Source organism: Haemophilus sp. HMSC061E01 (assembly GCF_001810345.1).
In the GTDB taxonomy this organism is placed as follows: Bacteria; Pseudomonadota; Gammaproteobacteria; order Enterobacterales; family Pasteurellaceae; genus Haemophilus_D.
Genome location: NZ_KV801015.1, coordinates 456,035 through 513,705 on the forward strand (window position 1 = coordinate 456,035; position 57,671 = coordinate 513,705).

Consider the following 57,671-nt stretch of genomic DNA (forward strand, 5'->3'; position numbering starts at 1 on the left):
AAAAAGTGCGGTTAAAATTAACCGCACTTTTTTATTGAAATAAAATTGTCATTACATCACTCGACGAGATTGTGTATAAGTTCTTGACCAATAATCTTCATCCAATGAACTAATTGTTACACCTTGACTTGTACTTGCATGCATAAATTGGTTATTACCAATATAAACGCCAACATGATTGTTGCGACGGAAGAACACTAAATCACCTTTACGTAATTCATGTTTTTGGATTTGGCGACCTAAATAGCGTTGTTCTGAAGTTGAACGTGGAAGCTCCATGCCGTAAGCATCGAGAAAAGCAGTTTGCATAAATGCAGAACAATCAATACCATGTTTTGAAGTACCACCCATTCTATAACGAGTTCCCACCCATTCGTTATAAACTTGAGCAAGTGCTTTGTCACCAATTAAACCTGATTTAGGACGGTTAGTTCTTAATTTAGGGTAAACGCCCCCTTTTTTCCCATCTAAACCGGCAATCAATCCCGTTAACTCAGCATCATCACTTTCACTAATCATGCCATTTTGAGCCTGCCCCGAATTGTTAGAGCAGGCTGTTGTCAAAACAGCTAAACCTACAATAATCAAAATCTTCTTTAACATAGCTTTTAAATAATAAAAAAATATAAAAATAAAACTGGTCGGATTTTATCAAAAAGTCATTATGCTCGCCAGTTTTTATTGAATTTTTATGCAATTTTGTGAGTGAGATCTCAAAAAAAATAAGGACTACTCAATGAATAGCCCTTAAAAGGATTAGAATTGATTATTTTTTCTTCGCTTTTGCATTTGGAAGATCGGTAATTGAACCTTCAAATACTTCAGCTGCAAGACCCACAGACTCATGAAGTGTTGGGTGAGCATGAATCGTTAATGCGATATCTTCCGCATCACAACCCATTTCAATCGCAAGACCGATTTCACCTAACAATTCACCACCGTTAGCCCCCACGATAGCCCCACCAAGTATACGATGAGTATCTTTATCGAAGATTAATTTGGTCATACCTTCTGCACATTCAGATGCAATCGCACGACCAGAAGCAGCCCAAGGGAATTTAGCGACTTCGTAGTTTAAACCTTCTTGTTTACATTCTTTCTCAGTTTTACCTACCCAAGCTACTTCTGGTTCAGTATAAGCAATAGAAGGAATGACTTTTGGATCGAAGTAATGTTTTTGTCCTGCAATCACTTCTGCCGCTACGTGACCTTCGTGGACACCTTTGTGAGCTAACATTGGTTGACCAACGATATCACCGATTGCAAAGATATGAGGCACATTGGTACGCATTTGTTTATCAACATGAATGAAACCACGTTCATCCACTTCAACACCTGCTTTACCTGCATCGATCAATTTACCGTTTGGTGTACGACCGATTGCCACTAATACTGCATCATAACGTTTAGTATCATTACATGCTTTACCTTCCATTGAAACATAGATACCATCATCTTTTGCTTCAACTGCTGTCACTTTAGTTTCAAGCATTAACTTGAATTTTTTCTCAACTTGTTTGGTGTAGATTGCAACAACATCTTTATCTGCCGCTGGAATCACTTGGTCAAACATTTCAACCACTTCAACTTCAGAACCTAATGCATGATATACGGTACCCATCTCTAAACCGATGATACCACCACCCATGATTAACAGTTTTTTCGGTACTTCTTTTAATTTAAGTGCATCTGTTGAATCCCAAACACGTGGATCTTCATGTGGAATGAATGGTAATTGAATTGGGCGAGAACCCGCTGCGATAATCGCATTATCGAATTTGATTGTAGTTGGTTTACCATCACGATCACGTGCTACTAATGTATGTGGATCGGTAAACGCCGCTAACCCCTCAACAACGGTGACTTTACGTTGTTTAGCCATACCTGCAAGACCGCCTGTTAATTTCGCCACAACCGCTTCTTTACCTGCGCGCACTTCATCTAAATCAATGCGAGGCTCAGCGAAATACACACCGTTTTTGCTTGCGTGTTTTGCTTCTTCAATTACTTTAGCAACGTGAAGTAATGCTTTAGAAGGGATACAACCTACGTTTAAACATACCCCACCTAATGTTGAATAACGTTCAACAAGTACTGTTTCTAAACCTAAGTCCGCACAACGGAATGCCGCTGAATAACCTGCAGGACCAGCACCAAGTACCACAACTTGGGTTTTAATTTCTTTACTCATTTTTACCTCGTAAAAACGTTCAAATTTTTGACCGCACTTGCGGTCCTTTCTGTAAGATGTGAGCCTAATCACTCACATCTTACCATGTTAATTACATCACTAAGCGACGTAAGTCAGCTAATACGCCATTGATATAGCTTAAGAAACGAGCACCATCAGCACCATCGATCACACGGTGGTCGAAAGATAATGATAATGGAAGCATTAAGCGTGGCTCAAATTCTTTACCATTCCATACCGGTTGCATTTCTGATTTAGACACACCTAAAATTGCCACTTCTGGTGCATTTACGATTGGTGTAAAGTGAGTTGTACCAATACCTCCTAAGCTTGAAATAGTGAAACAACCACCTTGCATATCAGAACCTGAAAGTTTACCGTCACGTGCTTTTTTGGAGACTTCCATTAATTCACGAGAGAGTTCGATAATACCTTTTTTGTTCACATTTTTAAATACAGGTACAACAAGACCGTTTGGTGTATCTACCGCTACGCCAATGTTGATGTATTTTTTAAGTGTTAATTTTTGACCGTCTTCAGAAATAGAGCTATTGAAACGTGGGAACGCTTCTAATGCTTTCGCTACTGCTTTCATAATGAACACAACTGGTGTAATTTTCACATCCAATTTTTGTTTTTCAACAATCTTGTTCTGTTCTTTACGGAATGCTTCTAAATCTGTGATATCTGTGCGATCGAAGTGAGTAACATGTGGAATCATTACCCAGTTACGATGTAAGTTTGCACCAGAGATTTTGTTGATACGGCTTAATTCAACTTCTTCCACTTCACCAAATTTGCTGAAGTCAACTTTCGGCCATGGTAATAAGCCTAAGCCTGCGCCATTTGCCACACCATTACCTGCGGCTGCAGAAGAAACCGTGCCGGTTTCAAATGCTTTAACAGCGGTTTTCACGTAAGCTTGGATATCTTCTTTTACTACGCGACCTTTACGACCCGTACCTTTTACGCGATCAAGGTTGATACCGTATTCACGTGCTAAACGGCGAATCACTGGAGTTGCGTGTGCATAGCCAGCGCTTGCGACAACTTGTTCTTGGCTTAAGCCAGATACATTACCTGGTTGTGCTACCGGCGCTGCTGCAGGTGCTGCTTGAGGCGCTGGAGCTGCCGCTACTGGAGCCGCTGCAGGAGCAGGTGCTGCACCCGCCACTTCAAATTTCATAATTAATGAACCAGTTGAAACTTTATCACCTGATTTCACTAAAATTTCTTTTACCACACCCGCGAATGGAGCTGGCACTTCCATTGAGGCTTTATCGCCTTCAACGGTGATTAAAGATTGCTCTTCAGAAACGCTGTCACCAACGGCAACCATGATTTCAGTTACGTTAACTTCATCGCCACCGATATCAGGCACATTCACTTCTTTAATCGCTGAAGCTGTCGGTGCTGCTGCAGGTGCCGAAGCTTGTTGAGCAGGCGCTGCGGCTGGTGCTGGTGCTGCACCTGCCACTTCAAATTTCATGATTAATTTGCCAGTAACAACTTTATCGCCCACATTGATTAAAATTTCTTTTACGACACCAGCAACAGGAGCAGGCACTTCCATTGACGCCTTATCACCTTCAACATTGATGATTGATTGGTCAACTTCAACAGTATCACCGACTTTCACCATAATATCTGTCACGTTTACTTCGTCTGAACCGATATCGGGTACATTGACTTCAACTACACTTGCAGCTGCTGGTGCGGCTGCCGGCGCAGGTGCTGCTGGAGCAGGCGCTGCCGCATCCGCTGACTCTAATACAAGCATTGGTGTGCCAGTTGTGACTTTATCACCCACTTTTACTAATACTTCTTTTACCACACCGGCTTCTGGTGCAGGTACTTCCATTGAAGCTTTATCACCTTCAACATTAATAATACTTTGATCAGCGGTAATGGTATCACCTACTTTCACCATCACTTCTGTTACGGTAACTTCATCACTACCGATATCAGGAATTTGAATTTGTTTTGACATGTTATCTTACCTTTAAAAAACGCAGTTAAAATCAACCGCACTTTATTTGTAGATGCTCCTGTGCGTTTTAGCGCACAGGATATTGTTTATTAAGCGTAAAGCGGATTTAAAATTTCAGTTTTTAAACCAAATTTCGCGATTGCATCAGCCACCACTTTCGCATCAAATTTGCCTTGTTTTGCAAGCTCATGTAATGCTGCAACCACAACATAACGCGCATCCACTTCAAAGTGTTCACGTAAGTTTTCACGGCTGTCTGAACGACCGAAACCATCAGTACCTAATACGTGATAGCTTTGTGCTGGAATGAATGCACGAACTTGTTCTGCGAACAATTTCATGTAGTCAGTAGCCGCTACAGCTGGTGCATCGTTCATGACTTGTGCAATGTAAGGTACGCGTGGTGTTTCTGTTGGGTGTAACATATTCCAACGTACTGCATCCGCACCTTCACGAGCTACTTCAGTGAATGAAGGCACACTATATACATCTGAGCTTACGCCATATTCATTTGCAAGAATTTGTGCTGCTTCACGAACGTGACGGAAGATCGCACCAGAACCTAATAATTGAACATGACCTTTGTTGTCTTTCGCTTCAACGGTTTCAAATTTATAAAGACCTTTACGAATACCCTCTTCTGCACCTTTTGGCATTGCTGGTTGTTCGTAAGTTTCATTTAATGTGGTGATGTAGTAGAACACATCTTCTTGTTTTTCACCGTACATACGGTTGATACCGTCTTGTAGGATAACTGCCACTTCATAAACGTAAGCTGGGTCATAAGACACACAGTTAGGAATAACAAGAGATTGAATATGGCTGTGACCATCTTCGTGTTGTAAACCTTCACCATTTAATGTTGTACGGCCAGAAGTACCACCGATCATGAAACCACGTGCTAATTGGTCACCTGCTGCCCACATTAAGTCACCCACACGTTGGAAACCAAACATTGAGTAGTAGATGAAGAATGGAATCATCGGCAGGTTATTTACAGAGTATGAGTTCGCTGCCGCTAACCAAGATGATGCAGCACCTAATTCATTGATACCTTCTTGTAATACTTGACCATCTTTCGCTTCACGGTAGTAAGCCACTAAGTCACGGTCAGAAGGTACATAGTTTTGACCATGTGGGTTGTAAATACCGATTTGACGGAATAAACCTTCCATACCGAAAGTACGTGCTTCGTCAGCGATAATTGGCACAATTTGTTTACCAATATTTTTATCTTTCAATAAGGTATTTAAGAAACGCACGAATGCCATTGTAGTTGAAATTGGACGCGCTTGTTCTTCCAATAATGGGGCAAATTCTTCCAATGATGGCACTTTAAATTCAGTGGTGAATTTTGGTAAACGTTTTGGTAAGTAACCATTTAACGCTTTACGTCTGCCGTGAAGATAATTGTATTCTTCCGAACCTTCTGGGAAGGTGATGTACGGATAGTTAGGGATATCTTCATCTTTAATATCTAATTGGAAATGATCACGGAAAGATTTTAAGCTTTCGAGAGACATTTTTTTCGATTGGTGCGCAGTGTTTTTACTTTCTGCTTCAGGAATTTTATAACCTTTAACCATGTGCGCTAAGATCACAACAGGTTTACCTGCAGTTTGCGCTTTATGGAATGCCGCATAAAGTTTTTCTGAATCGTGACCACCACGTCTTAATGCCCAGATTTCATCATCTGTCATATCAGCCACTAATGCAGCGGTTTCAGGATAACGACCGAAGAAGTGTTCACGAACGTATGCACCATTCTTAGATTTGAAGGTTAAATAGTCACCGTCAAGTACTTCCATCATTAATTGGGTTAATTTGCCGGTAGTATCTTTTGCAAATAATTTATCCCAGCCACTACCCCACATAACTTTAATGACTTCCCAACCAGCACCAGCAAATAAACCTTCTAATTCTTGAACGATTTTGCCGTTACCCGTTACAGGACCATCTAAACGTTGCAAGTTACAGCTTACTACGAAGATTAAGTTATCTAAGCCTTCACGTGCTGCAAATGTTAAATCACCTTTTGCTTCGATTTCGTCCATCTCACCGTCACCAAGGAAAGCATACACTTTTTGATCTTTGGTGTCTTTTAAGCCACGGTTATCTAAGTATTTTAAAAAACGAGCAGTACGGATTGCATTTACTGGACCTAAACCCATCGATACTGTGGAGAATTGCCAGAATTCAGGCATTAATTTCGGGTGTGGGTAAGAAGAAAGACCTTTACCTGGTTCACATTCCTGACGGAAATTATTCATTTGATCCTCAGTAATACGACCTTCAACGAATGCACGAGCATACATACCTGGTGCCGCGTGGCCTTGGAAGAAGACTAAGTCACCGCCGTTTTTATCTGTAGCAGCTTTGAAGAAGTGGTTAAAACAGACTTCATACATGCTTGCTGCAGATTGATAAGTTGAAATATGGCCACCTAATTCAAGATCTTTTTTCTGGCCACGTAATACCGCCATGATCGCATTCCAACGTACAGCACTACGAATACGACGCTCAATAGCTTTATCACCTGGGTATGCTGGCTGTTCAGAAAGTGGGATGGTATTAACATAAGGGGTTGTTACGCCACCTTTTGCAATGTTCACGCCACCATTACGTGCCTGATCGATCACCTGATTGATAATGTAATGCGCACGCTCTGCGCCTTCTGCACGAATTAATGAATCAACAGCTGACAACCAATCCTGTGTTTCAATTGGGTCAATGTCGTTTACTAAGGTATCTGACATAGTCTTTCCTTATTTTACTGAGTGAAAATAAAGTTTGGTCATGACCAAACACGAAAATCAAGCTTGTTAATCAATGTTACAAACATTTAACAAATCCTGTAAATTTTAGAAGATTTTTTGCAAGAAAGATAGTAGATTTTCACTGTTCTCATGCATTTCTTCCTGTTATTGCAATACTCTTCACTAAAAGTGCGGTCATTTTTAAAGGATTTTTGGCTTTAAGTTAAAGCATACTTTACATATTGCATTCCCTACCCGCTTTGATCTAAAGTGTTTGTATGCTTTTGAGCTTTTTAGAGGACAAAATATGAATACTACAACTCGCCCAATCTTTTCTCATAAACGAATAGCGCTCGTTGCACATGATAGCTGTAAACAAAATCTACTCAATTGGGTAAAAAAACACAAAGAGGCACTCGCGCCCCATCAACTTTATGCAACTGGTACAACAGGCCATCTATTAGAAAGAGAAACGGGACTCAAAATAGCCTCGCTATTAAGTGGCCCGATGGGAGGCGATCAACAACTCGGTGGACTAATTGCTGAGAAAAAAATTGATATGATGATTTTCTTTTGGGATCCGATGAACGCGGCACCACATGATCCTGATGTAAAAGCCTTAATGCGTATTGCAACTGTTTGGAATATTCCAGTGGCGATTAATCAAAGCACAGCCGATTTTCTATTAACATCAAGTTTATTTGATCAAGAAATCAATATTGATATCCCCGATTATGAAGGATATTTAAAAGCACGTTTAAATTAACCAAATAAAAAGGAGATAAATCACTTTATCTCCTTTCTGTTTATTTACTCGTTAATTATTTACCCTGCATTGCAGCACTCATGATTAACATAAATAGCACACCTTGAACCTGCTCTTCTGGAATCACTTGACCATTAAGTTTTAATTCACCTTTTTCGAGTACTAAGGCTAGCGTCACATTTTTATCGTTATTCACCACAATATTTTGTGCCGCGGCTTGTTTGGCTTGCTCTTCAATTTTATCTTTAATCAAAGCTTTATCTTCTTCTGGAGCAAATTGTGTCATGATTTTTTCTGCTGTCGCTTTATCTACATGAATATGCACAGCAAAATCCGTAAATTGTTTATATAAACTCCCTTTCATTAAATCAAATTTCGGATCTTTCGCTAATGCTACATTTAAATCTAATGACACTTTACCTTGATTATCTGAAATTGACACTGGGTTAAGTTTAATTTGAGGCTGATTATTAAAAATAGCCATACCATGATTTTCAACCCATGAACTTAAAATTTCAGATACAACTTCATCATTCACATTTTTATCATCTCTGACTGACTTAAAGACAGTGAAAAGTGCTTCAACCAAAGCATTTGCTGCGTTTGCTTCAATATGATTTAACTCGCTATTGTTAGTTAATTTTCCTAACTCTTTTCCATCTAACACGAATGAATCTACTGCACTTTCACTTTTTAAGTTTACAAAATCACCATTAAGTGAAACATCAGATGTTGCTTTTAAGCCTTTTTCAATAAGAGAGGTCGTTTTTCCAGCATAATCAGTGCTCGTCATTTCGAAGCTTTCAGTAGTATAAGAACCTTTCCCCGTATAAATATAAGCCCATTTTGTAGGATTGAATGAAGCGTCTAATTTCATGCCCTTCATCTTTGTTTTTACTGATTTAACCGCAGTAGCATCCTGGCTATCTTCCCCATCTGCACTATTAGGTCTTAAATCAGCAGTCACTTCATCTAAGGTCATGTCATATTTACCTGCACGATCTTTATCTACATCAAAACCGATGTTGACATTTGACCACGCTATTTTATTTTGTGGAGAATTTGGATCTGTCACTTCCCCTGCGGCTAATTCAACTTTACCTTTTGTTGCTAAGCTATAGCTAGTAGATGCTTGATATTGAATAGGCTTATCTGATTTAAGTAAATCAAATAAAGGTTGTGTGGTTTCATTTTTACCAATCACACCTTGTGCTGAAAACATCGTTGGTACAAAGTTAAATTTTTCCAACTGATTAAGTGGAAATGGACCATGATAAAGTTTAGTTGAAAACGGAATAGTAAATACTTGTCCTTCTTTTGGTAAAGAAATAACTACTTCATCTTCCACTTGAGAAGTAAAGAAACTGCGATCAAATTGCTTATTTTTATAAACAAGATTCACTGAATCTGACAAACCTAAACTTTGGAATTTTTGGTTTGCTAATTCAATTTGACGTAAATATTCAGTTTGTGCCTTTTCGCCAGTAAACCATGCGCCACCGACACCTACAACACCAAGAGCAACAATGATACCTAATGCTACGGTTGATTTTTTCATTTTGATTCCTTTGCTAACTAATAGATAATAGATGGTTAAAATTGATGGCAATTTATCACAAATCACAATTTTTTTCTTATTTTTCAAAAATAATTTTATATTTCCCCCTTGAACTTTGTTCAGTTGTACTTATTTTGTGAAACAAGAACGGAAATAACCGCACTTTAAAAGGAAGAAAAAATTTTAAATCTTGCCTCTTGAAATGCGAAAAAGCATCCACATCTTATTCATCGTAACAGTTTACAACGAATTTAAAATTTAATTAGGAGTAACAAAATGGGAAAAATTATTGGTATTGACTTAGGTACAACAAACTCTTGTGTCGCGGTAATGGATGGTGATAAACCACGCGTAATTGAAAACGCAGAAGGCGATCGTACTACCCCGTCAATTATCGCTTATACAAATGATAACGAAATTTTAGTGGGTCAACCGGCAAAACGCCAAGCAGTGACCAACCCGAAAAATACACTATTTGCAATTAAACGTTTAATCGGTCGTCGTTTTGAAGATGCTGAAGTAAAACGTGATATCGACATTATGCCATTTGAAATCACCAAAGCAGACAACGGTGATGCATGGGTAAATGTAAAAGGTGACAAACTTGCGCCTCCACAAATCTCTGCAGAAGTATTGAAGAAAATGAAGAAAACTGCAGAAGATTTCTTGGGTGAGCCAGTAACTGAAGCAGTAATTACCGTTCCAGCATACTTTAACGATGCTCAACGTCAAGCTACAAAAGATGCAGGTCGTATCGCTGGTTTAGAAGTTAAACGTATTATCAACGAACCAACAGCAGCAGCATTAGCTTACGGTTTAGATAAAGGTCAAGGCAACAAAACTATCGCTGTTTATGACTTAGGTGGTGGTACATTCGACTTATCTATCATCGAAATTGATGAAGTAGGTGGCGAAAAAACCTTCGAAGTATTAGCAACCAACGGTGATACTCACTTAGGTGGTGAAGACTTCGATAACCGCGTCATCAACTACTTAGTAGATGAGTTCAAAAAAGAACAAGGCGTTGATTTACGTAACGATCCACTTGCAATGCAACGTTTAAAAGAAGCAGGTGAAAAAGCGAAAATTGAACTTTCTTCTGCACAACAAACTGATGTGAACTTACCTTACATCACTGCAGATGCTACAGGTCCTAAACACTTAAACATTAAATTAACTCGTGCTAAATTAGAATCTTTAGTAGAAGATTTAGTGGCTAAATCACTTGAACCTGTAAAAGTTGCATTAAAGGATGCTGGCTTAAGTGCATCACAAATTGATGATGTTATCCTAGTGGGCGGTCAAACCCGTATGCCATTAGTACAACAAAAAGTAGAAGAATTCTTCGGTAAAGCACCTCGTAAAGATGTGAACCCAGATGAAGCCGTTGCTATCGGTGCAGCAGTTCAAGGTGGTGTATTAGCAGGTGATGTAACTGATGTATTATTGTTAGACGTAACACCGTTATCTTTAGGTATTGAAACTATGGGTGGTGTGATGACTACCTTAATTGAGAAAAACACGACGATTCCAACTAAAAAATCGCAAGTATTCTCAACAGCAGAAGATAACCAAAGTGCAGTAACCATTCACGTGTTACAAGGTGAACGTAAACAAGCATCAGCGAATAAATCTTTAGGTCAATTCAACCTTGAAGGCATCAACCCTGCTCCACGCGGTATGCCACAAATTGAAGTAACCTTCGATATCGACGCTGACGGTATTATCCACGTTTCTGCGAAAGATAAAGGTACGGGTAAAGAACAACAAATCACCATCAAAGCCTCTTCAGGTTTAAGTGATGAAGAAATTCAACAAATGGTTCGTGATGCAGAAGCAAACGCTGAAGCAGACCGTAAATTTGAAGAATTAGTACAAGCTCGCAACCAAGCAGATCACCTTGTACACAGCACACGTAAACAATTAGAAGAAGCAGGTGACAAAGTTCCAGTTGAAGATCGTGCAGCAATTGAAAGTGCACTAAGCGATTTAGAAACAGCTGCGAAAGGTGAAGATAAAGCGGCTATCGAAGCTAAACTTCAAGCACTTGCAGAAGTTGCTCAAAAACTTGTTCAAGTGGCTCAACAGCAAGCTGATGCACAACAAGCTCAAAGCAACAGCAAACCAAATGATGATGTTGTTGATGCTGAGTTTGAAGAAGTGAAAGATAATAAATAAGGAGAATACTCCATGTCTGATCAATTTCTATTAATCAAAAATGATGGTGTAGAACAAAAATTAAGTGTAGACGAATTTGAATTTGATCTTGTTGGTTCTGATGAACGTCAAATGGGAACTCAAAATCAATATGAGCTATACAATGATGAATTCGATATACGCTGTTATTTATATGAATACCCTATAGGAGTATTCAATAATAAAGATAACTGGGTTTACCCATCAAATATTGAATTGATTGCTGACAAAATTGAATATTCAAGCTTTTTCATCGAAAAATAGCGATAACTAAGGGCGTAGAAATACGCCCTTTTCGTGTATTTATCAATAAAAAAAGTAAAAGTTTTGACCGCACTTTACTCCCCAAAACCAACACAACTCAAGGAAAACACAATGGAATTTGCAACAAAATGTCTCCATGCCGGTTATAGCCCCAAAAATGGAGAGCCACGTGTTCAACCAATCGTACAAAGCACCACTTATACTTACGATTCTGCAGAAGAAATTGGCAAGTTATTTGATTTACAAGCTGCCGGTTATTTCTATACTCGCCTAGCAAACCCAACAACAAATGCTGCGGAAGAAAAAATCACAGCACTTGAAGGTGGTGTAGCAACAATGTGTACTGCTTCTGGTCAATCTGCAGTTTTCTATGCGATGTTGAATATTTTAGAAGCAGGCGATCATTTCATTTCCTCTTCTTATGTGTATGGCGGTACTTACAATTTATTTGCCCATACATTCAAAAAAATGGGTATCGAAGTGACTTTTGTGGATCAAGATTTACCACTTGAAGAGCTCAAAAAAGCAATCCGTCCAAATACAAAAGCTGTTTTTGCTGAAACCATTGCGAACCCCGCTTTACGCGTGTTGGATATTGAAAAATTTTCTACCTTAGCGAAAGCTGCAGACGTGCCATTATTAGTTGATAACACCTTTGCAACGCCCTATTTTTGTCGTCCAATCGAATTTGGCGCAACTGTGGTCATTCACAGTACATCTAAATATTTAGATGGTCATGCTATTGCCTTAGGTGGCTCAATTACTGATGGTGGTAACTTTAATTGGAATAATGGCAAATATCCGCAATTAAGCACGCCAGACCAAACTTATCATGGTTTGGTTTACACAGAAACTTTTGGCCCTGCAGCTTATATTGTCAAAGCACGCGTGCAATTAATGCGTGATTTAGGTGCTACACCAGCTCCTCAAAATAGTTTCTTATTGAATGTAGGTATGGAAACTCTTGCGCTTCGCATGCAACGCCATTATGAAAATGCACAGGCTGTAGCCGAGTTTTTAGAAAAACATCCGCAAGTTGTTAAAGTGAATTACCCTGGCTTACCAAGTTCGCCAGATTATGCCCTCAAACAAAAATACTTACCTAACGGTTTGTGTGGCGTTATTTCCTTTGAGATTAAAGGTGATAAAGAAACCGCGGCAAAATGGTTAAACGCATTGCAAATGACCTCTCGTGAAGTACACGTAGCCGACATTCGGACTTGTGCATTACATCCAGCGACTTCAACGCATCGCCAATTAAGTGAAGCTGAATTAGAAAAAGCAGGGATTTCTGCAGGACTTATTCGCCTGTCTTGCGGCATTGAAAATATTCAAGATATTTTAGCTGACTTAGAGCAAGCATTTGCAGCAGCAAAATAAGTCATAAATTAACGAATTTACCCTTGATATTTCTGACTTCGACATTATTTTTATTCTTAGGTATGTTGTTAACGCGATACCATACAATAACAAAATAAAATTTTTTAAATTTATATTTTTAAACGGAAAACGAAAACATTATGGCAAAGAAAGATTATTACGACGTTCTTGGTGTTGAACGTGGCGCAGATGAAAAAGCAATTAAACGTGCTTACAAAAAACTCGCCATGCAATATCACCCTGATAGAACCAAAGGTGATAAAGCCAAAGAAGAAAAATTTAAAGAAATCCAAGAAGCCTATGAAATCCTAGGTGATAAAGAAAAACGTGCCGCTTACGATCAATACGGCCATGCAGCCTTTGAACAAGGCGGCATGGGAGGCGGTGGCTTCGGTGGCGGATTCAGCGGTGCTGATTTCGGTGATATTTTTGGAGATATGTTCGGTGATATCTTCGGCGGTGGCGGACGCGGTCGTCAGCGTGTTGTTCGCGGTGAAGATTTACGCTATGACATCCAAATCACGTTAGAAGAAGCCGTAAAAGGTACAACCAAAGATATCCAGATTAATACCCTTGCTCACTGTGATAGCTGCGATGGTACTGGCGCAGAAAAAGGATCAAAAGTTGAGACATGCCCAAGCTGTCATGGTTCAGGTCGTATTCGTCGCCAACAAGGTTTCTTCGTAACTGAAGCGGTTTGTCCTACTTGTCATGGTTCTGGTAAGAAAATTGAAAAACCATGTAAAAGCTGCCATGGCGAAGGTCGTGTTCACAAGAAGAAAAACCTTTCCGTTAAAATCCCAGCAGGTGTGGATACCGGCAACCAATTACGTTTAAGCGGCGAAGGTGCAGCGGGCGAAAATGGTGCACCAGCAGGTGATTTATATGTGGTGATTCACGTTAAAGAACATCATATCTTTGAACGTGATGGCAATAACCTCTACTGCGAAGTGCCAATCAGTTTCTCAATGGCTGCATTAGGTGGTGAAATTGAAGTTCCAACCTTAGACGGTAAAGTGAAACTCAAAATCCCTGCTGAAACCCAAACAGGCAAACTCTTCCGTATGCGTGGTAAAGGGGTGAGCTCTACTCGTAGCGGCTACGCAGGCGATCTCATTTGTCGCGTAGTGATTGAAACACCGGTGAACTTAAATAAAGAACAAAAAGAATTATTAGAGAAACTGGAAGAAAGTTTGAAAGGACAAAAGTCGCATAGTCCGAAATCTTCAAGCTTTTTAGACGGTGTGAAGAAATTCTTTGATAACTTAGGTAAGTAAGCCTAAACAAAAAGTGCGGTCAATTTTAAAACTGTTTTGAAATTGACCGCACTTTTACTTTATACGACTGAAATGGCTTTTATTTGTACATAAACATCCATGCCTTGAGCGAAATGCAATTCATTAAACGCCCATTTACTGATACTTGCCCAAACTTTATGCCCTTCTACCAACACCGCAATGTCAATGCGATTCTCTTGCGGAACGATTTGTACAATTTGCCCACGTAAGATATTACGAATACTCGTTTGCTCTGGCTTGCTGAGAGTGAGTGATACATCGGAACTATAAATACAGACACGCACTTTTTCATTCGCTTGATGATGCACTTCGTTGATCCAAAGTTGCTGTTCGCCTAAAGAAAGTGCGGTCATTTTATAAGTTGGATTATGTAAATATACTGGCAACGCCAATACACTACTCTGCTCTGATTCGCCTTTCCAAGGGGCAAATAGCGGACTGTTCCATACATTTTCTAAGGTGTCATAGGCTTTCACTTTGCCATTTTCCATTAGCACCACGCGATCGGCCAAGCGTAATAATTCATCTAAACTGTGTGTCACATATAAAATCGGCACATTAATTTCTTTGGATAAACTTTCTAAATATTGCATAAGCTCACGTTTACGAGGCACATCTAAAGCAGAAAGCGGTTCATCCATTAATAAAATATCAGGATCAGTTAATAAGGCTCGCCCAATCGCCACACGTTGTTTTTCACCGCCTGATAAAGTCAGCGGATAGCGTTTGAGTAACGGTTCGATACCAAGTAGCTGAACGATATAGTCAAAATCTTCATGGCTGACATTCTTCATGCCATAACGTAAATTGCCTTTGACATTGTAATGCGGGAATAAACGCGCATCTTGGAATACATAACCGATTTTGCGCTGATGCACGGGGAGATTCTCACCGTTCTCCACATCCACCAAAGTGCGGTCATTTAAACGAATAAATCCTTGATCGGGATGAGTTAAACCACTCACCAAATTAATCAATGAGGTTTTCCCCGAACCTGACAAACCAAAAATCGCCGTCACACCTTGAGTTGGCAGTTGCAGATCCGCACGTAAGGTCAGGCGACCTAATTGTTGTTGTACATTAATGTGTAGCATCGCCTTGCCCCAATTTTTTCTGCATCCGTTTACTTAAGGTTTCGGAAAGCAATAAAGAAATTAATGAAAGGATCACCGCAAACAAGCAAAGTCGTGCAGTTTGTGCTTCTGCGCCTGGTGTTTGGATAAATGAATACATCGCTAAAGGAATAGTTTGAGTTTCTCCTGCGATATTGGAAACGAAAGTAATAGTTGCACCAAACTCACCTAAAGAACGAGCAAAACCTAATACTAAACCCGCCAACACGCCAGGTAAAGAAAGAGGCAACGTGATTGTAAAAAAAACTCGCCAAGGCGAAGCGCCAAGCGTTTGTGCGGCTTGCTCTAATTTAAAATCGATGCTTTCTAAGGAAAGACGAATCGCCCGCACGACCAATGGAAATGCCACCACCGCTGAAGCTAATACCGCTCCCTTCCAACTAAAGCCAAAGGATACACCAAACCATTGATATAAATACTTACCGATAAAACCGTTACGCCCCATGGCGACTAATAATAAATAACCAATTACCACCGGTGGTAACACCAAAGGTAGATGAATAATTCCTGTAACCAGAGACTTGCCGTAGAATTCCTTACGAGCCAGCAGCCAAGCGATAAAAATCGCAAAAGGCAAACTCCAAAGCATAGAACTCAATGCAACACTCATGCTTAAGTGAATCGCATCCCATTCCATCGGGCTTAATTGAAACCAAGAGAGCAAAATATTTCCTTGTGTATATGTCGATATGACGAAATTTCTTTAGAGATAATAAAAAGGACAGTTTCCTGTCCTTTCTTTATAAAGTCTGAACTCATTATTTCACAGAGAAACCATATTCAACAAATATTTTTTTCGCTGCACTCGATTCTAAGTAGTTAAGGAAATCACGGGTATCCGCATTGTCATGATCTTTTAAAATCGCGACTGGATATTCAACCGGTTTATAACTGTCTTTCGGGAATACACCTACTGCTTTCACGTCTTTACTCACTTTCGCATCAGTGCTATACACGATACCATAAGGGGCTTCAGCGCGTTCAACTAAGGCTAATGCACCACGCACGTCTTTCGCACGCGCTAATTTATCTTTAACTTGATCCCATAAATTTAATTTGGTTAATGACTCTTCAGCATATTGTCCTGCAGGAACGTGTGCAGGATCACCTACAGATAAATAGCTGTCTTTTAAGCCTTTGATCCATTCACCTTTGGCAATATCCACTGAATTAACAGCACTTTTAGCCGGCGCAATTAATACTAATTCATTGCCTGCCAATACTTTTTCAGTTTCTTTTACAGTGAGATTTTTGTCTGATAAATATTTCATCCATTTGTTGCTAGCTGAAATAAATAAGTCTGCAGGTGCACCTTCTTCAACTTGTTTTGCAAGGGTGGAAGAAGAGGCAAAAGAGAAAACGACGGTATTATTTGGCTTTTCAGTTTGGTATTGATCCGCAATTTGTTGTAACGCATCAGTCATTGAAGCGGCAGCAAATACAGTCACTTTTGCTGATGCTGCAAAAGATACGCCCATGCCTGCAATTAAAAGTGCGGTTGCAAATTTAGTTAATTTCATTATTTATCTCCTATATAAATGAAACTATATATAAAAAAATATACTACGGGTAAATTATAACTTAAATTTTTAAATAAAAATACAGAAAAACTTAAAGATCAAGTAAAATAAACAGAATTGTGTATTAGGAGGAGATGATGAAACAAACTGAAATTTTACTGACGATCAAACTTCATCAAGAATTATTTATTGATCCAAAACGTGTTCGCCTCTTAAAAGAAATTAAAGAATGTGGCTCAATCAACCAAGCAGCTAAAAACGCTAAAGTGAGCTATAAAAGTGCTTGGGATCACCTTGAGGCGATGAATAAAATCAGCCCCAAACCGCTTTTAGAACGTAATATCGGTGGGAAAAATGGGGGCGGTACTTCATTAACTACTTACGCAGAACGTTTACTGCAGCTTTATGATTTGCTCGAACAAACACAAGAACACGCCTTTCATATTCTGCAAGATGAGACGATCCCACTAAACAGCCTACTTTCAGCAACGGCAAAATTCTCCTTACAAAGTAGCGCGCGCAATCAATTTTTCGGTAAGGTGGCAAGCCAACATATCGTGGACTCTCGCTGTATTGTTGCAGTAAACATTCAGGATTTAGCTCATCCATTACATGTTTCGATCACAATGCGCAGCGCTGAGCGTCTCAGACTCATTACTGAAAAAGAAGTGATGGTCATGTTTAAAGCCCCTTGGGTGAAAATTAGTGCTACCCCATTAGAAGAAAAAAATAACCTTTTCCAAGCAACAATTCTTTCAATGCAGAATGAAGAAGCGATTCTGCAAGTAAAAGATAGCTCAATTGAATTTTGTGCCAGCATTCATAGCAAAGATGGTTGGAAAGTGGGACAAGATGTGTGGTTACACGTGGATCCAGAACAGATTATTTTGGCAACATTGAAATAATCCTAGAAACAAAAAGTGCGGTCAACATTAACCGCACTTTTTTTATTTTCGCTTATAACGCAATCTCATCAATCGAGCGCCCAAAACTCGGCAAAAAGACCTGTAAAAAGTAATCCATTTCTTGACTGTGCCATTGTTCCATTAGATTTTCTAAACGTTTTTTGGCTGTTTTAAATTCATGGTTACCATGCTCTAATTCAAATTGAGCCTTGATATACGCACAAATCAAATCCGCTTGTTTTACTAAATGCTTTTCTTCTGGGCTAAATTGCTCACTATCTAAATATGGGGCAAAACTCTCTTGCAATTCAGTCGGGAGCAAACTAATTAAATGCAATTCTGCAGCTGCTTCAATATCTTTATAAGCATGAGTGATTTCAGAGTTGAAATATTTAATTGGTGTGGGTAAATCACCGGTGAAAATTTCAGAGGTATCATGATACATCGCCATCACCGCAATACGCTCAGGATTCACTTCCCCACCAAAAAATTGATTTTTAATAATGGCTAAGGCTTGTGCCACAAAGGCAACTTGCAGACTATGCTCCGCCAAGTTTTCCTTTTCAATATTGCGCATCAATGACCAACGCTGAATTAAGCGAAGACGATCTAAACAGGCAAAAAAGTGACTGGTTTTAACTTCCACAATACATCCTTAATTAGACGGCAACTCTTCAATAATCACGGGAAGATCAATCATTTTACCTAAACGAGAAATTGTGACGATGACTTCTGTATTCGGTTTAGTATCACTGATAATTTGCATCATTTCACGAATAGACAGATTATCTTGTTTATTTAAACGTAAAATCACATCCCCCACTTGAATACCTGCTTTTGCTGCGGGACTATTGGCGGTCACACCTGTAATCACAATGCCACCGTTTGAATTAGCGGTGATTTCACTTTGTACCCCAAAATAACCACGAATCACACGACCATCGCGAATAATTTTATATAACACATCGTTTGCAATGCTGATCGGAATCGCAAAATTCAGTCCTTCCGCAATTTCATTCGCTGTTTTGCCAATACTTAACGTGCTGATGCCTACTAATTCGCCCGCTGAGTTAATCAATGCGCCACCTGAATTACCACGATTAATCGAGGCATCAGTTTGAATAAAGTTTTGACGACCTAAAGAATCCCCTACAGCACTACGCCCTACCGCACTGATAATCCCTTGGGAAACACTTTGACCAAGGTTATATGGATTACCAATAGCCAAAGCAATATCACCAACACGCACTTGGCGCTCTTTATTTTGTGGAATCGTGGAAAGATCGGTTGCTTTAATTTTTAGTACAGCAAGATCCGTTAAATTATCCGAACCGATTAAATTCGCTTCATAAATATTACCGTTTTGCAGTGCGACTACAATTTGATCGGCATTTTGGATAACGTGTTTATTGGTGAGTATATAACCGTCTTTCGTCATAATCACACCTGAACCTAAGTTATTTACCTGTAATTGATCGCTATCATTAATACTGGCAGAAGAAAAAGATCGGTTGTACACATTCACCACAGCAGGAGAAGCAATTCTCACGGCACTGTTGAACGAAACGATATCATCAGCAGAGAAAAGGCTGCTGTTATTAAGCTTAGGAACGGCAAATAAAATAACACCTGCCGCGGCAAGCCCCCAAAGGGCTGAGTGGAAAAGTTTTTTAAACATTTTTATTCTTTTATTAATAAGTTAGGTAAATAACTGAGCTTTAAATCATCCCCAATTCTTTCACATTCTTGCAATTGCCACAATGGGGCATCAGCAAGTTTTTCCAAATGCGGGAGTTGGCATAATCCTCGAGCGTTATCTCCCAAGAGTTTCGGGGCAACATAAATGATTAATTCATCTACAGCATGTTGTTCAATCAAGCTACCCGCTAAATTGGCGCCGGCTTCAACCCAAACGGAATTCACTTGTCGTTTACCTAATTCTGTCATCAATAGATCGAAATCATAGTTTTCTGGCAGTAACATTTGCTCACAGAAATCAGGGAATAGAGACATATCTCGTGGAATTGAACCCACAAGCCAAACTGGCGAATGGGTGCGGAATAATTGATGACTTGGTTGAACTCGATTTTTAGAATCTAAGATTATGCGAATAGGCTGACGCACAGTATCTTCAGCATATTCCGCTTTTAGATCGTCGGGGAATTGATTCCAACGCACGTTCAAGCTTGGATCATCGGCTAACACGGTAGCACTTGTAGATAAAAGTGCGGTCGCTTTGGCTCGCATTTTTTGTACATCCGCACGGGCTGCTTCACCCGTGATCCACTTGCTTTCACCGCTCGCCATAGCTGTTCGGCCATCTAAACTCATGGCTAATTTTAGCTGTACATAAGGCTTGCCCGTTCGCATACGTTTGAGAAAACCTTTATTTAAGGCTTCTGCTTGTTCATTCAATAAATTGACCGTACTTGGAATACCTGCATCAGCCAGCATTTTCAAGCCCTTGCCAGCCACTTGAGGATTAGGATCTGCCATGGCAGCAACAACTCGACTGACACCCGCTTCAATTAAACCTAATGCACAAGGCGGTGTGCGGCCATAATGAGAACAAGGTTCAAGCGTCACATAAGCAGTTGCGCCTTTCGCTTTCTCACCGGCACCTGCCAACGCCACACGTTCTGCATGAGGCTGGCCGGCTTTAAAATGAAACCCTTTCCCGACAATTTCACCGTTTTTAACCAACACACATCCTACGGATGGATTAGGCGTAGTGGTGTACTGCCCTTTTGCCGCAAGCTCAAGAGCCAGTTGCATAAATTTCACATCATCAGGGGAAAAGGTGTCACTCATACTAATCCTTTAAGCTTTCAATTTCTTTGGTAAATTCATTGATATTATCAAAGCTCAAATAAACGGACGCAAAACGGATATACGCCACTTTATCTAATTCTTTCAGCTCATTCATGGCTAATTTACCTACGAGATGGCTTGGCACTTCGCGCTCACCCGTCGCACGTAATTGAATAATAATATGGCTGATGGCTTTTTCCACATCATCCGAACTTACAGGGCGTTTTTCTAATGCATGTTGAATACCGCTACGCAATTTATCTTCATTAAACGGCTCGCGTGACCCATCATTTTTAATAATTTTTGGCACCACTAATTCGGCCGTTTCAAAGGTGGTAAAGCGTTCATGACAATTCCCGCATTCCCGACGACGACGCACTTGATACCCATCAGAAACCAAACGGCTGTCAATCACCTTAGTTTCTTCAGTTGAACAAAACGGACAACGCATTTTAGATCCTTTTCAAAATTATTCTTAAGCCTGTATCTTATCAAAAATCCAGGATCTTTTCGATCTGAAGATCCGCTTTAAGACAACATTTCTCCAAACCAGGATGTGGTTTGTTTCGCCAACCGCAAGAGACCATCCTTCGATTTAAATTGTTCTGTTTGCCCCCACACCCTCGCCCAATAAGGATCAGCTTTACCGTAACCATAAGGATCATCTTTCGCAAGAGATTCGATATTCGTCAAAACATTGTCAAAATTGACCGCATTTTCATCTTTTTCAATAAACTTCGCTATATTTTCCGTTGGAATGAGCTGAATTTGTTGCTGGCTTTGTAAATAAGCCTCGACATACATTTTCAGTTTCTCAAGTGCGGTTGATTTTTCTATTGTTTTTAATGTTAAATCCTTATCTTTAGCGATAATACGTGGTGGCAGTGCGTTCTCTTTTGTCGCCAGTTGAATGAGATAATAAAGCCATGGGCGAATACGATAACGATCTTTATATTTTGCAAATCGCCATTCGATTATCTGATCTTCATCACCAAATAATGGCTCCATATAGCCAAATAAACGAATATTGCCTTGTGCCGTTTCCACTACAAAATCAATACTCTCACTATGTGGTGAAGAATAATCCTTAATTTTCTCTTTAAAAGCCAATACATCAGCACGAATGGATTGTGCACAAACTTCCGCAAACTCGCCGCGTGGCATGATGCCTTTCACTCGCTGTTTGGCAAAATAATCGTTAAATTGCGCTTCCTCTAAATGCAATAACTCATTACTAATGCGATAATGATCCAAAGCATTTAACGTAAAGTTTTCACTTTCTTCAATGCGATCGTCTTCATCTCGGAAATACACGCCAAGCTGCTTTTCAAAAAAGAATTTCACTGGATTTTCAACAAAACTCACAAAACGATCGAGTTCAATTTCCGTTATTGGCTCTTGATTTTCGCCCATCGGCACAACAAATTCATGACATTTTCTTTCTTGGAATTGCGCAATCGGCAGCCATTTTTTTGCAAAAGAGCGGTTAATTGTCCCTTCATGTTGGAAATTACTTGGACTAAACGCCGTCATTGGATGTTGTTCAATTCTCAAGCTATTTTCTGAATAATGATTAATATAATCAATTAACTGGCTCACCAATACTGAAGGCTCTTGGGGTTGATTATCAATAATCGAACAGCCCACATAACTCACATAAAAATGAGATCTTGCAGCCAGTAAGGCTTCAAGGAATAAGTAACGATCATCATCTCGACGAACACGATCGCCTTTTTGATGATGATATTGCATTAAGTCAAAACTATTTGGGGTATGACTGCGTGGGTAATCTGCCTCATTCATCCCAAGCAAACACACCACTTTGAAAGGAATAGAGCGCATTGGTAAAAGTGTGCAGAAATTCACTTTCCCCGCTAAGAAACGAAGGCTGTTTGGTGTATCTTCTAAACGTGCAGACATCACTTCCGCAATCACATCCGCTTGCAAAGTTTCCTCAAAATTGACGGTCTGCAAATCATCGGCAAAGGCATTGATACAATCTTGAATATAAAATAAGGTATCCGCAGTTTCTTCATTTTGCACAAAGAAATCCGTCAAAAGTGCGGTTAATTTTTCACGCCATTTTTCAATATTGTGTGCCTTTTGCAAATCTTGATGCCATTTATTTAAGGCAGTAAAAAATTGATTCACCGCACCGACTAACTGCCCTTTCAATCCATAGCTACTATCAAATCCAAGACTGTCTTGCCAAACGCCTTGTTCTTCACGCATCGCATAACCTAAGATCATACGTTCAAGTCCCGCCTGCCACGCGTTAAAATTCAGTGTATTCTGCAATTTTTCTAAACCAAAGCGAATACCCGACTCTTTCACCCATTCGCGAATTTGCTCGAGATCTGCAAGGGCAATATTAAAACGTTCACGGATAGCGGGAATATCTAATAAAGCCAATACTTCTTCTGCGCCAAACTGACTTTCTCTTAAATTTAACAGGGAAAGATAGCTCGACACGATCACATCACTTTCAGACAATTTATTGTCAGAAATCGAGAATGGAATAGTAGGAGCATCCGCACTATTCGCCCCAAAGACAGCCTGAATATAAGGCGTGTATTGATTAACATCGGCCACCATGACCACCACATCTTTTGGTGTAATCTGCTCTTCTTTTGGCTTATGCTGATTTTGATTGAATAAATCCAACAAATAATCATGCAGCACTTCAACTTCTCGCATCGCGCTATGGCAAGATTTCACGACCAAAGAGCGGTCATTTTTCGCTACATTTAATGCACCATGACTCAACGTCAAAATTTGATTTTGGATCTGCCCTAACAATGTTTTTCCGGGAAGTTCTGCATAGTAATCACGGGAAATAGCTTGAATATTCTCCTCATCTCGCACTAATTGATAGAGAAAATCCCGTCCCATTTTTCCCCAAGAGGCTAAAAGCGGATTTCCGCTGAATAATTCTTCTTGTTGATTGGTGTAATCAAGGTCAGCTGGTTCCCATGACACTTGCTCGGCTGAAATTAAAGGCTTCACATCATCACTTTCTTGCACGAAACGCTGTCTTTCTAATAAATAGGATTTACTCAGATCTCGCAAGTCGCCCCAATATTCTTGACATGGATTATTAAAGAATAAATGCACGTCTGTTTTAGCTGAAATACCTTGGAAAATATTGAGATAAACCGTTGGCAATGCTGGAATACCAAAAATAAAAATACGTTCTGGTAAGTTGAGTATCGCATTGGGATCACGACATAATGCTAAAAATTGTTGATTGAGTGCAGCACGATGTTTTGCTTTTCCACCGAAATCACGTTGGACATCATCCACCAAGGCTCGCCATAAAATTCCCTGCCAGTGAATATTGCCTTTAATTTGAGAAAGAAAGGTAGGATTTAACGCCGCCCCCCACTGCTTTTGCTGATTAATTTGAGCCAAGATCTTTTCATCGTTATTTTCTTCCCATGCGGCAATCCATTCGGGACGATAGACGAGATATTGGTCAAATAAATCGGCAACTTTTAGGCTTAATTGATAAAGCTTCTGCTGTTCTGATGCCGGTGAGGACGCTAAATATTTTTTTAATGGTTCAAATTCTTTTTGCTGTAAAAAGGTAGGGATTAATCGCATTAATCGCCATAACGTTGAATCTTTTTCAAAAGGGTTTTGCGTAGAAACATTCGGCAAATTATCGGCGTAAAGTTTCCAAATAAAACTGGAAGGCATGGGGAATTGGAAATTCGCTGCAACGCCGCGTTTTTTAGCAATTTCCATTTGTAACCATTGTGCCATACCTGGACTTTGCACCAACACAATGTCAGATTGAAACGGATCATCTTGCGGTAAATTTTCCAACAGCGAAACTAAAATATCCTTTTGAATTTCTGGTTGGTTTGAATAATAAGTAACGAACAAAGTAACGCCCTTTTGAAAGCAAAAACAATGCGTTATTTTACTCGGTTTTCAATAAAAATTCACCTTGAGGATAGCGTATATTCACTTGATGATGACTGCATTGAATTGCAAATTGAATGCCATTTTGTTCTACGCTATTTTCACAAGACAAGCCTAAAAACTGACGTTGAGCCTGATTTTCAGCAATTTGAATCGCCTGAAATTCTTGAAAAATTCTGACCGCACTTTTTCGTTGCTCAGTCGTCCATCGGTTAAAAATCAAAAATAACCCGCTGAAAATCGATAAAGCCAATAAAAGTGACATTAACGACATGCCTTTATTCACTTTGATCTTGCGCACTTAAATCACTCCAACTTTTATCCACCAAACGCCATTGGCTATATTCTTGTACGAGTTTTGTCACCACGGCTTTACCGTAAGCTACTGTCACGTCTCCCTCCAACTTAAGTGAGCCTCCAGTAATCACTGCACCGCTAATTCGCCCTTTGCCAGTTAAGGTTAAATTTTCTTCTGCTAGCAGAATACCACTCACATTCCCTTTAATTTCTAATTGGCTTTGCGTTATCCAATACACTTGTGGTATTTTTTGAGCAGTTAAAGTCGTATCTACTTTCACAAAGTGCGGTTGAAAATCGGCTTGTTTTTCGCTGGAAATAAAATCTCGTAGCATATTTTCATTAATGCCTTTTGTGGGCGATTTCTTAAATAACGCTGCACGTTTACACCAAACAGAATAGGCCACTTTATCCTCTGCCCCTGAAGACTCGAAAAAGACTTGTTTCACTTTTTCAGCACCATTTAAAGGCAAGTTTTGGCAAATGTGCGTTTGTTGCTGCTGACTGATTTTCTGTAGAGGAAGGCTCTGTTCTACATAATATTTTCGCTGACTCATTTGAGCTCGAAAAAACGCAAAGATCTGTTCATCAAATAATAAGATCAGCGCCAATAAGCCCGAAAGTAAAACCAGTGCCGTCAGTGTCACCATCCCTTTTTTCATGATCATTCTTCTTGATTTAATAAAGGCACCACAAGCGAAGTTTCATATTGAATATGCTTATGTGTTGCAAGATGCCCTGCGAGTTTGATTTCAATCCCTTTCCCGGCCTTTAACCAATCAAAACGTAATTGAGAAATCTCAAACTCTTTTTCATCCAATAAATCCGTCCATCCACCACCCGCGTTACAAGTAGATTGCGTTAAAGCTCGCTGACATTCTGCTGAACGACAATCCGCATTTACCGCATTTTTATAAGTTTGTTTGGTTTCGATCATTTTGCCGTTAAGTTTGTAACCAAATAGCTCCTTTTCGATATTTTTTGCCACATTTTTAACGCCATTTACGCAGGTGTTTTTTGTGTATTTTTCACCAATACAACCATTACTATTCAAATCATAAAAAAATAAAACACAACTATTTGATGGTGCATTGTCTGCTTGAGCAATGGTTATTGCTGTGCCCTTTTCGTCTAATTCGAATAAAGCCAGATTATCTTCGATGAGTTTTTGGTTTGCGGCTCGAAAGCCTACGCGACGCAGATCTTTCCCGATGAGTTGAATTGTGCGTTGTAATTCCGCTTGTAATTTGAGTTGTAACATTAAACGCTGATTTTGCTGTTGAGTTTGGGCATAAAACTGTGCAACCAATAACAATAATAATGCGGATAAGCCGAGTGAAATTAATAAACTCACCAATGTTTCGCCTTTTAATGGTTTTATCTTGTACATGCACTCGCCGCTTGATCAGACTTTAATTTGATACTGCCCACATTGAAAAAAGAGAACAATGTACGATACTCTTCAGCCTGCAACATAAAACAATTCGTTTCCATGGTATTTCTGGCCCCATTAAATTTTACCGCCACTTCAGACGGATATAGTTTGGGGCCAATAAGCATCGTTTTTCCTTCAAAATAAGGATAGTAAAAATGCGCATAAAGGTTTTTAGGACAATTCTGGGGATGAAAACAATCACAAAAATGATCGCTTTTTACTTGAGCAGTGATACACCAACGCTGATTCGCCCTATCTTGATTGGCCAAAATAAACCAAATCGCCGATGAGTTTTCTGCCCTCGCTTGAATATTACGTAAGAAAAAATAAAGCCGTTGTTGCTCTTTTTCGAGAAAATATTTGGGATCATTTTTCTGCCATTTAGGCAATGCAAACGCTAACGTTAAGCTTAAAATAAATAATACAATCAAGGTTTCTAATAAGGTTATCCCTTTATACATAAAATGCCTTCTTTTTTGACCGCACTTTAAAATTCCTTTAGAAGAAAGCCAAATTAGCTACTCTATTTTTGCGATACTGATCGCAAATTTCCTTTAAAAAACGGGAAAAACCGTGAATTAAACATTTTCAACTGGCTATTTACTAAAACTCCCTTATAATAGGCGACCTATTTATCTGTTCTTTAAAATCTGGTGGAAATATGAATCCAATGTTAAATATCGCTATTCGTGCGGCACGAAAAGCGGGCAACGTGATTGCTAAAAACTATGAGCGCCGTGATGACATCCAAACAAGTAAAAAAGGTATTAATGATTATGTGACTAGCGTCGATAAAGCCGCTGAAGCTGAAATCATTGAAATCATTCAAAAATCTTATCCTGATCATACAATTATCAGTGAAGAACGTGGTGCATTAGAAGGCAAAGACAGTGATATTCAATGGGTGATTGATCCACTAGATGGCACAACCAACTTTGTAAAAGGTTTGCCACATTTCTCTGTTTCTATTGCTATCCGTGTAAAAAACCGTACCGAAGTAGGTGTGGTTTATGATCCTATTCGTAATGAATTATTCACTGCTGTGCGTGGTGAAGGTGCAAAATTAAATGAAGTGCGTTTACGTGTAGATAGTCAAAATGAACTTAACGGGGCGATTTTAGCCACCGGTTTCCCATTCAAACAACCAAGCTTGATGCCAACTCAATTTGCTATCATGAATAACTTAATTGATGAAGCAGCAGATTTCCGTCGTACGGGTTCTGCCGCATTAGACCTTTGCTATGTGGCTTCAGGTCGCGTTGACGGTTATTTCGAAATGGGCTTAAAACCTTGGGATTGCGCAGCGGGTGATTTAATCGTGCGTGAAGCGGGCGGTTTAGTGTGTGATTTCAATGCGGGTCATGGCTATTTACGCTCAGGCAACATTGTAGCTGCACCAGCGCGTATTTTAAAAGAAATGCTAAATAAAATTCAGCCTTGCCTAACTGAACAAGTGAAGTAAGACTCAATAAAAAGTGCGGTAGATTTCACCGCACTTTTTTTATGACTAATTTCTGTCGAGTGGTTTTCTATTTTCTTCCGTTTCCGGCTCAAGATCTAATTTAGCCATGAGCAGCTGATCGCCATCTTCTTCTGGATTGCCTGTCACTAACAACTTGTCACCATAGAAAATGGAATTTGCTCCTGCCATAAAGCACATCGCTTGCATTTCCTCACTCATACCTTGACGACCTGCAGAAAGGCGAACATAACTTTTTGGCATGGTAATACGCGCCACCGCAATAGTGCGAACAAACTCTGTCCAATCTAAATCAGCTGCATCTGCCATTGGTGTGCCTTCTACTTTCACTAATTGGTTAATTGGCACGGACTCTGGCTGCGGATCAAGATTTGCCAAACTTGCAATGAGACCAGCTCGCTCTTTACGGGTTTCGTTCATGCCCACAATACCGCCACAGCAAACTTTCAAACCGACACGACGCACTTTTCCTAATGTGCTTAAACGATCATCAAAACGGCGTGTACCAATGACATTGTGGTAATTCTCTGGTGCGGTATCAAGATTGTGGTTGTAATAATCCAATCCCGCATCTTTTAACTCTTCCGCCATACCATCTTGCAGCAACCCAAAGGTCCCGCAAGTTTCTAAGCCAATATCTTTTACCGCACGAATAATCGCCGTCACTTTTTCCATATCTTTAGGCTTAGGACCACGCCATGCTGCGCCCATACAAAAACGTCCTGCACCACGTGCTTTCGCAATTTTGGCCTTTTCGACAATTTCATCAATATCCAAGATCTGCTGATTTTGTACGCCTGTTTGATAACGTGCTGATTGTGGGCAATAACCACAATCCTCTGGACAGCCACCCGTTTTAATCGACATCAACGTCGATAACTGTATCGCACTAGGGTTGAAATGCTCTCGATGCACTTGAGCCGCACGATAGACTAATTCTAAAAAAGGTGTTTCAAACAACGCTTCTACTTTACAAACAGACCAATACTCTACTGATGGATGGGGTGTAATAGATGAAAGCTGTACTACATTTGTTGTGGTCATTATATTTTCCTCGTTTAAGCTACATAGCTTTTATTAAGTTGAGCATATTACTCTGCAATATGATAAAAAGAGATCAGATCACTTTTCCTTGATGAATTTCAATCACTCGATCAATATGCCGTTCAATTTCTTTGGGTTGATGCGTAACCAATAACATGGTGAGCTTTTTCTCTTCACATAATTGATCCATTAAATCCTGCATTTCAATGCGTAATTTAGGATCGAGGGCTGAAAAAGGCTCATCCAATAATAAAATAGGTTTATCTCGTAGCAAACAGCGCGCTAACGCCACACGCTGTTTTTGTCCACCTGAAAGTGCGGTCGGTTTTCTCGTTAAAAAATCCTGTAAATTGACCGCACTTGCAGCTTGTTCTACAAGGGCTTTTTCTTCTGCATTTAAGGTTAAATTCGGTTTTAAACCTAAGGCAATATTCTCTTCCACAGAAAGATGAGTAAAGAGATTATTTTCCTGAAATAGCATGGAAACGGGGCGTTCAAAAGGTGCCGTTTTAGTATGATTTTTACCATTGAGCCAAATCTCCCCACTATCAGCATATTCAAAGCCGGCAATTAAATTCAGTAAGGTACTTTTTCCTGCGCCACTTTCACCAATGATGGCAATTTTTTCCTGGGCTTGAATATGTAAATCAAATACCATCGGCATGGATTGATAATTGAAGACCACATTATTTAATTTAATCATGTTGTTCCTTCTGCCCTTCAATAAACATAAATAAACCTAAACATAAGCCCAATAAAATCAATGCCGTCACTGCCGCTTCTTGGCTTCGATATTGCCCGATTTGTTGATAAAGCAAATGAGGCAACGAAGTAAAATCAGGGCTACCAAATAAGGCTATCGCTGTAAAATCGCCGAGTGATAAGGTCGTCGCGAGCGCCAAGGCATATTTCAACGGGACTTTTAGCAACGGATATTCAATTAAACGAAAACGCTGCCAGCCTGTAATATTCAGCGATAAACAGAGTTTTTCATAATATTGCATCGATTGATTCATTGGTATATTGAGAATTTTGATCACAAACGGCAAGGCAGCCAAGGCGTTACAAACAGATACCACTACAAATAAATGCCCTGCTGAAAAATCAATATCTTGCAACCAAAGGAATAAGCCGACTGCTAAGACAATCGTCGGAATGGCTAAAATCATCATTCCCCCTGTTAAAATTAAGTGCGCTAATTTGGGGTGATATAACCATTGTAGCTGACGGGAAAGTAACAATAGGAAGAAGGCAAATAATACCGATAAAATCCCTGCGGTCGGTGCCATGGTTAATGAATAAGCAAGTGCTTTCCATAATTGTGGATTTTGCCAATAGCCAAATAATTGAGTTGCAGACAAACCTTGGAAAACAATATTGAATAAGGGACTTAAAATAAATAAACACACCGAGAATAAGACAAAAATATGTCCAAATTTGACCGCACTTGAAGAAGGCAAAACCCATCGATAACGTTGCGAAATCTGCGTTTCAGGTGCTTTCGCCCAATATTGTGAAAGTGAAAATAACGCAAAACAAAACGCAAATTGTACAAGCGCAAAAAGTGCGGCTTTGGGTAAATCAAATTCAAAGAAAATGGCTTGGTAAATCGCGACTTCTAATGTGCTGTTTTGTGGTCCACCACCTAGAGCCAATACAATCGTAAAGCTAGTGAAACATAGCATAAAAATCAATACAAAGGCTGACACGATTTGGCTTTTCAAATAAGGCCATTCAATTAAACGGAAAAATGTGAAACCTTTGATATTCAATTGTGCAGCGAGTTGATGCTGTTCAGTCGGTACACTTTGCAAAGCCTGCAAACTCATTCGTGCCGCTAAAGGAATATTAAAAAATAAATGGGCAATAAGAATGCCACTTAAACCATAAATGGAGGGTTTCCACGATATACCTAAGGTTTGCAGCAGTTGTATTAGCCAACCGGCAGTGCCATAAATCCCAATCAAACCGAAAATAGCCAGTAATGCCGGCAAAACAAATGTGAGGGAAAAAATGCGTAAAATGAGCGATTTGCCTTTGAAATCTAAATAGAAAAAAGCGCGTGCAAATAAAGTACCAATTATGCTAGAAAGCAAGGCTGACAAGAATGCCTGCCCGAAGCTAAAGGCGATGACTTGATGCAAATAATCGTCTTTTAAGAAATCAGATAAGGCATAATCACTTCCTACTGAAAAAACCGCAGAAAGGGAAAAACCATAGAGTAAAACAATGAAAAAAATGACCGCACTTCCGCCCAAATAATGGCGAGGACGAAAATGCGGATGTTGCAATAAGCGCATTAATACTATTTAGATAAGGCTTTTTGCCATTGATTGATCCAGCCTTTCAGCTGCTCACTTGTTACCGTTGTGGTATCTAAAATACGCATTGATTTTGCGCGAGAATTAAGCGCATCAATATGACTTTCGATATTGGTCTCTACCACGGGTAACATCACATTATTTTTAGCAATATCCGCTTGAGCTTGCGGTGAAAGTAAGAATCCTAAAAATTCATCAGCACAGGCATTATTGCGGTTAGCGACTTTTGCCGCGACTTCAACTTGTAATACGCTCCCCTCTGCAAATTCCGTTGCCACATAATTGTCTTTTTGTTCAGAAAGAATATGGTAAATCGGTGAAGTATTGACGCTTAAAACCAGATCACCTTCGCCTTTTAAGAAGGCCCCATAAGACTCAGTCCAACCTTTGGTGACCGTGACCGTATGTTTAGAAAGGGTCTTCCAGGCATTTGCGACATCTGCTTCTGGATAAACTACATTCATCCAAAGTAATAAACCACGTCCAATACTGCTTGTGCGTGGATCTTGATATAACACTTTAAGATCTTGACGCTCAACTAATTCTTTTAAGCTCTTTGGTGGATTAGTCAGTTTATTTTTATCATAAATAAACGCATATTGCGCATAATCAAATGGTAAGAACGTGTGATTTTCCCATTTAATGGGTAAACGTAACTGGCTTAAATCCACTTTATTTGGCTCAAAAATATTGAGTTTTTGTGCATCCTCAATTTGATAACTATCCAAACCGAGCACCACATCCGCCTTAATTTTTTTACCTTCTAGACGAACACGGTTAAACAAGGTGCCATTATTGTCAAAAGCCACATAATTCAGCTTACATTGCGGGAATTGTTGTTCAAAAGCCGCTTTAACTTTTGGTCCGGCACTCCAATCAGCACTAAATGAATCATAAGTATAAACATCTAATGTTTGAGGTGCGGCTTGTACAAAAGCGGAAGCGGTAAAAAGTGCGGTTAAAATGGGAAGCGTTTTGTTCATTATGCGTTCTCCTTATTTTTGCATAACGAAACAGCATAATGAGATGATTAGTTTCCTACGCCAGCATTATCTGTTTCAGGTTCACGGGTATTTCTCAGCCATTAATATAGGCACCCCGACTAACACGACGTAGTCTATCTTAAGGAAATTTAATCAACAAGTTATTTCATTTAAAAATGTTAATCCGATCACACTTTTATATCTGGTTTACCATTTTTTGAGCAAAAGAAAACCTGCTAAAAAGCAGGTTTATCTTGATAAGATATCGTCAATTAAGCTTGGTGTTTAGCCGCTACTTCGCTTAATAAAGTTTGAAGTTCGCCAGCTTGATACATTTCTAAAATAATATCACAACCACCAATTAACTCACCTTCTACCCATAATTGTGGGAAAGTTGGCCAGTTTGCATAAGCCGGTAATTCAGCACGAATATCTGGGTGTTGAAGAATATCAACATAGCCGAAAGGTACTTTGCAATTCATTAATGCTTCAGATGCACGCGCAGAGAAACCACAGGAAGGTAATTTTGGTGAACCTTTCATGTAAATTAAAATTGGGTTTTCAGCGATTTGTTTTTTGATTTTGTCTAACGTTTCCATAATGTTCCTTGTTCAAATAAGTCTGAATAGGGCGCTATTCTAGCATAAGATAGAATCTGAGTGAAAGACTTGGTCTTACCAACTTCCACCTGCTCCACCGCCACCGAAGCCACCGCCACCAAAGCCACCACCGGAAGAACCGCCTCCGCCGAAGCCACCGCCAAATCCGCCACCGAAACCGGAACCACCACCACGGCGACGAGAAATCGTACTTTGACGAATGATTTTATTCAGTTGGTCGCGTTGATTCGGGCTAATATAGACTTCATCTTTGTGATATTGGAATTCACCAAATAGAACAATAGCAATAAACGCCAATACCATTAAGAATGGGATGTACTTATCGAACGCATCTTCTTCAACTTGTGCTGCATCAAACTCGCCTTTACTTGCCGCAATAATTTGGTTTAAGCCATCATTAATTCCTTGTGCATATTGACCTTGCTTAAATTGTGGCAAAATTGCCGAACGGATGACTTGCGATAAAAAAGCATCTGGCAATACACCTTCTAAACCTTGACCTGTTGCGATAAAGACTTTGCGATCATCCTTCGCTATCAGCATCAATACGCCATTGTTCAGATTTTTTCGTCCAATGCCCCATTTATCACCTAAAACAAAGGTATAATCAGCAATTTCATATTCACCGGTTGTAGGAACCAAAACGACAGCGATTTGTGAACTCGTTTCTTTGCTATAAGCAATCAGTTTATTTTCTAAAATTTGCTTATGCTCTGCAGAAAGTGTGTTGGTGTAATCGTTAATGTAATGAAAAGGATTTGGAACTGGCGGAAATTCTGCTGCAGCAACCATTTGAGCAAAAAAAACAAGGCTAAAAATAACCGCACTTTTCATAAAAGATAAAAGCTTAGCCATTAATAATTACCTCATTAGATAATTCATTCACGTCATCAGGCTGAATAGGGAAATGGCGAGATAAAATATCACTGATACGATCAATCGCATCCACAATGCCTTGTGTATAAGCTTTTTGTTTAAACTGCTCAATCATTAAATCGCATTGTAACTGCCAATAAGCCACATCAACAAATTGATGAATGCCTTTATCACCTACGATTGCGCAAAGATGATTTTTATATCCCACATAAATCAACACAGCATTTTGTGCTGCTGTTTTATGCATTTCCAGTTCATCAAACACTTCTAAAGCACGTTCCATTGGTGACAATTGTGCTGAAGCTTTTGGTACTTTGCGTTCAATATAAACACGTAACTCAGCCGAACTTAAGCTTTCGAGGCGACTAATCGCCGCCTCGATTTGCTTTTTATCTACCGGAATTCTGGAAAAGAATGGCATAGATAAACCTTAGTTAAAGTTTACAGTTGGTGCGTTTTCAGCGCCAGTAGCTGATTTAAAGTAAGGTTTAGCTTTAAAACCAAAAATCATTGCAGCTAATTTAGTTGGGAATTGACGTACTTTTTCATTATAAATACGCGCTGCTTCATTAAATTTATTACGAGCGACATTGATACGGTTTTCTGTACCTTCAAGTTGCGCTTGTAAGTTCATAAAGCCTTCATTCGCTTTTAATTGTGGGTATTGTTCTACAGTAACAAGTAAGCGAGATAATGCTGAACCTACCTGATTTTGGTTTTGTTGGAATTCGTTTAATTGTTCTTCCGTTAAATTAGACGGATCAATTTTAGTTTGTGTCGCTTTTGCGCGAGCTTCGATTACATTGGTTAATGTTTGTTGTTCAAAATTAGCTTGACCTTTTACTGTATTCACTAAGTTTGGAATTAAATCAGCACGACGTTGATAAGATGATTCAACATTTGCCCAAACAGAATCAATTTCAGTTTCTGCTTTTACTAAGCCATTGTAGCTAGACATTAAGCCAAAACCTGCAGCAACGGCGATAATAATCAAGATAATCCACTTTTTCATTCAAAAATTCCTTCAATTTATAGGTTTAATTTATATAAGAAAAGACCTAAACCGAAGTTTAGGTCTTCTAATGTTAATCCGTTAATGGATAACTAAATAAAATTATTTAGTACCGTTAACTGCGATTTCAACACGACGGTCTGGTGCTAAACAAGCGATAAGCGCTTTACGACCTTTAACCGCGTCACAAGTAGAACCTGTAACTGGGTTAGCTTTACCGTGACCAACTGCAGAAATGTTTTGAGCTGGAACACCTTTAGCTACTAAGTAGTTAGCTACAGAGTCTGCACGACGTTGTGATAATTTTAAGTTTGGTGCATCTTTACCGATACGGTCTGTATAACCAGCAACAGCTACGTTAGCGTTGTTAACTTGAGCGATTTCACCGTAGATACCGTCTAAAGTTGCTTTAGCTTGTGGTTTTAAGTTAGCTTTACCAAACGCGAAAGTTACATCAGAGCTTAAGTTGAAAGTTTTGCTTACAACTTCAGGTGCAACAACTGGAGCAGCACCTTGACCGAAACGGTAAGATAAACCAGCGTTGATAGAACCGATCCATGGGTTGTAGTCTATAGAGCTGTTAGGTGCATCTTGAGTACGGAATTTACCCACGCGAGTTAACCATTGATATTCTAAACGTAATGCTAACTCTGGTAATGATGGTAATGCATATTCAACACCTGCTGCGAACATACCAGAAGTACGTAAACTATGACGACCAGCATCGTGGATACGAGCACCACCGTTTGTTACATCATAGAATTTGTAGTCTGAACGAACTAATGCTACGCCAGCACGACCATAAACATCTAAGCCATCTAAAGCAGAAGTTAAACCACCAAGATTGTAACTACCTTTAAAGCTTAAGTGAGCACCGTGGTTAGTGTGTTTGAAGTAAGTTTGACCTAAACTACGACCTTTAACACGACCGAAGTCATCGTAACCTAACTCTACCGCTAAACCTAAGTTATCACGGTTTAAGATTTGGTAACCACCGAATACACCATAAGTAACAGAGTTACGGTGATAAGAACCTAAGTTGTCTTTAATACCATCATGGAAAGATGCTTGACCAACTTTAGCACCTGCATAGAAAGTATTTTCTTGTGGAGCTGCTTGAGCTACAGAAGCTGCTGCTAAACCAGCAACGACTAATGCGATTGCAGTTTTTTTCATTTTGATGTCCTCTATTTAGTCATCGTTATTAATAAGAAAAGTTTCCTTGTTTATTGTGAACTTTATAAAAAAGAAACACTCTAAACGTTGCTTAACTAGGGTTTTGAATTTGCCCTAACTTATCCTTTTGACAAATTCAATTCCTTTGCCATAGCCAAAGGAACGTTCAAAAGTATGGTTATTATCCTATAAAAACACCAAAGATCAAACTTTTTTTGCCCTTTTTGGTTATTTTATAGACAAACAACCCCTAAAATGAACATTTGTTCACAAAAATCGGGTTACTTTTTAACCCTATTTCTATTCTAACAAAAAATATCTTTTGTTGAAATCGACTTTTTTTTGAGCTTCATATATCATCAAATTCACTTTCTTCTCTATTATATAGGTGAGTGATTTTATGTTGCCCCGTCTTTCTAATGTGCCACAACTTAATAACATGGTAAGTGATTATCTTAGCGAACTCCAAAAGCAGCATTTTGAAGGTGATATTGCCTCAAATTATGCTGACCGTTTAAGTCTTGCGACAGATAACAGCGTCTATCAGCAGCTTCCTCAGGCTATTTTATTCCCTAAATCTGTTGCCGATGTAGTACGTATCACCAAATTAGCCAATAAAGAGAAATACCTTCATCTAACCTTTACACCTCGCGGTGGCGGCACGGGTACCAATGGACAATCTATAAATAACAACATTATTGTCGATCTCTCTCGCCACATGACGAGCATTTTAGAGCTTAATATAGAAGAACGCTGGGTTCGCGTTCAGGCAGGCGTCGTAAAAGACCAACTCAACCATTTTCTAAAACCACACGGATTATTCTTTGCACCAGAGCTCTCCACCAGTAATCGAGCAACCCTCGGTGGCATGATTAATACCGATGCTTCTGGTCAAGGTTCATTACAATACGGCAAAACCTCTGATCATGTTTTAGCATTACGTTCTGTTTTAATGAACGGTGAAATATTAGATACAAGTGCGGTCAAATCTAACGATGTTTTAGAAAACTACCCGCTTTCAGAAAATGGTAAAGCGTTACATCAAACGATTTTCCAACGTTGCAAAGAGAAACGCGCCTCAATCATTCAAGATTTACCACAACTCAATCGCTTTCTCACCGGTTACGATCTTAAGAATGTCTTTAATAAAGATGAAAGTGAATTTAATCTCACCCGAATTTTAACGGGGTCAGAAGGTTCACTTGCGTTTATCTGCGAAGCCAAACTCAATTTATTGCCGATTCCGAAATATCGTACCTTAATTAATGTGAAGTACAGCTCATTTGATGCTGCCCTTCGCAATGCGCCTTTTATGGTGAAAGCTAATGCTCTTTCCGTTGAAACCGTCGATTCCAAAGTGCTGAACCTAGCTAAGCAAGATATTATTTGGCATTCGGTAAAAGAACTTTTAACAGAAGAAGAACAAAATCCAATTCTGGGTTTAAACATTGTGGAATATGCGGGCAACAATCAAGCCAAAATCGACAGCCAAGTGACCGCACTTTGTCAGCAATTAGATGAAAAAATTGCACAAGGCAAAGATCATATTATCGGCTATCAACTTTGTTCTGACTTGCCTTCTATTGAACGTATTTACGCCATGCGTAAAAAAGCGGTGGGGCTATTGGGGAATGCGAAAGGCGCTGCCAAACCGATTCCTTTTGTGGAAGATACCTGTGTGCCACCAGAACATCTTGCCGATTACATTGCAGAGTTTAGAGCCTTATTAGATAGCCACAATCTGCAATATGGGATGTTTGGCCATGTGGATGCTGGCGTATTGCACGTTCGCCCTGCTTTAGACCTATGCGATAAAGAACAAGTCAAACTCTTTAAACAAATTTCAGATGAAGTGGCAGAACTCACCGTGAAATACGGCGGTTTGCTATGGGGTGAACACGGTAAAGGCGTACGTTCTCATTATGGAGAAAAATTCTTCACTCCCGAACTTTGGCAAGAATTGCGTTATGTGAAGTTCTTATTTGACCCAAACAATCGTCTCAATCCAGGTAAAATCTGTACGCCACTTAATAGCGATGCGGAGCTCTATTCAATTCTCTCGCCGATGCGTGCGGACAATGATCGCCAAATCCCGATTCAAATGCGAGATGAATTCAAAGGCGCGATGAACTGTAACGGCAATGGACTTTGCTTTAATTTTGATGAGCACAGCATTATGTGCCCTTCCATGAAAGTGAGTAAAAATCGCGTATTCTCGCCCAAAGGACGAGCTGCGATGGTGCGTGAGTGGTTGCGATTAATGGCCAATGAAAACGTATCACCTGAGCAATTAGATTTTCATAAAACACAAGTGAAACTGACCGCACTTGTGGAACGTTTCCGCAATAGCGTACAGAAATGGCGCGGCGAATATGACTTCTCAAATGAAGTGAAGGCAGCAATGGATACTTGTCTGGCTTGTAAAGCCTGTGCAAGCCAGTGCCCAATTAAAATTGATGTACCAAGTTTCCGTGCAAAATTTTTCCATTTTTACCACAGCCGTTATTTGCGTCCAGCCAAAGATCATATTGTGGCGAATTTAGAAGTTGCCGCACCTTATATGGCGAAACAACCGGCATTATTCAATTATTTCACCAAGCTAAAAATCACACAAAGCCTGGTTGAAAAAACATTGGGTATGACTGACTTACCTCTCCTTTCTGAGCCTAACCTTCAACAACAATTAGTCGAAATCGGCTACCAAGGCAAAAAATTAGAAGAATTGGAAGGTCTCAGTGCAACAGAAAAAGCCAATATGCTCTTTATCGTACAAGATCCTTATACCTCTTATTATGATGCTAAAGTGGTCCGTGATTTTGTCGCTCTCACACAAAAACTAGGTGTTGAGCCAATCATTCTGCCTTTTAAACCGAATGGCAAAGCCATGCATATTAAAGGTTTTTTAACTCGCTTTAGTAAAACAGCAAAAACACAAGCGGAGTTTTTAAATCGCGTTGCTAAATTAAATGTGCCTTTGGTCGGTGTAGATCCAGCGATTGTGCTTTCTTATCGAGATGAATATAAAGAGGCCTTAGGGGATTCTCGCGGTGACTTCCATGTGCTCACAGCGCACGAATGGCTGACCAATCAATTAGAAAGTAACGCATTACAAAGTGCGGTGAAAAATATTGCAAAATCTGACCGCACTTCTGAGTGGCATTTATTCCCTCATTGTACTGAATCCACCTTTATGCCAAACAGCCCAAAAGAATGGCAGCATATTTTCGCGCAATTTGGACAAACCTTAAAGGTCGAAAAAGTCGGTTGCTGTGGTATGGCGGGCGTATTTGGTCATGAAGTTCAAAATCAAACCATGTCAAAAGAGATTTACGACGTATCATGGGGCAAAAAATTACAAGGTAAAGATCCGAATTATTGTCTCGCAACTGGCTATTCTTGCCGAAGCCAAGTGAAGCGATATGAAAAAGCTATCTTGAAACACCCTGTTCAAGCATTGCTTGAAGTGTTAAATAACTAAAGTAGATTTTTCGACTTATAACAATATTGTAGAAAATAAAAAAGCGGCCAGATTTTAAATCTGACCGCTTTCTTACTTTACTTTAAAGATGAAATTAGAAATAAATATGAGCAAAATAAGCTAAAAGTGTATTTTTCCATCATTGATTTAGGTAAAACTCAGTATATACCGGTTCAATAGAATTAAACTCTGCTACATTATTAATTTGTGCTAAAGTTGTTAACTTCATTGACTTTCTAAATCCATCTAACGGTACATTTCTAATTGGATTAGGTAAATTCAATGCTATACCTAATTCAAAAAGATAATCTAGACGTTCAGAATCAGATATATATCCCGCCTGCTCTTCAGTCAATGTATTACGCTTAACAATTGAAACCCTCTTCACTTGCCATACTTTGTTAATTATTTTATTACCTTGTTCATCTTGCTCAGCTAATCCTAAAAAAGCGATTTCATTAACAATGTGCTGCAAGCCTTTATATTTCATCTCAAAAGTGTCTTGTGGTAAATGGTAGTATTTTGCTGTGCCATTTTTAAAACGTGCAAAGTATTCTATTGAACGTACATTTTCGCCCTCTTGTGCATGACCAAGAGAAACTAACATCGTTAAGTCGGTATAAAGTTGTTGCTTCATTCCTGTATAAGGAATTCGGCTTTGTTCTTGCACAAATAAATGCTCTTCCTTAATAAGTGGTGAAGAAAGTAAATAATTTCCTAACTGTGCTTTAAAAAAATTCCGTAACCAAATTGCACCTTGATTTTGCTGGCTAGGCAATAATGCAAATGCGCCAATACCGACTTCATCAATTCCGGCTTGATACGGATTCTTCATATTAGCTTGATCAAAAAAACCGGGATAGAGTGCGTAAGCACCAAACACTGGACGACTTTTACCTTCATCCTGTTTAGCCCAAACTAATGCGTCACGATAACGATGCATTTGATTTATTGCATCATCTGGTACTAAATCATCTTCACCATTATCGGAATTTAAACGGTATTTTGCATCAAATAACCAAATAAAACGTTGTTTATTGGGGAAAAGTACTTCTAATAAAATATCTGGTTTTTGGGTATTCAAATAGGACCTAATTTCTGTTTTTTGATGAAAGATTGGTTCATGTGCAAGTTTAATTTTCAAACCATCTGGTCTCTCAAAATGAAATGCTCCATACATTCCATCTTTCATCGTAAAATCAAGTTGGTCAGAAAGCATCAATTTTGCTTTCTGAGAACTAATCTCTTCAAAACCAAGTTCTTCAACTAACAATCGGCGAATAGCTAAAAAGCACCACACTTCATACAATTCCGAAAGGGATTTATGGGCAATGAAACTTTGGTGTGAAAGCGCCTGCAAATAAAAACGTAACTCTTGCCAAATATGAAAAACTGTGGAATAACCTGGTTTCTGTTGCAGTACTAGAGAAATTTTTTCCAATCCTTTAAAAGTCCCAATCTCATTAAAAAAAGATAGAGCTTGGAATTGTTTTAATGGTTTTTGCCAATTATTCAGTGTATCAAAAAATGCTTTGGAAAATTGATTTTTACTTGATTTAGCTAATGTTTGATTGATTTGAGTAAGCTTATTATCTGTTTCGATAATCACTTGTTTAATAAAGCGATTCTCTGGCGTATTAACACTTAATTTCTTTTGTTCAACCGCATATTTTTTATGATGTAACCCGCTAGCTAAATCATTTTTAATTCGATGAGTTTGCTTTGCAGACAACTTACCTTTTAAACGTTCCGCTTTTTGATGTAAAGAATAGGTCTGTAAACGGTTATGCGGTGAATTTTTAATAATTTTTAAAGCTTGAGTGAATTGTTGTTGTAATTGCTGAAAGTGTGCAAGCCAAAATAGTGGGAAATAACCTTTCTCATTTGTTTTTCCAATTCCCTGCTCTGTTTTAGCCGTAAGATTAAATCGCCAAAGAGGAAAGGTGCCATCAATAGCTTCATTAATAGGTTCAATATCTTGCTGAAGATCAATCTTTGTTGGCAATACCATAAAAGAAAGCGTGATGGAATAACCTTTCCCTACTTTATCTTCATAATAAATAGGTAAACTTAATTGCCCAATATCATTCCCTGTATTAATCACTCCAACAAGCATGTTAGCAACTTGAGAAAAGCGAAAACTATCATTAATTAGCACAAGTTTATGACGCAATACCGCATAACAAATAGGATCACGGAATTGAATTTCAAAATGGTATTGAGTATTTTCAAAAAAGAGCGGTTGAATTTCATAAGATTTTTGCAAATCACCTGAAATTTCAAATTTTTCAGTTTGATAATGGATAGAAGCAGTTTCTGCTCTACGTTTTTTTAAGGTTTGTTGATAGCGCGTAGTATTCTTTTCACTATCTTTCACATAAATAGAAAGCTCAAATGCTTCATCTATTTGTTGATTAAAAATACAATCCATTACCCTTATTTCCAGAAATGTGTAAACCCAAACTTCTCTAATTTAGTTTGCATCCAACTAATCTTCGCCTTGCTACGACATTCAATATTAATAACATATCCTTCATTCGTTTCTCGGAATAAATCAATACGTTTTTCAATACGTTTTTCACCGTCCCAAATAGCTGATAATTGTTCCCTCATTATCGCTTCTAAGTTTGTTAATAATGATTCTTCACCATCAAAATCTAATTTTTCTGAGTCACCTTCTATACGAGGCAATACCTTCATCATTAAGAAATCATCCCAAACGGATTGTAGATCAATCTCATTTTTTGGATTGATACATTTTACAGAAAGTAATAATTCATTTAATGCGCGATAAGCTAATTCAAAAGGAGAATTCTTTAATACACTATTTACTTCTGATAAAAATTCACAGCTTTCTTTAACAAAAGGTGAATCCAAATTAAGAGATAAGCTCGCATCGGAATAAATAGGATAGGTAAATGTCTTATTTTGAGTGTTAGACGAGAAATAAGCATTAAAGTCATTTGGATAAAACTCATTAAAGTCGAAGCTTAATGCTCGATCTAAAACTTTCCGAGAGAATCCGTGAGTAGTTTCATCCATATTTACTGTGCCTGCCACAATAAGATTAAATGGGATTGAAATTCCATTTTCTTTAAAATGCTCCCACAATATATCTCCCTCACTTACTCCTAAATCAGTTGGTTGAATATTCTCAAGTGCACTTGCTTTTAATAAAGGATCGCATTGATATACTTTTCCATTCCATTGACGAGTTTCTAGTATGGAAAGATAATCCGAAAAATATTGCTCCACTGGCGCCAAGTTCATTTCATCTAAACAAAGCCAATAAGGTTGAATCTCATTTAATTGCTCCTCAGTTACTTTACCGGTTTTTAGGTCAAAGCCACTATCTGAAATATGTTTCCAGGCCTGTACAATAAAACGTAACACATCAGTGGTAATGTATTTTGGCTGACTTCCTAGATGAGAAATATAACCTAATAAATCAGAAGGCTCATGCCAATCAGGACGAACAGAAACTAAACAGTAATTATCCAGCCCTGTTCGCTCTGCTTGTTGGCGAACGAAACGTGTTTTACCTGTACCAGAAATGCCGGCTAGGATGAGGAAGGGTTTAGATAACCTTATTATATTCATTTCTCTGTCTACTTTTGAGTCGCTAGTATCATTAAAATCACCATTTAATTGCCATTCATCATAAATATCAAGCAATTGATATAATTCACTTTTAATAACATCATTAGATGGAAGCATTTCTTTTGAATAATATTTTGAAATTATGTTAGAGTAGTTATATTTTACAGCACTACCAGATACACCTTTTCCAAGATCAATTTCATCAAATGTAAACTCATTATAATTTGAAATATTTTTTATACTATTTCTTAATTTTGATGTTGTTTCTATTAATTTACTTTTTGACATACCATCAGCTTTTTGTTGCAAGGATAGATATACACCTGAACAATCTGCTTTAAATAAATAAGTAACATATACATCTTTTCTCTTAGATATCTCAATCCATGGAACAGAAGCCCATCCACCTTGACCAGGATGAGATTTAATTGAATAATTTTTTCCTGAGAAATTATTTTTTATATCAGCAATTAAAGCATAAAATATTGGCTCATAATTTTCTTTTTTAAACGGCTGTTTTTTGATATCTAAATAATTATTTAGAACTTTTAGCAACCCTTCTCTTAATGACATTTTTTAATCCTTTATTTATAAAAAACGGTCAGCTCTAAAAGAGCTGACCGTCCTTACAATCAAAAACTACAACGCTTCAATCGCTTTATACTGCTCTTGGATTTTTTCTAATCCAGATTGGTATTCGGCTTGTTTTTCGCGTTCTTTTGCAATCACCGCTTCTGGTGCTTTAGCCACGAAAGCTTCATTACTCAGTTTATTCTCGATACGTTTAACTTCGTTTTGATATTTTTCAATCTCTTTGGTTAAACGGGCAAGCTCTGCTTCTTTATTGATAAAGCCAGCCATTGGCACAAGCAATTCAGCATTGCCAACGAGTTTCGCTACCGCAAGCGGTGCGGTTTCGTTTGTCGCTAACACTTGAACGTTGTCTAATTTTGCCATGGCTTTTAAAAGAGCGGTCTGTTTTTCGAGAATTTTTGCATTTTCTGCACTTAAATTACGGAATAACAGATCTAAGCCTTTACTTGGTGCGATGTTGCTTTCTGCACGGATGTTACGTACCGCAACGATCACTTCTTTTAACCACTCAATTTCAGCTTCTGCTTCTGGATCAAAGCCGTTCTCTTCCACTTTCGGGAATGGTTGTAACATAATGCTGTCAGCTGTAATACCCACAAATCCTTTCACTTTTTGCCAAATTTCTTCGGTAATAAATGGAATGAGCGGGTGTGCTAAACGTAATAATTTTTCTAACACATGAACCAAAGTTTGGCTTGCCGCACGGATTTGTGCTGCATTGCCGTTGGCAAATACCGGTTTAGTCAATTCTAAATACCAGTCACAGAATTGGTTCCAAGTAAACTCATAAATCGCATTGGCACAAAGGTCAAAACGATATTGGCTTAATGAATTACGGAAAGTTTCTACTGTACGGTTGAATTCTGATTGAATCCAACGATCCGCTAATGAGAATTCGATCTCGCCTTCGCTTAAATCTAATTTTTCATTCGTAAGAACGAAACGGCTTGCATTCCATAATTTGTTACAGAAATTACGGTAGCCCTCTAAACGTTTCATATCCCAGTTGATATCACGGCCGTTTGAAGCCAATGCTGCTAATGTGAAACGCAATGCGTCTGTACCGTGAGCCGCAATACCTTCAGCAAATTCTTTGCGCGTTGCTTTAGCAATTTTCTCTGCTAATTGCGGCTGCATCATGTTGCCAGTGCGTTTTTCAAGTAAATCTTCAAGGCTAATACCGTCAATCATATCGATTGGGTCAAGTACGTTACCTTTCGATTTCGACATTTTTTGACCTTGTTCATCACGGATTAAGCCCGTTACGTATACCGTTTTGAATGGCACTTGTGGTTTGCCGTTTTCATCTTTTACGAAGTGCATCGTAAACATAATCATACGCGCAACCCAGAAGAAGATGATGTCGAAGCCGGTAATCAACACATCCGTTGGGTGGAACATTTTGAGCTCTTTGGTTTGCTCTGGCCAACCTAAAGTTGAGAATGTCCATAAGCCTGATGAGAACCACGTGTCTAACACGTCTTCATCTTGCTTGAGTTCAACCGCAGAATCTAAGTTATATTTTGACCGCACTTCTTCTTCGTTGCGTGCAACATACACGTTGCCTTCCGCGTCATACCACGCAGGAATGCGGTGTCCCCACCAAAGTTGGCGAGAGATACACCAATCTTGAATATCACGCATCCAAGAGAAGTAAAGGTTTTCGTATTGTTTCGGTACGAATTGGATTTCACCATCTTCCACCGCTTTAATCGCCACATCGGCAAGCGGTTTCACGCTCACATACCATTGGTCGGTTAACATCGGCTCAATTGGCACACCACCACGGTCGCCATAAGGCACTTTGAGATCGTGTGGTTTGATTTCGTCTAATAAACCAAGCGCTTCAAAATCTGCCACGATTTTCTTACGTGCAGCGAAACGCTCTAAGCCACGGTAATCAGCTGGAATAGTTGCTTCATAGCCAGCAAGTGGTTTGCCGTCTGTGCCGATAATTTCCGCTTCATCACGAATATCCGCATTTAAAGTTAACACGTTAACCATAGGTAAGCTGTGACGTTTACCCACTTCGTAGTCGTTAAAGTCGTGCGCAGGGGTGATTTTCACCACACCGGTACCAAATTCACGATCCACGTATTCATCCGCAATAATCGGAATTTCACGGTTTGCCAATGGCAGAACCACTGTTTTACCGATTAAAGATTGGTAACGCTCATCTTCAGGATGCACTGCAACCGCCGTATCGCCCAACATGGTTTCTGGACGTGTAGTTGCCACCACTAAATAATCTTTACCATCTGCCGTTTTCGCACCGTTGGCTAACGGATAACGGAAATGCCAAAGCGAACCTTTGCTCTCTTTGTTTTCCACTTCTAAATCGGAAATCGCGGTGTGAAGTTTTGGATCCCAGTTTACTAAGCGTTTGCCACGGTAAATCAAACCTTCTTCGTGCAAACGAACAAACACTTCTTTTACCGCATTGGATAAACCATCGTCCATCGTGAAGCGCTCACGTTCCCAGTCGATAGAGTTTCCTAAACGGCGCATTTGTTGGCTAATTGTGCCGCCTGAATAGGCTTTCCAATCCCAAATTTTGTTGATGAATGCTTCACGACCATAATCGTGGCGAGTTTTGCCTTCTTCAGCCGCAATTTTGCGCTCCACCACCATCTGAGTTGCGATACCCGCGTGGTCTGTCCCCGCTTGCCATAAGGTGTTATGCCCTTCCATACGGTTAAAACGGATTAAAGTATCCATTAAAGTTTGTTGGAAAGCGTGCCCCATGTGTAGGGAGCCTGTTACGTTCGGCGGTGGAATCGCAATGCAATAGCTTGGCGCATTTTCATTTTCAGACGGTTTAAAATAACCACTCTCTTCCCAATGTTGATAAAGGGCTTGTTCTACCGCAGACGGATTAAAACGGTCTGCCATTTCGAATTTTTGTGTCATTTATATTTTCTCTAATTAATGATTATTTAGATAATTGTAGTTGTACTTTTAAAAGGCTTTCTCTAGCTGCCTGCAATTCAAAATCTTTTTTGTGTTGACATTCTTGATCGTAACAATGTCTAGCTTTTATATTACTAATCTCATTTTTCCAATAATTAACTTGATTACTTAAATTCTCTATTCCCTGTAAGTTTTTTATTGAGGTTACAATCCAATCGACATTACTTTTTGACAGATGTTGGTACTTATTGAACTCTTCTTTAGTAATTAAGTTATGATACTCGTTTCCCCAAAAAACATTACTAGTCTCAACTGTTTTTTGGAGTTCTGTAACTCTTTTTTCTAATGCTTGAATTGGGGTAATAACCTCTATTCCTAATTTGCTACGTATATTATCAACTAAATTTTTAGGAACTATAAAACCTAAATAAGTGCAAAGCAAAAATGATAGAATAAGAAAATTAATCCAAGACAACCATGATGGCTTATTCATAACATTTCCTTCAATAATTTAAATTCAATTAAATAAAACCCTGCCTCACTCGGATAAATCCCCCGAATCACCTCTTTCAATTCTTCCAATCCCATATTTTCCTGCTTGGCATGCTGTTCAGTCAGTTCATCAAGGGTAATCGGCGACACGCTTAACACTTCAATCGTGCAGAAATATTGATTATCTTCAAAGCGCCCTACACGCAAAATATCGCCCGTTTTAAAATGGCTTTCGGATTTATCTCGAATGGTGATGGTTTTACGCCCGGCGAGAATATCGGCTTCGAAACGTTGATAAAAGGTAATATCGTTCATAAAGTGCGGTCACAAAAAATCTATTTTTTTATTTTGAGGGCGAATTAATCACGCCCTCATATTACTAAGGATGAGATTATTCCTCAATCCCTCTTAATTCATCTTTAATACGTTGAATTTCTAAGAATAAACGGCGTTCTTCTTGACGGCAGAAACTATCACTACTTAAATTTTTCGCGTCAGCAGAACAACGAACTTGTTTATATTGTTTTTCTAGCACATTCAATACCGCTTTTTTCTGTTTATATTTAGCACTTTCTTTCGATGCTTTGTCAGCAGGAATTACGCGTGCTTTCTGAGCCGTTGCAGCTTGTTGTGCTAAAACGGTTTCTTTTTTCTCTGATACTTTTTCTGCCACATCATCCGCTTTCGCCTCTTTTTTAACTTCGGCTTTCACTGCGTCTGATTTTACATCTGCTTTGTTAGCCTCAGCTTTAACTTCTGTGGTTTCTGTTTTCTCAGCGACTTTTTCGGCTGATTTAGTTTCAGCCACCAATTCTTTTGATTTTTCAACCGTACTTTCTGCTTTTTCTGTTGATGCAGGTATTCTTACCGCTTTCTCAACTTGGGTTGATGTGTTTTCTTTATTGTCACAAGCAGATAATAAGGTGCTTGCGCCGAGAATAAGGCTTAAAGCCACTTTAGCGTTTAAATTCATGTTAATTTCCTAGGTTTTAAAGTTAAAAATATTAAGTGTTTTCAGTAGAAAGCGTCCAACCCTGCGAGCGAAGAATTTTATAACGTTCACGCGCTTGAGCTTTTTGCGTTTCTTCTACTGGTACAAAATCAATTAATTGTGTAAAGCTGTGGCTAAAATCCGGCACTTCCATTTGCAAATTGATCAGCAAATCTCGACGTTGGGCATTGCGTTTGCCTTTCCAACTAATCTCAATTGGCGGTGCATATTGTGTTGCTTCGCCAGAAAGATTATGAGGAACAAACTCATTTGGATCCCGTTGCCATAATGCTTCATCAATTAAAAATGCTTGCTCTTCTGTTTCACAAGCGATTAACACTCGCTTGCCTAAACGCCACGCTTGAGCGGCAAGATCACAGGCAAGTTGCTCAACTGTTATCTTCTTTTCTGGATTTAAGAGATAAAATTGTGCGTTTTTTGCCATGATTGCGACTTCTCCATTTATCGTTTTGTAAACCGGCGGATTTTATCAAAAAAGCACTAAAAAATAAATCATCAACAAGGTGATTAACGCAAATAGAAAAAACACGGAAATTTTTTACCGCACTTTTATGATCTACATCACAAAAGTGACTTTTTACCTTTATGTTACATTCCATTCATAACTCGTAGGTGTTAGAATTTTCAAGATTTGTTTTTATTTTTGATGATAGGAGTATCACATGGCATTTCGTATTGAAAAAGACACTATGGGCGAAGTTCAAGTTCCTGCAGATAAATACTGGGCAGCACAAACCGAACGTTCCCGTAACAACTTCAAAATTGGTCCGGCAGCCTCTATGCCGCACGAAATTATTGAAGCTTTCGGTTATTTGAAAAAAGCCGCTGCTTTCGCAAACTGTGATTTAGGTGTATTACCTGCTGAGAAACGTGATTTAATCGCAACCGCCTGTGATGAAATCCTGGCAGGAAAATTAGACGACCAATTCCCATTAGTCATTTGGCAAACCGGTTCAGGTACACAATCAAACATGAACGTGAACGAAGTGGTGGCTAACCGTGCTCACGTTTTACATGGTGGTAAATTAGGTGAAAAATCATTCATCCATCCAAATGATGATGTGAACAAATCCCAATCTTCAAATGATACTTTCCCAACTGCAATGCACATTGCGGCATACAAAAAAGTAGTTGAACACACTATTCCTTGTGTAGAACGTTTACAAAAAACTTTCGCTAAAAAATCAGCAGAATTTAAAGATGTGGTAAAAATTGGCCGTACTCACTTAATGGACGCAACCCCATTAACATTAGGCCAAGAATTCTCTGCATACGCCGCACAATTAGATTTTGGTCTACGTGCACTAAGAAATACCCTTCCACACTTAAGTCAATTAGCACTTGGTGGTACAGCTGTAGGTACTGGTTTGAACACACCAAAAGGCTATGATGTGAAAGTAGCAGATTACATTGCAAAATTCACTGGTTTACCATTTGTGACTGCAGAAAACAAATTTGAAGCGTTAGCCGCACACGATGCGATTGTGGAAACTCACGGTGCAATTAAACAATTAGCGATGAGCTTATTCAAAATTGCAAACGACATTCGTTTATTAGCATCAGGCCCTCGTTCTGGTATCGGTGAAATCTTAATTCCTGAAAATGAACCAGGTTCTTCAATCATGCCGGGTAAAGTGAACCCAACTCAATGTGAAGCATTAACCATGGTATGTGCACAAGTATTCGGTAACGATACCACTATCTCTTTCGTTGGCTCACAAGGTCACTTCCAATTAAACGTATTTAACCCTGTCATGGTGGCGAATTTCTTACAATCTGCACAATTATTGGGTGATGCTTGCGTATCATTTGATGAACACTGCGCAACCGGTATTCAACCAAACTACCCACGCATTAAACAACAATTGGAAAATTCATTGATGTTAGTAACCGCACTTAATACACACATTGGTTACGAAAATGCAGCGAAAATTGCGAAAACAGCACACAAAAACGGTACAACCTTACGTGAAGAAGCGATTAACTTAGGCTTAGTTTCAGCCGAAGATTTCGACAAATGGGTTCGTCCAGAAGATATGGTGGGTAGCTTAAAATAAACTCCCCTAATAATTTGATGTCAAAGGCAGGTATTCCTGCCTTTTTATTTGTGTTTTTTTAGAGGGCTTTTTTGTTATAATCACGGCAATATTTTTGATATGAAAAAAACTATGAAACTGAAATTTATTATTGCTGCCATTTCAGCCTTATTTTCCACCGCACTTTTTGCCCAATGGCAACCAGTTGGCAACGCTGAATACACATGGGGGCCATTCCATGTTTATACTGTCGGCTTATATTCTGAAACGGGGTCATATGAAAAGAATGAACGTCCGTTAATGTTTTCGATTAAATATGAGAAACCAGTTGAAGGGAAAAATTTCGCCATTGCTTTAACTAAAGAAATGGAAGCCCAAAACTTAAGTAAAGATGACACCACCGCATGGCTGAAAAAAATGCAGGAAATCTTTCCTGATTTTTCACCAAGCGACATCTTAAATTTTGTTGCCTTAGCGGATAAAGGCTATTTTGTGTTAAATGACACCGTGTTAGATCACGAATTCGATCAAAAATTTACACAAGCGTTTATTGATGTGTGGCTTTCAGATAAAAGTAGTTTTATCAAATTACAACCGCAATTATTAGGTAAAGAAAAACCGGCTCACGATAGCAAAGAATTTCAACATCAACCGGCAAGCGAGCCTTTTGATGAAGAAAATACGATGCCGGAATTACCACCAAATTACGATTTTAAACAAGACGCAAAAGGATAAACAACAAGGGCGAACATGATATAGTTCGCCCTTTTCTTTTATTGTTTCACTTGCTGTTCTAAAAACAAGATCATCTGCAATGCAATATCAATGCCACTGGTCTTCTCAATCATTTCTAACCCCGGGCTAGCATTTACTTCAAGCACCAATAACCCTTCTTTTGAACGAATCAAATCAACACCGGCTACCGCAAGCCCTAAGGCTTTAGTTGCACGAATGGCGATGGATTTTTCCTCTTCAGTGAGTTTAACTTTTTCTGCAGTGCCACCACGATGAAAATTTGCACGAAACTCGCCATCCTGTCCAATACGCTGCATTGTAGCGACGACTTTATCACCGATCACAAAACAGCGAATATCTGTCCCTTTTGCCTCTTCGACAAAATCTTGTAACAAGACAGGCACATTCGCATCTTTTAACGTTTCTAAAATACTGACCGCACTTTGTGGACGTTCGGCTAAAATCACGCCAATACCCTGTGAGCCTTTTAAGGTTTTAATAATCATTGGAGCAGTTGTTTGCTTAATCGCTTGTTTCGGCTCAACCTCACAACCCGATAAGACTGAAGTTGGAACAGCAATACCTTGCTCCAATAACATCTGCAAACTTCGCCATTTATCGCGAGCAGCTAAAAATGCCTGTTCTTTATTGAGGCAATAGACACCCTTTCCTTGTAAATGACGCAATACCGCACAACCCATTTGGGTACTTGTCGTCCCAAAGCGAGGCAACACAGCATCATAATCAGACAATAAATAGGGTTCACTTTCTGCATTTTGTTGATAATATAAAGAAAAGTGCGGTTGATTATTGTCGAGTTTTAAAATACAACGATTAGGATCCAAAATATCCATTTGATGCCCGCAACTTTCCGCTGCTTCTTTTAAACGCTGGCAGCTATAAAGGCGAGGCTCGCGGCAAAGCATCAATAATTTCATTCAGTTATACCCTTAGGAAAAGAAGAGTTGATATATTACACCAATCACAATAATCCTGAAAAATGATTTCTGCTTTTGTGGAAATAGAGTAAAATCATTAGGAGTTTTGTTTAAATAAAAGGAAAATTTTATGTTCGTAGTTATTTTTGGTCGTCCTGGCTGCCCTTATTGTGTACGTGCAAAAAACCTTGCTGAAAAATTAAAAGGTGAAGTAGCGGATTTCGATTATCGCTATGTAGATATTATCGCTGAAGGCATTTCTAAAGCAGATTTATCAAAATCTGTCGGTAAAGAAGTGGAAACTGTGCCACAAATCTTTATCGATGAAAAACCAATTGGCGGTTGCACTGATTTCGAAGCATTAATGAAAGAACAATTTAACGTTGTTGCTTAATTATTGCTAAAAACATAAAAGTGCGGTTAATTTCAACCGCACTTTTTTATTTCATCTTAGTTAATTTGCAACGAGATCGCCCAATCCCATTCCGTTTCACTCAAACGATATTGCGCTTTTAACGCAGGTCCACAAGAGTTAGAACCTACCCCACTCATTTTATAATCCACACACAAGATTGTACTGCCACTTTTCTCCAAATCATATTGGTGCTTTTTACTGCCCAATTCTTCTTGAGAGTAAGGGGAAACATTCATACTAAAAGGCGTATGACTTTGCACGGTAAAGCAATCAGACGAATTTGCCACCTTCACTTCAGTACAACCATAGTGACTGCCATTTTCTTGCGGTTTCAAATAAGGCACATGATTACTTTCTGGCGTTGTTTTATAACGACCTAAAGCCGTGGCGTGATGTTTATCTAGATAACTTTCCGTTGGACCATAGCCCACATACTCCACTTGGTTAAATCCTTGATTAAGGAAAAAACGTAAACCAAAGCGTGGTAAGAATGGCAAGTGCGGTTGTTTTTCAGCATGAATATTGATGTGAAGTAACCCATTTTGTTCAATACGATACACCACATTCAATGTCAGAATTCGCGCTTTTGATACGGCGACCAGCCCCAATTTGAAGGTGATTTCAACCGCACTTTCCTGCTCGGTTAAACGGTAATTATAAACACGGCTCGTAGCACGATCGTAACCTGCAGCAAGCCAATGTGCTTTAATTAAACTATCGTTATCCAAAGGCGCTCGCCAAATATTAAAATCGGCAGGTTGATTCAACCAAGGCTCGCCAGCTTTACGAATTTGTTGAATAGTGCCTTTATATTGCTCAAACTGGTATTCAATATCTGAAACTTTAACTGAAATTAAATTGGCATATTCTGAAACAGAAATCGATTGGATATTTGATTTGATCTCATCAGCGAATAAATGTGATTGCGCCGACAAAATAATCTGATCAAATCCCAAACTATGTCCTTGAGGAATTAAACCTGTTTCTGTTTTTTGATGATAGGTCAAGGTCAAAATTTGTAATGAACCGTTACTTGCTGGCAATGGTAAAGGTAAAAGTGCGGTTGATTTTGGCGCAATTTTTAAATCATCTATTTGGCCTTCTTGTACAACAGAAAAGTCCTCGGTGATTTGATAATGAATCGAAATAGCCTCTGCCGCATCCGTAAAATCCAAATAATTTTTGAGTTCAATATGACTATTTTTTAATGCAGCTCGAAGTGGGCGGTACACATTTTTGTATTCCAACAAATTGCTTTGAATTTGGCGGTCTGCCGTGACTAATCCATCAGCACAAAAATTACCGTCATTCGGTGTGTCATTAAAATCCCCGCCATAGCCCATCTTGCTTGAGTTTAGCAAATAAGGGGAATGATTGCACCACTCCCACACAAAGCCACCACAAGCGCCAGCATGTCTTTCCATAGCTTGGAAATAATCTTCCGTGTCTCCGCAAGAATTCCCCATCGCATGCAAATATTCACAAAAAAGATACGGCTTTTGATTTTTGGCATCGGCAAAATAAGCATCCAATTCTTCCGTACTGGTGTACATTTCGCTATGAAAATCTAAATTGGATGTATCATTTTGATGCGCTGAATGTTGAAATATCGCATTTTCATAATGCACTAAGCGACTTGGATCGCGTTGTTTTACCCAAGCGGCCGCTTGCTCAAAATTCTCACCATAACCACTCTCATTGCCTAATGACCAAATCACAACAGAAGGCCGATTTTTATCTCGCTCAATATTGGCATCAGTGCGGTCTAAAATGGCTTGATTAAATTCAGGACTTCGAGCCATATAGCAATAATTGTCGATTGTTTTTTGACGAATTGCGTCATGATCAATCTCTGTTTTTCCCCCTAACAAAATACTTGTTTCTGGCGACTCTACATAGACTGTATTCGTGCCGTGTGATTCGATATCACTTTCCGCAATCACATAAAAACCATATTCATCACACAACTCAGTAAACCAAGGTGCATTCGGATAGTGGGCTGTGCGAATGGCATTAAAATTATGCTGTTTCATTAAGCGTAAATCTTGTAATGCTTGCTCTCGACTAATGACATAACCCGTTTTCGGATCGCTATCATGACGATTAACACCTTTAAACTTAATCGCTTGTCCATTAAATAGCGTGACACCATTTTTGACTTCAATATGACGCAAGCCGACCTTTTGACAAATCACTTCTGATCCATATTGCAAAATCAACGTGTATAAACGAGGGTTCTCCGCATGCCATAATTGTACATTTTCAATTTCAGCATGAAAGGCACGCCCTTTTTGTTCTGTTATCAATTTGCCTTGAGGATCAAATAATTGCCAAGAAATGGGTTGTTCGCGTTCTGCAAACTGACATGCTACATACAATTGGGCCTTGGTAAGTTCTTGATTAAATTGTGTTTGAATGAAGAAATCTTGTAAGTAATTTTTTTCTCGCTCTAACAGATAAACATCTCGAAAAATACCAGACATTCGGAATTTGTCTTGGTCTTCCAAGTAACTGCCATCACACCATTTCAACACGAGAACATGTAAGTGGTTTTCTCCTTGTTGTAAAAAGTCAGTAATATCAAATTCACTGGTGCAATGACTAATTTGGCTGTAGCCCGCAAATTGGTGATTCACATAGACAAATAAGCAACTATCTACCCCTTCAAAATTTAAGAGATACCGTTTTTCAGCATTGATTTTGACATTAAAAATGCGATGATATAAACCACAAGGATTTTCAATGGGCACATAAGGCGGATCAAAAGGGAAAGGATAATTTACGTTGGTATATTGATGATTATCGTAACCATGATTTTGCCAATTGGAAGGGACGGGGATTTTATCTGTAAATGAAAAATGAAGGAAATCTTGAGGCAAGTGAGTATAGCTTTCAAAATAAGCAAAATCCCATTCACCATTTAGTAAGGTAAAGTAAGGGGAAAATTCTCGTGTCTTTTTGACCTCACTTTCTGTTGAAGAAAAAGGAATAAAATAAGCATGATGTGGTGTGGTATTCACATGTAAGGTTTGTGGATCTTCAAAATAACGAGGCAACGACATAAAAACTCCCAATGCAATTTAGCCACATAAAAAAGGCGCCTGAATGACGCCACTATACCTAAAATCTTCGATGAATCTAGCGATAAGTTCACAAATCGTGATACTTATCACATTAATTTTTATGGCAATTTTGCCAAGAAGACATAACCGCCTTTTTCACTCATTATTTCAACATTAGAATCCGCTGTAATGAATGCTGACTCACCTTGTTTTAAGGTAAGTGCGGTTGATTTTTCTTGAATTTTAAGCTCGCCTTGCATCACTAACAAGATGCCTGCACTTTGAAGATTCACTTTAGTATGCTTTTCGGGTTCGACACGAATTTGAGCTAAAGCAAAGTCTTTTACTGGCGTTTTATAAGTAAATTCTGACTGATTTTGAGGTGCGGCTGAGATAATTTGAGGTGTTACTTCACGACAATCCACAATTTTTAATAATTCGACAATATCGACATATTTTGGTGTTAATCCACCACGAATCACATTATCAGAACAGGCCATTAACTCCACGTTTTGTCCGCGAAGATAAGCATGAGGAATCCCTGCATCCTGGAAAATACCTTCCCCTTCTTTCAAATGTACGATATTAAAGAGATAAAAACATACCAAGCCGGCATCTAATTTTTCAGGTGAAATCGCCATGGCTTCCATGGTATAAAGCACCCAATAATCAGGATTATCTAGCGTCAACTCACCATTTTTATAAGGCTGTTGGTTGGCTTCAATAATAGGTAATAGCCAATTTGCGAGCGTTGATTGATCCGCCAACATCACATCTGCATAAAATTCAGCAAGGCTCTGTGTGCCAAGTTTTTCAGCCAAAGGTTGCAAAGAGGGGCGCGCATTTAATGTAGCAAGAATTTGAGATTTTGTTTTAAAACCATGTAAAAGCCAGAAATCAGATAAGGCAATCATCATTTCAGGCTTGTGGTTTCGGTCTTTATAAATCCGTGTGCTATCAGTGAGTGATACACCTTTTGCATTTTCAGCCTCAAAGCCCTTTTCAGCTTGCTCTTTAGTCGGATGTAATTGAATCGATAACGGCTTTTCAACATCTAAAATCTTTAACAAATAAGGGAGTTCATCACCAAATTGCTGACGACTTGCTTGCCCTAGTGCGGTCGGATTTTGCGATAAAAATTCAATAAGGGATTGTTTACCTGTTACATTCTCAATATCAGAAGGCGCTGATGGATGTGCGCCTAACCACCACTCAGCACAAGGTTGTTCTTTCGCTGAATTTAATCCAATCAATGATGCAATATAGTTTTTCCCGCCCCATGCATAATGCTGCACTTGGCCAGTTAATCGATAAATCATCTTTACCTTCTTTAAAAAGAATAAGGATAAAAAAATCCGCTTATTTAAAGCGGATCTTTTAGTCTATAAATCTTATTTTGTTAAACTTAAAACAACAGATTCTCCAGCAATCACTTCACCTGATTTTTTCTCGATAGATGAAATTTCATCCATATTAGAGATAACAACAGGTGTTAAAACTGATTTTGCTTTTGATTCTAATGTTACTAAATCAAATTCGATTACTGTGTCGCCGCGTTTTACGCTTTGACCTTCTTGTGCGATGCGAGTGAATCCTTCACCTTTTAATTCAACGGTATCAATACCGAAGTGAACGAATAATTCAACACCCTCTTTTGATTCCATTGAGAAAGCGTGGTTGGTTTCAAAAATTTTACCAATTACACCATCAACAGGCGCCACAATTTTGTTACCTGTTGGACGAATTGCGATACCATCACCCACGATTTTTTCAGAGAAAACAACATCTGGTACATCTTCGATATTCACAATCTCACCAGAAAGTGGCGCATAAATTTCGACTTCCACTGTTTTATTTTCTTTTGAACCAAATAATTTGTCAAATAAGCCCATTTTAATCTCCTATCTATTAAAGATGGCTAGTATTTTAACGTAAAACTCTGTTTTTGTATCTAGTTTAACGATTTTTCTGCTAAAAAAGCTTGAATTAATTGCTCAATTTCAGTAGCAGTTGGTTTTTCTAATGCTTCATCAGCTAAGGCTTTCACCTCTTGATAATTCACATGACGAATTAATTTTTTAATACGTGGTACAGAAATTGCACTCATACTAAATTCATCTAAGCCCATACCGAGTAACAATAAGGTCGCGCGTTCATCACCGGCTAACTCACCACACATCCCCGTCCATTTACCTTCAGCATGAGAAGCATCAATCACTTGTTTGATCAATCCTAGTACTGAAGGTGACATTGGGTTATATAAGTGAGAAATCAATTCGTTACCACGGTCAACGGCTAAGGTATATTGGGTTAAATCGTTTGTACCAATACTAAAGAAATCCACTTCTTTCGCTAAGAATTTCGCATTCACTGCTGCAGATGGGGTCTCAACCATGACCCCCACTTGGATGTTTTCATCAAAAGCTTTACCTTCTGCACGTAATTCTGCTTTTAAGGTTT

General features: G+C 38.9%; 49 protein-coding genes and 1 riboswitch (1 of these 50 cut by a window edge). Of the genes, 11 read left to right on the forward strand and 38 right to left on the reverse strand.

Annotated elements, in window-relative coordinates; genetic code table 11:
• Positions 1-51 precede the first annotated feature (51 nt).
• The 4 genes from HMPREF2732_RS08165 to aceE form a co-directional block, all read right to left on the reverse strand.
• Positions 52-603 (reverse strand): NlpC/P60 family protein, encoded by a 552-nt coding sequence (locus HMPREF2732_RS08165; RefSeq protein WP_005695690.1) that lies wholly within the window; start codon positions 601-603, stop codon positions 52-54.
• A gap of 163 nt (positions 604-766) precedes the next feature.
• Positions 767-2,191: a dihydrolipoyl dehydrogenase gene (gene lpdA, locus HMPREF2732_RS08170; protein ID WP_005695688.1), complete on the reverse strand. Its 1,425-nt coding sequence runs from the start codon at positions 2,189-2,191 to the stop codon at positions 767-769.
• Positions 2,192-2,282: 91 nt separating this feature from the next.
• The gene (gene aceF / locus HMPREF2732_RS08175) at positions 2,283-4,181 is read right to left on the reverse strand and encodes a pyruvate dehydrogenase complex dihydrolipoyllysine-residue acetyltransferase (RefSeq protein WP_070592383.1); all 1,899 of its coding nucleotides are present in this window, start codon (positions 4,179-4,181) and stop codon (positions 2,283-2,285) included.
• Positions 4,182-4,270: 89 nt separating this feature from the next.
• A complete protein-coding gene (gene aceE, locus HMPREF2732_RS08180) occupies positions 4,271-6,937 on the reverse strand; it encodes a pyruvate dehydrogenase (acetyl-transferring), homodimeric type (RefSeq protein WP_070592384.1) in 2,667 nt (888 codons plus the stop codon).
• 307 nt (positions 6,938-7,244) lie between these two features.
• Between aceE and mgsA the strand changes: the two genes are divergently transcribed.
• Positions 7,245-7,703, forward strand: coding sequence for a methylglyoxal synthase (mgsA, locus tag HMPREF2732_RS08185; protein ID WP_070582169.1), 459 nt, complete (start codon positions 7,245-7,247; stop codon positions 7,701-7,703).
• A 55-nt stretch (positions 7,704-7,758) separates the two neighbouring features.
• Here mgsA and HMPREF2732_RS08190 read toward each other — a convergent pair whose 3' ends face one another.
• A complete protein-coding gene (locus tag HMPREF2732_RS08190; protein WP_070592385.1) occupies positions 7,759-9,261 on the reverse strand; it encodes a YdgA family protein in 1,503 nt (500 codons plus the stop codon).
• Between the two features lie 276 nt (positions 9,262-9,537).
• Between HMPREF2732_RS08190 and dnaK the strand changes: the two genes are divergently transcribed.
• The 4 genes from dnaK (at position 9,538) to dnaJ (ending at position 14,378) form a co-directional block, all read left to right on the forward strand.
• Entirely contained in the window at positions 9,538-11,439 is a 1,902-nt protein-coding gene (gene dnaK, locus HMPREF2732_RS08195; protein ID WP_070592386.1) for a molecular chaperone DnaK, read from the forward strand.
• Between the two features lie 12 nt (positions 11,440-11,451).
• Positions 11,452-11,721, forward strand: coding sequence for a hypothetical protein (locus HMPREF2732_RS08200; protein ID WP_070592387.1), 270 nt, complete (start codon positions 11,452-11,454; stop codon positions 11,719-11,721).
• A gap of 111 nt (positions 11,722-11,832) precedes the next feature.
• On the forward strand, positions 11,833-13,101 hold the full coding sequence (locus tag HMPREF2732_RS08205) for an O-acetylhomoserine aminocarboxypropyltransferase/cysteine synthase family protein (protein ID WP_070592388.1): 1,269 nt from the start codon (positions 11,833-11,835) through the stop codon (positions 13,099-13,101).
• A 140-nt stretch (positions 13,102-13,241) separates the two neighbouring features.
• The gene (dnaJ, locus tag HMPREF2732_RS08210) at positions 13,242-14,378 is read left to right on the forward strand and encodes a molecular chaperone DnaJ (RefSeq protein WP_049370241.1); all 1,137 of its coding nucleotides are present in this window, start codon (positions 13,242-13,244) and stop codon (positions 14,376-14,378) included.
• 59 nt (positions 14,379-14,437) lie between these two features.
• Here dnaJ and modC read toward each other — a convergent pair whose 3' ends face one another.
• The 3 genes from modC to modA form a co-directional block, all read right to left on the reverse strand.
• A complete protein-coding gene (gene modC, locus HMPREF2732_RS08215; protein WP_070592391.1) occupies positions 14,438-15,493 on the reverse strand; it encodes a molybdenum ABC transporter ATP-binding protein ModC in 1,056 nt (351 codons plus the stop codon).
• A complete protein-coding gene (gene modB / locus HMPREF2732_RS08220; protein ID WP_261673772.1) occupies positions 15,480-16,196 on the reverse strand; it encodes a molybdate ABC transporter permease subunit in 717 nt (238 codons plus the stop codon). Before modB ends, modC begins: the two co-directional genes overlap by 14 nt.
• A gap of 94 nt (positions 16,197-16,290) precedes the next feature.
• Complete coding sequence (gene modA, locus HMPREF2732_RS08225; protein ID WP_083180179.1) at positions 16,291-17,055, reverse strand: molybdate ABC transporter substrate-binding protein; 765 nt, start codon at positions 17,053-17,055, stop codon at positions 16,291-16,293.
• 134 nt (positions 17,056-17,189) lie between these two features.
• Here modA and HMPREF2732_RS08230 point away from each other — a divergent pair, with 134 nt between their 5' ends.
• Positions 17,190-17,957, forward strand: coding sequence for a TOBE domain-containing protein (locus tag HMPREF2732_RS08230; RefSeq protein ID WP_070592395.1), 768 nt, complete (start codon positions 17,190-17,192; stop codon positions 17,955-17,957).
• A gap of 52 nt (positions 17,958-18,009) precedes the next feature.
• On the opposite strand, the gene yfbR is transcribed toward HMPREF2732_RS08230, so the two are convergent.
• The 9 genes from yfbR to HMPREF2732_RS08275 form a co-directional block, all read right to left on the reverse strand.
• Complete coding sequence (gene yfbR / locus HMPREF2732_RS08235; RefSeq protein WP_049374037.1) at positions 18,010-18,606, reverse strand: 5'-deoxynucleotidase; 597 nt, start codon at positions 18,604-18,606, stop codon at positions 18,010-18,012.
• Positions 18,607-18,612: 6 nt separating this feature from the next.
• Positions 18,613-19,635: an outer membrane-stress sensor serine endopeptidase DegS gene (gene degS, locus HMPREF2732_RS08240; RefSeq protein ID WP_070592397.1), complete on the reverse strand. Its 1,023-nt coding sequence runs from the start codon at positions 19,633-19,635 to the stop codon at positions 18,613-18,615.
• A gap of 2 nt (positions 19,636-19,637) precedes the next feature.
• Positions 19,638-20,768, reverse strand: coding sequence for a bifunctional diaminohydroxyphosphoribosylaminopyrimidine deaminase/5-amino-6-(5-phosphoribosylamino)uracil reductase RibD (gene ribD, locus HMPREF2732_RS08245; RefSeq protein ID WP_070592399.1), 1,131 nt, complete (start codon positions 20,766-20,768; stop codon positions 19,638-19,640).
• 1 nt (position 20,769) lies between these two features.
• A complete protein-coding gene (gene nrdR / locus HMPREF2732_RS08250; protein ID WP_005695670.1) occupies positions 20,770-21,219 on the reverse strand; it encodes a transcriptional regulator NrdR in 450 nt (149 codons plus the stop codon).
• 77 nt (positions 21,220-21,296) lie between these two features.
• Entirely contained in the window at positions 21,297-24,656 is a 3,360-nt protein-coding gene (recC, locus tag HMPREF2732_RS08255) for an exodeoxyribonuclease V subunit gamma (protein ID WP_070592402.1), read from the reverse strand.
• A gap of 37 nt (positions 24,657-24,693) precedes the next feature.
• Entirely contained in the window at positions 24,694-24,960 is a 267-nt protein-coding gene (locus tag HMPREF2732_RS08260) for a DUF5374 domain-containing protein (RefSeq protein WP_049364346.1), read from the reverse strand.
• Positions 24,961-24,973: 13 nt separating this feature from the next.
• A complete protein-coding gene (locus tag HMPREF2732_RS08265) occupies positions 24,974-25,660 on the reverse strand; it encodes a DUF2572 family protein (RefSeq protein ID WP_070592404.1) in 687 nt (228 codons plus the stop codon).
• Positions 25,657-26,382, reverse strand: coding sequence for a PulJ/GspJ family protein (locus tag HMPREF2732_RS08270; protein ID WP_070592407.1), 726 nt, complete (start codon positions 26,380-26,382; stop codon positions 25,657-25,659). Before HMPREF2732_RS08270 ends, HMPREF2732_RS08265 begins: the two co-directional genes overlap by 4 nt.
• A complete protein-coding gene (locus HMPREF2732_RS08275; RefSeq protein ID WP_070592410.1) occupies positions 26,370-26,888 on the reverse strand; it encodes a prepilin-type cleavage/methylation domain-containing protein in 519 nt (172 codons plus the stop codon). Before HMPREF2732_RS08275 ends, HMPREF2732_RS08270 begins: the two co-directional genes overlap by 13 nt.
• A 200-nt stretch (positions 26,889-27,088) precedes the next feature.
• Between HMPREF2732_RS08275 and suhB the strand changes: the two genes are divergently transcribed.
• Positions 27,089-27,889 carry an inositol-1-monophosphatase gene (gene suhB / locus HMPREF2732_RS08280; RefSeq protein WP_049355386.1) on the forward strand — a complete coding sequence of 267 codons (801 nt, stop codon included), beginning with the start codon at positions 27,089-27,091 and terminating at the stop codon, positions 27,887-27,889.
• A 45-nt stretch (positions 27,890-27,934) separates the two neighbouring features.
• Here suhB and bioB read toward each other — a convergent pair whose 3' ends face one another.
• The 9 genes from bioB to ompA form a co-directional block, all read right to left on the reverse strand.
• On the reverse strand, positions 27,935-28,951 hold the full coding sequence (bioB, locus tag HMPREF2732_RS08285) for a biotin synthase BioB (protein ID WP_070592412.1): 1,017 nt from the start codon (positions 28,949-28,951) through the stop codon (positions 27,935-27,937).
• 73 nt (positions 28,952-29,024) lie between these two features.
• Positions 29,025-29,654, reverse strand: coding sequence for a thiamine ABC transporter ATP-binding protein (gene thiQ, locus HMPREF2732_RS08290; protein ID WP_049366773.1), 630 nt, complete (start codon positions 29,652-29,654; stop codon positions 29,025-29,027).
• A complete protein-coding gene (gene thiP, locus HMPREF2732_RS08295; RefSeq protein ID WP_070592414.1) occupies positions 29,647-31,251 on the reverse strand; it encodes a thiamine/thiamine pyrophosphate ABC transporter permease ThiP in 1,605 nt (534 codons plus the stop codon). The genes thiQ and thiP overlap by 8 nt, the downstream gene beginning before the upstream one ends.
• 5 nt (positions 31,252-31,256) lie before the next feature.
• Positions 31,257-32,255, reverse strand: a complete 999-nt coding sequence (thiB, locus tag HMPREF2732_RS08300; protein WP_070592416.1) for a thiamine ABC transporter substrate binding subunit — start codon at positions 32,253-32,255, stop codon at positions 31,257-31,259.
• A 35-nt stretch (positions 32,256-32,290) separates the two neighbouring features.
• A riboswitch (TPP riboswitch) is annotated at positions 32,291-32,383 on the reverse strand.
• 144 nt (positions 32,384-32,527) lie between these two features.
• Positions 32,528-32,854 (reverse strand): Grx4 family monothiol glutaredoxin, encoded by a 327-nt coding sequence (gene grxD, locus HMPREF2732_RS08305; protein ID WP_005699458.1) that lies wholly within the window; start codon positions 32,852-32,854, stop codon positions 32,528-32,530.
• Positions 32,855-32,929: 75 nt separating this feature from the next.
• Positions 32,930-33,730, reverse strand: a complete 801-nt coding sequence (locus HMPREF2732_RS08310; protein WP_070592419.1) for a TPM domain-containing protein — start codon at positions 33,728-33,730, stop codon at positions 32,930-32,932.
• The gene (locus tag HMPREF2732_RS08315) at positions 33,723-34,172 is read right to left on the reverse strand and encodes a TPM domain-containing protein (RefSeq protein ID WP_005699374.1); all 450 of its coding nucleotides are present in this window, start codon (positions 34,170-34,172) and stop codon (positions 33,723-33,725) included. The genes HMPREF2732_RS08310 and HMPREF2732_RS08315 overlap by 8 nt, the downstream gene beginning before the upstream one ends.
• 9 nt (positions 34,173-34,181) lie before the next feature.
• On the reverse strand, positions 34,182-34,763 hold the full coding sequence (locus HMPREF2732_RS08320) for a LemA family protein (RefSeq protein ID WP_014065677.1): 582 nt from the start codon (positions 34,761-34,763) through the stop codon (positions 34,182-34,184).
• Between the two features lie 102 nt (positions 34,764-34,865).
• Complete coding sequence (gene ompA / locus HMPREF2732_RS08325) at positions 34,866-35,939, reverse strand: porin OmpA (protein ID WP_070592422.1); 1,074 nt, start codon at positions 35,937-35,939, stop codon at positions 34,866-34,868.
• A 400-nt stretch (positions 35,940-36,339) separates the two neighbouring features.
• Here ompA and HMPREF2732_RS08330 point away from each other — a divergent pair, with 400 nt between their 5' ends.
• Positions 36,340-39,417 carry a D-2-hydroxyglutarate dehydrogenase YdiJ gene (locus tag HMPREF2732_RS08330; RefSeq protein ID WP_070592425.1) on the forward strand — a complete coding sequence of 1,026 codons (3,078 nt, stop codon included), beginning with the start codon at positions 36,340-36,342 and terminating at the stop codon, positions 39,415-39,417.
• A gap of 139 nt (positions 39,418-39,556) precedes the next feature.
• On the opposite strand, the gene HMPREF2732_RS08335 is transcribed toward HMPREF2732_RS08330, so the two are convergent.
• From HMPREF2732_RS08335 to HMPREF2732_RS08365, 7 genes are all read right to left on the reverse strand, one after another.
• On the reverse strand, positions 39,557-41,848 hold the full coding sequence (locus HMPREF2732_RS08335) for a DUF2357 domain-containing protein (RefSeq protein ID WP_070592427.1): 2,292 nt from the start codon (positions 41,846-41,848) through the stop codon (positions 39,557-39,559).
• Positions 41,849-41,853: 5 nt separating this feature from the next.
• Positions 41,854-43,590 (reverse strand): MrcB family domain-containing protein, encoded by a 1,737-nt coding sequence (locus HMPREF2732_RS08340; RefSeq protein ID WP_070592430.1) that lies wholly within the window; start codon positions 43,588-43,590, stop codon positions 41,854-41,856.
• Positions 43,591-43,656: 66 nt separating this feature from the next.
• Positions 43,657-46,521 (reverse strand): valine--tRNA ligase, encoded by a 2,865-nt coding sequence (gene valS / locus HMPREF2732_RS08345; protein ID WP_070592432.1) that lies wholly within the window; start codon positions 46,519-46,521, stop codon positions 43,657-43,659.
• Between the two features lie 22 nt (positions 46,522-46,543).
• Positions 46,544-47,014 carry a hypothetical protein gene (locus HMPREF2732_RS08350; RefSeq protein WP_070592434.1) on the reverse strand — a complete coding sequence of 157 codons (471 nt, stop codon included), beginning with the start codon at positions 47,012-47,014 and terminating at the stop codon, positions 46,544-46,546.
• Complete coding sequence (gene yqfB, locus HMPREF2732_RS08355) at positions 47,011-47,328, reverse strand: N(4)-acetylcytidine aminohydrolase (RefSeq protein ID WP_070592437.1); 318 nt, start codon at positions 47,326-47,328, stop codon at positions 47,011-47,013. The genes HMPREF2732_RS08350 and yqfB overlap by 4 nt, the downstream gene beginning before the upstream one ends.
• A gap of 76 nt (positions 47,329-47,404) precedes the next feature.
• Positions 47,405-47,986, reverse strand: a complete 582-nt coding sequence (locus tag HMPREF2732_RS08360) for a hypothetical protein (RefSeq protein ID WP_070592440.1) — start codon at positions 47,984-47,986, stop codon at positions 47,405-47,407.
• A 31-nt stretch (positions 47,987-48,017) separates the two neighbouring features.
• Positions 48,018-48,449, reverse strand: a complete 432-nt coding sequence (locus HMPREF2732_RS08365) for a DNA polymerase III subunit chi (RefSeq protein WP_049355404.1) — start codon at positions 48,447-48,449, stop codon at positions 48,018-48,020.
• A 238-nt stretch (positions 48,450-48,687) separates the two neighbouring features.
• Here HMPREF2732_RS08365 and fumC point away from each other — a divergent pair, with 238 nt between their 5' ends.
• Together fumC and HMPREF2732_RS08375 are read left to right on the forward strand one after the other, a co-directional pair.
• On the forward strand, positions 48,688-50,082 hold the full coding sequence (gene fumC / locus HMPREF2732_RS08370) for a class II fumarate hydratase (protein WP_049366126.1): 1,395 nt from the start codon (positions 48,688-48,690) through the stop codon (positions 50,080-50,082).
• Positions 50,083-50,193: 111 nt separating this feature from the next.
• Positions 50,194-50,796 (forward strand): chalcone isomerase family protein, encoded by a 603-nt coding sequence (locus HMPREF2732_RS08375; RefSeq protein WP_049374051.1) that lies wholly within the window; start codon positions 50,194-50,196, stop codon positions 50,794-50,796.
• A 38-nt stretch (positions 50,797-50,834) separates the two neighbouring features.
• Here the strand turns inward: HMPREF2732_RS08375 and HMPREF2732_RS08380 are convergent, their stop codons facing one another.
• Positions 50,835-51,734, reverse strand: a complete 900-nt coding sequence (locus HMPREF2732_RS08380) for an ATP-grasp domain-containing protein (RefSeq protein WP_070592442.1) — start codon at positions 51,732-51,734, stop codon at positions 50,835-50,837.
• A gap of 130 nt (positions 51,735-51,864) precedes the next feature.
• On the opposite strand from HMPREF2732_RS08380, the gene HMPREF2732_RS08385 reads away from it, so the two are divergent.
• The gene (locus HMPREF2732_RS08385) at positions 51,865-52,128 is read left to right on the forward strand and encodes a GrxA family glutaredoxin (protein WP_005695639.1); all 264 of its coding nucleotides are present in this window, start codon (positions 51,865-51,867) and stop codon (positions 52,126-52,128) included.
• A 56-nt stretch (positions 52,129-52,184) separates the two neighbouring features.
• On the opposite strand, the gene HMPREF2732_RS08390 is transcribed toward HMPREF2732_RS08385, so the two are convergent.
• From HMPREF2732_RS08390 to ptsI, 4 genes are all read right to left on the reverse strand, one after another.
• Positions 52,185-55,211, reverse strand: coding sequence for a glycoside hydrolase family 2 TIM barrel-domain containing protein (locus tag HMPREF2732_RS08390; RefSeq protein ID WP_070592445.1), 3,027 nt, complete (start codon positions 55,209-55,211; stop codon positions 52,185-52,187).
• A gap of 119 nt (positions 55,212-55,330) precedes the next feature.
• The gene (gene manA / locus HMPREF2732_RS08395; protein ID WP_070592448.1) at positions 55,331-56,530 is read right to left on the reverse strand and encodes a mannose-6-phosphate isomerase, class I; all 1,200 of its coding nucleotides are present in this window, start codon (positions 56,528-56,530) and stop codon (positions 55,331-55,333) included.
• 72 nt (positions 56,531-56,602) lie between these two features.
• The gene (crr, locus tag HMPREF2732_RS08400; protein WP_070592451.1) at positions 56,603-57,103 is read right to left on the reverse strand and encodes a PTS glucose transporter subunit IIA; all 501 of its coding nucleotides are present in this window, start codon (positions 57,101-57,103) and stop codon (positions 56,603-56,605) included.
• 59 nt (positions 57,104-57,162) lie between these two features.
• Positions 57,163-57,671 carry the 3' end of a phosphoenolpyruvate-protein phosphotransferase PtsI gene (gene ptsI / locus HMPREF2732_RS08405; protein WP_070592453.1) on the reverse strand. 1,219 nt of this gene lie beyond the right edge of the window, so 509 of the gene's 1,728 nt are visible here — the last part of the coding sequence; the start codon falls outside the window, past its right edge; it ends in the stop codon at positions 57,163-57,165.

Bases quoted from the DNA above. Each gene is read 5' to 3' on its own strand.
- HMPREF2732_RS08165 (WP_005695690.1), bottom strand. From the start codon at position 603: ATGTTAAAGAAGATTTTGATTATTGTAGGTTTAGCTGTTTTGACAACA.
- lpdA (WP_005695688.1), bottom strand. From the start codon at position 2,191: ATGAGTAAAGAAATTAAAACCCAAGTTGTGGTACTTGGTGCTGGTCCT.
- aceF (WP_070592383.1), bottom strand. From the start codon at position 4,181: ATGTCAAAACAAATTCAAATTCCTGATATCGGTAGTGATGAAGTTACC.
- aceE (WP_070592384.1), bottom strand. From the start codon at position 6,937: ATGTCAGATACCTTAGTAAACGACATTGACCCAATTGAAACACAGGAT.
- mgsA (WP_070582169.1), top strand. From the start codon at position 7,245: ATGAATACTACAACTCGCCCAATCTTTTCTCATAAACGAATAGCGCTC.
- HMPREF2732_RS08190 (WP_070592385.1), bottom strand. From the start codon at position 9,261: ATGAAAAAATCAACCGTAGCATTAGGTATCATTGTTGCTCTTGGTGTT.
- dnaK (WP_070592386.1), top strand. From the start codon at position 9,538: ATGGGAAAAATTATTGGTATTGACTTAGGTACAACAAACTCTTGTGTC.
- HMPREF2732_RS08200 (WP_070592387.1), top strand. From the start codon at position 11,452: ATGTCTGATCAATTTCTATTAATCAAAAATGATGGTGTAGAACAAAAA.
- HMPREF2732_RS08205 (WP_070592388.1), top strand. From the start codon at position 11,833: ATGGAATTTGCAACAAAATGTCTCCATGCCGGTTATAGCCCCAAAAAT.
- dnaJ (WP_049370241.1), top strand. From the start codon at position 13,242: ATGGCAAAGAAAGATTATTACGACGTTCTTGGTGTTGAACGTGGCGCA.
- modC (WP_070592391.1), bottom strand. From the start codon at position 15,493: ATGCTACACATTAATGTACAACAACAATTAGGTCGCCTGACCTTACGT.
- HMPREF2732_RS08230 (WP_070592395.1), top strand. From the start codon at position 17,190: ATGAAACAAACTGAAATTTTACTGACGATCAAACTTCATCAAGAATTA.
- degS (WP_070592397.1), bottom strand. From the start codon at position 19,635: ATGTTTAAAAAACTTTTCCACTCAGCCCTTTGGGGGCTTGCCGCGGCA.
- ribD (WP_070592399.1), bottom strand. From the start codon at position 20,768: ATGAGTGACACCTTTTCCCCTGATGATGTGAAATTTATGCAACTGGCT.
- nrdR (WP_005695670.1), bottom strand. From the start codon at position 21,219: ATGCGTTGTCCGTTTTGTTCAACTGAAGAAACTAAGGTGATTGACAGC.
- HMPREF2732_RS08260 (WP_049364346.1), bottom strand. From the start codon at position 24,960: ATGTCACTTTTATTGGCTTTATCGATTTTCAGCGGGTTATTTTTGATT.
- HMPREF2732_RS08265 (WP_070592404.1), bottom strand. From the start codon at position 25,660: ATGATCATGAAAAAAGGGATGGTGACACTGACGGCACTGGTTTTACTT.
- HMPREF2732_RS08270 (WP_070592407.1), bottom strand. From the start codon at position 26,382: ATGTACAAGATAAAACCATTAAAAGGCGAAACATTGGTGAGTTTATTA.
- HMPREF2732_RS08275 (WP_070592410.1), bottom strand. From the start codon at position 26,888: ATGTATAAAGGGATAACCTTATTAGAAACCTTGATTGTATTATTTATT.
- suhB (WP_049355386.1), top strand. From the start codon at position 27,089: ATGAATCCAATGTTAAATATCGCTATTCGTGCGGCACGAAAAGCGGGC.
- bioB (WP_070592412.1), bottom strand. From the start codon at position 28,951: ATGACCACAACAAATGTAGTACAGCTTTCATCTATTACACCCCATCCA.
- thiQ (WP_049366773.1), bottom strand. From the start codon at position 29,654: ATGATTAAATTAAATAATGTGGTCTTCAATTATCAATCCATGCCGATG.
- thiP (WP_070592414.1), bottom strand. From the start codon at position 31,251: ATGCGCTTATTGCAACATCCGCATTTTCGTCCTCGCCATTATTTGGGC.
- thiB (WP_070592416.1), bottom strand. From the start codon at position 32,255: ATGAACAAAACGCTTCCCATTTTAACCGCACTTTTTACCGCTTCCGCT.
- grxD (WP_005699458.1), bottom strand. From the start codon at position 32,854: ATGGAAACGTTAGACAAAATCAAAAAACAAATCGCTGAAAACCCAATT.
- HMPREF2732_RS08310 (WP_070592419.1), bottom strand. From the start codon at position 33,730: ATGGCTAAGCTTTTATCTTTTATGAAAAGTGCGGTTATTTTTAGCCTT.
- HMPREF2732_RS08315 (WP_005699374.1), bottom strand. From the start codon at position 34,172: ATGCCATTCTTTTCCAGAATTCCGGTAGATAAAAAGCAAATCGAGGCG.
- HMPREF2732_RS08320 (WP_014065677.1), bottom strand. From the start codon at position 34,763: ATGAAAAAGTGGATTATCTTGATTATTATCGCCGTTGCTGCAGGTTTT.
- ompA (WP_070592422.1), bottom strand. From the start codon at position 35,939: ATGAAAAAAACTGCAATCGCATTAGTCGTTGCTGGTTTAGCAGCAGCT.
- HMPREF2732_RS08330 (WP_070592425.1), top strand. From the start codon at position 36,340: ATGTTGCCCCGTCTTTCTAATGTGCCACAACTTAATAACATGGTAAGT.
- HMPREF2732_RS08335 (WP_070592427.1), bottom strand. From the start codon at position 41,848: ATGGATTGTATTTTTAATCAACAAATAGATGAAGCATTTGAGCTTTCT.
- HMPREF2732_RS08340 (WP_070592430.1), bottom strand. From the start codon at position 43,590: ATGTCATTAAGAGAAGGGTTGCTAAAAGTTCTAAATAATTATTTAGAT.
- valS (WP_070592432.1), bottom strand. From the start codon at position 46,521: ATGACACAAAAATTCGAAATGGCAGACCGTTTTAATCCGTCTGCGGTA.
- HMPREF2732_RS08350 (WP_070592434.1), bottom strand. From the start codon at position 47,014: ATGAATAAGCCATCATGGTTGTCTTGGATTAATTTTCTTATTCTATCA.
- yqfB (WP_070592437.1), bottom strand. From the start codon at position 47,328: ATGAACGATATTACCTTTTATCAACGTTTCGAAGCCGATATTCTCGCC.
- HMPREF2732_RS08360 (WP_070592440.1), bottom strand. From the start codon at position 47,986: ATGAATTTAAACGCTAAAGTGGCTTTAAGCCTTATTCTCGGCGCAAGC.
- HMPREF2732_RS08365 (WP_049355404.1), bottom strand. From the start codon at position 48,449: ATGGCAAAAAACGCACAATTTTATCTCTTAAATCCAGAAAAGAAGATA.
- fumC (WP_049366126.1), top strand. From the start codon at position 48,688: ATGGCATTTCGTATTGAAAAAGACACTATGGGCGAAGTTCAAGTTCCT.
- HMPREF2732_RS08375 (WP_049374051.1), top strand. From the start codon at position 50,194: ATGAAACTGAAATTTATTATTGCTGCCATTTCAGCCTTATTTTCCACC.
- HMPREF2732_RS08380 (WP_070592442.1), bottom strand. From the start codon at position 51,734: ATGAAATTATTGATGCTTTGCCGCGAGCCTCGCCTTTATAGCTGCCAG.
- HMPREF2732_RS08385 (WP_005695639.1), top strand. From the start codon at position 51,865: ATGTTCGTAGTTATTTTTGGTCGTCCTGGCTGCCCTTATTGTGTACGT.
- HMPREF2732_RS08390 (WP_070592445.1), bottom strand. From the start codon at position 55,211: ATGTCGTTGCCTCGTTATTTTGAAGATCCACAAACCTTACATGTGAAT.
- manA (WP_070592448.1), bottom strand. From the start codon at position 56,530: ATGATTTATCGATTAACTGGCCAAGTGCAGCATTATGCATGGGGCGGG.
- crr (WP_070592451.1), bottom strand. From the start codon at position 57,103: ATGGGCTTATTTGACAAATTATTTGGTTCAAAAGAAAATAAAACAGTG.